This is a genomic window from Bacillus thuringiensis, from assembly GCF_022095615.2.
Taxonomy (GTDB): Bacteria; Bacillota; Bacilli; order Bacillales; family Bacillaceae_G; genus Bacillus_A; species Bacillus_A cereus_AG.
On record NZ_CP155559.1, the window covers coordinates 5021200 to 5078870 of the forward strand.

The following is a 57671-nucleotide window of genomic DNA, read 5'->3' on the forward strand; positions in this document are numbered from 1 at the left end:
TGTACCGAGCATATCTTTCGCATGTCTACCAATTAATAAACCAATCCACGCTAATAACATACTAACAAATCCAAAAAGTAATATCGTAATAATTGTCTGTGCTCCGTAAATACCAAGACTAAGCCCTACTGAAAAACTATCTATACTAACGCCAAATGCAAATACGAATAAGCTAATTCCAATAGGAGCCGTTCTAGTCTCTTCATTCTCCAAAATAGAGGAATATATAATATAGAATCCTAGTCCAATTAATAAAATAGCACCTGCAAAATGTGCAATGTCTCCATACTTCTCTGATAAAAAACGACCTAATACCATCCCTATAAATGGCATAATAATATGAAATATCCCTATCGTCATACCGATATACAGGATTTGTCTTACCTTTAAGGTCATCATTCCCATGCCAAGACTCACCGAGAACGCATCCATTCCTAAGGCGAATGCCATAATTATTAAAGGTATTAGCTGTTCAAACGTCATTCATGTCCCTCCTCGGACGTGCTACTTCACAATATGCTTATCCGAGGAAAAATATTCTGTTTGCTAATCGTACCTTATCATTCAGTAATAATATGATGTCCTGCTGCTTTTGTTAAGCGATTCATAATTGCATTCCCTATTCCGTCATTCGGGAACGACTCACTAAAAATAACATCCACTTCACTTGCATCAAATGTTCTAAGTACATCATATAATTTAGTCGCCACACTAGCTAAATCGCTTCGAACACCACAAGATAATACAACATCCGCGCTATATACATGCTGATACTCTTCTGTCGTTAATAAACCCACTTTGAATCCTTCTTCCTTCTTCTCATCCACAAGGCGCTGAATAAACTCACGTGATCCTTCAACAATACTAAGTGGCGCTTTCGGTGCATAATGTGTATATTTCATTCCAGGTGATTTCGGTTTTTCTTTCTCGTCCTTTAAAGCTGGATCTAAAGAAACCGTACCAATCACTGCTTCCAATTGTTCTTTCGTAATCCCGCCTGGGCGTAATATCGTTGGAACTGCGCTCGTACAATCAATTACAGTTGACTCAACACCTACTCCTGTTGCACCACCATCTACAATTCCTGCGATTTTCTCATTTAAATCTTCATATACGTGAGACGCTAACGTCGGGCTTGGACGACCTGAACGATTCGCACTCGGTGCCGCAACAGGTACATTTGCCTCTTCAATAAGAGCAAGCGCTACTGGATGATCAGGCATTCTTACTCCAACCGTATTAAGTCCTGCCGTCACCTTCTCTGAAATCCCTTCTTTTCTAGGTAAAATAATTGTTAACGGACCTGGCCAAAAATGCTCCATTAACTTCTCTGCAACTGGTGGAATTTCCTTCACAATCCCATCTAACTGCGATTTTGTACCGATGTGGACAATCAGTGGATTATCACTCGGTCTTCCTTTAGCTTCAAAAATTTTCGCGATTGCTTCATCATTCATCGCGTTTGCACCTAGTCCATATACCGTTTCTGTCGGGAAGGCAATCGCCTCATTTTCCCTTAATAATTTTGCTGCTTCTTGTAACTGTGGATAATATTTTTTTCTTTCCACAACATTATCCACAACCCACATATTTGTATGCATTTTTTCCCACGTCCTTTTCTACCCTGAAATACTTGTCTATTTTTAGTTTACTATGAGATTTACCCAAAAGACAAACAAGGTTTATCCACAAAATGTGGATAAACCTAATTAATCCGTGGATAACTTTGTGAATAGCTGACAATTTAGTATTATTGCATTTGGCTCTTTTATATTTTTACAAAAGTGTTCTAACTGTCGAATTCCCTCTGGTACATTTTCTTTCTCTATAGTAACAAAGTCAAAAAAATGAAAGATTGTTATAGATTGTGGATGATTTGTTAGTAAGTACAATTGTCGAATATTTTTTTCGTTCATATACTGCAAAAACATTTCAAAAAAATATAAGAAAGTCTGTTTATCCACATTAGGTGTGAATAAACAAGAACGAATCAGTGCGTGTTCTTCACTTTGTTCATATCCGATGACAGCCCGTATTTCTTCCGCCTCTTCCAAAATCATAAATTGCGCGTACAACTCATTTATTTTATCATCTTTTTTATTAGCTTGTCCGAAAAAAGAATGCAATCTTTCCACATCTGCTTTCGTAGCAAAATACACTTTCTTCATAATAAATCCCTCCTCATTTTTATATATGAGGAGGGATTTATTAATAGTACTATTTAGAGAATAAAGATGTAAAAGCTTCTACAATAAACAATTTAACTTCTGGCTTTTCTTCTTCCTCTTCTACTTTTACATACTCATTTTTCTTTTCTTGTTTTTTCTCCACAGGTTTCTCCTCTTTTTCCACAGTTTTTGTTTCTTCTTTACTTACAGGCTGCTCTTCGACTTTTGTTTCATTTTTTACTACTTTCTTTTCAGAAGCTGTTACTTTTTTTACTACTTCCTGCTTTACAACTTTCGTTTCTTTTACCTTATCCACTTTCTTCTCTTCTGTATCTACTACTTCCTCATCTAGTTGTACCTGCTCCTCTTCAGGAGATTCTGCCTTCACAACATGTTCTTCCTTCCTTACAGCTGTACCACTTGAAAAATCTAAGAAACACATCGGCGGAAATAATACACACCACCAGTTTGCCCCTTCACCTTCCCCAATTGTAATTAATACGGCCTCATATTCCCCTGCTGGATAAATGAAATTCCCATATACCTTTGTAGGAAACTTTACATTCTTACTAAATTTCACTTGAAATGAATCTTTACTTCCTTCTTGTTTCAACGTATTCGCCACTGTTTTTTCGATTTCTGGAATATGACTTTGAATGACTTTACGTGCCTCTTCAAATGAAGTTAAATCCGCTACCCATCCATCAATTTGTGTTTTTACTTCATCACGCACTTTGCGCTTTAACGCCTGATCTTTATCTGAATCACTATTTGCTAAAATTCGTAATCGAACGGCCTCTTTCGGAATAACTGAAGGCCCTTTCGCATCAGCTTTCATATATCCAAACTGCACAAGCAACTGTGCACCAATTAATAATAGAAGAAGATAAGCAATAACTTGTTTTTTCATTTCCTCCACCGTCCCTTCTACAAACAGTGTGGACAGACTTTAATCTTTCTAAACTATTAAATTCAAAATCTATATAAATTTTCCCACAAAAAAAATAGAGTAAGGCGTGAACCTTACTCCATCTCTGCAAATACCATACGATCTTTTCCATTAATATCAAACACAATCTCAACATGAGCATGTGGAAAAGCTTGTTGTAACAGCCCTTTTACATCCTCACCTTGCCCTACTCCAATTTCAAATGCCACAATTGCTTTCTTCTGCAATACATTCGGCAACTCTTCCATAAAACGGCGATAGAAATCTAATCCGTCTTCACCACCAACAAGAGCTCTCTTTGGCTCATGCTCTTTCACCACAGGAGAAAGGCCACGCCAATCCTCTTCCGGTATATATGGGGGATTTGAAACAACAACATCTAACTTTTGACCTGTTTGATAAAATGGTGACAATAAATCACCATGATAAAACGTTACTTCTGCGCCCAAAGTTTTTGCATTTTCTTTCGCAACTTCAATCGACTCTTGTGCAATATCTACCGTATACACATGAAGATTTTTATTTTCTAAAGCCAGCGTAATAGAAATCGCTCCACTACCTGTACCGATATCCGCCACATGCAGTTTCTCATCATCAAAATGACGCTCGATTCTTTCTAACACTCCCACTATAAGCTCTTCTGTTTCCGGTCTTGGTATTAATACTTCTTCATTCACAAAGAACGACCGTCCATAAAACATTTCATAACCAATCATATATTGAATAGGAATACCTTCTACATGCTTGTGAATAAACTCCGTAAAACTTGTTTCTTGTTCCACAGTTATTTCTTCACGCATATTCATGAGCATTCCGGTTCTGTTCGTCTTTAATACATGACAAAGGACAATTTCTCCCGCATTTTCATCTCGTCCATTTTCCTGTAAAAAAGAAGAAGCCCATTTCAGGGCTTCATAGACACGCATTACTCAGCTGCCTCCATCTTTTGAGCCTGATCTTCCATCACTAAGGCATTGATGAAATCATCTAACTTACCTTGTAAGATTTGATCTAGCTTTTGAATCGTTAAACCGATTCGATGGTCTGTAACACGGTTTTGCGGGAAATTATACGTACGAATACGCTCTGAACGATCACCCGTACCAACAGCTTGTTTACGGTTTTGATCATACTCAGCTTGCGCTTCTTGTCTAAACTTATCATAAACACGTGCGCGTAATACTTTCATCGCTTTTTCTTTATTCTTGATTTGTGATTTCTCATCCTGACACGATACAACTACACCAGTCGGTAAATGCGTTAAACGTACCGCTGACATCGTTGTATTAACACTTTGTCCACCAGGACCACTAGAAGCAAACGTATCAACACGAACATCTTTTTCATGAATACTAATTTCTACTTCTTCTGCCTCTGGTAATACAGCTACAGTTGCTGTAGATGTATGAATACGTCCACCAGATTCCGTTTCAGGAACACGTTGTACACGGTGAGCACCATTCTCGAATTTCAGCTTCGCGAACGCACCTTTACCGTTAATCATAAAGATAATCTCTTTATATCCACCTAGCTCTGTATAGCTTGCTTCGATAATTTCAGTTTTCCAACCTTGTACCTCAGCATAACGGCTATACATACGATATAAATCACCAGCAAATAAAGCTGCCTCATCACCACCAGCAGCACCACGAACCTCAACGATAACGTTTTTATCATCATTAGGATCTTTTGGAACAAGTAAAATTTTCAGACGCTCTGACAATTCTTTATCTTGTCCTTCTAATTCAGAAACCTCTTCTTTTACCATGTCACGCATATCAGCGTCTAACTTATCTTCTAACATTGCTTTTGCATCTCTTAATTGCTCACGAACATCTTTATACTCACGGTACACCTCTACCGTTTCTTGCATATCAGATTGTTCCTTTGAATACTCACGAAGCTTATTCGTATCGCTAATAACCTCTGGGTCACTTAACAATTCATTTAACTTCTCATAACGATCTTCTACAGCTTGCAAACGATCTAACACACCATTCACCTCTACATCCTAGTATCTAATACAAATAGTATATGGTACTTAATCAAAAAAACGCAAATTATATTTAAAAGCGCAAGCGGCTCGCTCAGCTCTGACTGCCTAAAGTTCTTAGCTGTACAAAGAGCTGGCCACCAATCTTCATCTATTTTGAAAAAAACCCGCTCTACATAGCGAGTTTCATTTATCTTTGTTTTGTAGGTACTGCATGACAATGACGACAACGTGGTTCATACGATTCTGAAGCCCCAACTAAAATAATTGGATCATCAAATGCTGCTGGTTCTCCATCGATTAAACGTTGCGTACGACTTGCCGGAGATCCGCATGCAGAACAAACTGCCTGCAATTTAGTTACATGTTCAGCAATCGCCATCAGCTGAGGAACTTGTCCAAATGGTAGACCACGGAAATCTTGGTCTAATCCAGCTACAATGACACGATAGCCACGATTTGCCAATACTTGCACCACTTCCACAATGTCCCCATCAAAAAATTGTACCTCATCGATTGCAATAACATCCATTTCTTCTGTTACATGGTTAAATATATCTTTCGAAGCTGAAACAGGAACTGCTTTAACCTTTAATCCATTATGTGATACAACATCTTCTTCACTATAACGATTATCAATACATGGTTTAAATACAATCGCATGTTGTTTTGCAAATTGCGTACGGCGTATACGGCGGATGAGCTCTTCTGATTTCCCAGAAAACATACTCCCGCAAATCACTTCAATCCAACCATTTTGATTCATTAAGTACATTGAGCTCTCCTTTCATCTACTTTCCTAATCTAAAGTAGGGTAAAGGTTTAATATTTTTGCAAAAAAAACAGACAAGCGAATACATACACTTGCCTGTTTTATGTTCTTTATTACTTGATACCGTATTTCTTATTGAAGCGGTCAACACGTCCGTCTGCAGTAGCAAACTTCTGACGTCCAGTGTAGAATGGGTGAGAATCAGAACTGATCTCAATTTTTAGTAATGGATAAGTGTTACCATCTTCCCACTCAACAGTTTCGCTAGAGCCTTTAGTAGACCCGCTTAAGAATTTGAAGCCTGTGTTCGTGTCCATAAATACAACTTTATTGTAATTTGGATGGATTCCTGCTTTCATTCTTTTCATCTCCTTCCGCCCTGAATCATTTTCGAAACAGAGTTTTTCATCTTCAGCTGCTTACACAACTATATTGATGAAACACATATGATGAAATTATAACAAGGCTAACTCCATTTTGCAACTACCTGTTTTTGTCTTTTTAAAAAATAAAAGCGCAAGCGGCTCGTTCAGAATGGGAGGGGGATGGAGCTTCTGACAAAGAGGCGCTTTTTGCCTCGTAGGAAGACGCGAAGCCACCGACCATTCTAGACGCTGGAGCTGGATATAATTAAAAGTGTAGGCGGCTCGTTCAGCTCTGAATGGCTAAGGTTCTCTCGTACAAAAGGTGCTTTTTACCTTTAGTGCGAGAGGTTCTTAGACACGAAGAGCTAGCCGCAGGAACTGGATAAAAATTAAAAGCACAAGTGGCTCGTTCAGAATCCAGAAAACTTCAAGCTCTCGACCCAAATATGATTTTCATCTCAAAAACAAAATTCCCCCCATATATTACTCTCTTTAGTATTTCCTTAAAAAAACATAAAAAACTCGCTTACTACGAAATAAGCGAGTCCCAATCTTTTCCCTTTACTTAGTTGTTACATATCTTTTTGAGTCTGCAACAATGTTTTGTAAAAATTCTTCATTTGTCTTTGTTTGACGAAGTTTACGTAAGAAACCTTCGACAAAGTCTGGTGTATCACGCATTGTTTTACGAATACCCCATAGCTTGTCTAAATGTTCTTTCGGAATTAATAGATCTTCTTTACGTGTACCAGAACGGCGAATATCAATTGCCGGGAAGATACGACGCTCAGCTAATGAACGATCTAAGTGAAGTTCCATATTTCCAGTTCCTTTAAATTCTTCGTAAATTACATCGTCCATACGAGATCCTGTATCAACGAGTGCTGTTGCTAAAATCGTTAAGCTACCGCCTTCTTCAATGTTACGTGCAGCTCCAAAGAAACGCTTCGGTCTATGGAAGGCAGCTGGATCGATACCACCCGATAATGTTCTACCACTTGGTGGAATAACAAGGTTGTAAGCTCGCGCTAAACGGGTAATACTATCCATTAAAATGATAACATCTTTTTTGTGCTCTACAAGACGCATTGCACGTTCTAACACAAGTTCCGCTACTTTAATATGATTTTCTGGTACTTCATCAAAAGTAGAGCTTACAACATCTCCTTTAACAGAACGTTCAATGTCTGTTACTTCCTCTGGACGCTCATCAATTAAAAGTACAATTAATTCAGCTTCCGGGTGATTTGTTGTAACACTGTGTGCGATTTCTTTTAATAGACTTGTTTTACCAGCCTTTGGAGGCGCGACAATTAAACCACGTTGTCCAAATCCAACTGGTGCGATTAAATCCATGATGCGTGTCGGTAACTTTTTCGGTTCCGTTTCCAATTTCATTTGGCGATCTGGGTATAATGGTGTTAATGCAGGGAAATGCACACGCTCTTTTGCTGACTCTGGATCATCTCCGTTTACAGCTTCAACTTGTAATAATCCAAAATAGCGTTCATTTTCTTTCGGAGGTCGTACTTTACCAGAAACCTTGTCTCCATTACGTAAATCGAAACGACGAATTTGCGAAGCTGAGATATAAATATCTTCTGAGCTTGGAGAATAGTTGATAGGACGTAGGAATCCAAATCCTTCTGATTGAATAATTTCTAATACGCCTTCCATGAAGAAGAAACCTTCTTTTTCTGCTCGAGCTTTTAGGATAGCGAAGATTAACTCTTTTTTCGTTAATTTGCTATAATACGAAATCTTAAATTCTTTCGCAAGCTCGTATAACTCTTTTAATTTCATGTTTTCTAATGCTGCAATTGACAAATTCATTCAGACACCACACTTTAACGTTATTCTCTTTTCACATGGGTAAAGGGAAAAAATACGGAAGGCAAATAATTAATAATGAAAGGCAATAAGTTCAAGTAGGGTAATATTCACTATTGTAACCCTTTTATCTAGTTTTAATCAATACGTTGAAACACAAATACAAGAAGCGAAGACAAGAAAATTTGTCTTCGCTTTTCATATTTCTTTCTTTTTTCTACTCACCCTATTATGAGGAAGAATAGATAAGCCATTTTCGCTCTTATTTAATCCAGTTCCAGCAGCTAGAATCTCCGGTGGCTTCGCGTCTTCCTACGAGGCAAAAAGCGCCTCTACGTCAGAAGCTCCATCCCCCTACCATTCTGAACGAGCTGCTTACGCTTTTTACTTAATCCAGTTCCAGCAGCTAGAATCTCCGGTCATTTCACTCTCTCACTCGAAGCAAAAAGCGCTTCAAGGTCGAGAGTTCCAATGCCCTGCGATTCTGAGCGAGCTGCTTCCACTTTTTATTTAATCCAGCTCCAGTGGCTAGAAGGGTCAGTCATTTCACCCCTTCCTGCGAGGCAAAAAACGCCTCTTCGTCAGGAGCTCCAATGCCTTCCCCTTCTGAGCAAGCCACCTCCGCTTTTTATTTAATAACCAAGTTCGGTTTTTTATTCAAGCTATGGCGTCCGTCTACGAAGCGTACTGTGCCTGATTTTGCGCGCATAACAAGGGATTGTGTTGTTCCTACGCTACCTTTAAATTGAACGCCGCGTAATAGTTCTCCGTCTGTTACTCCTGTTGCTGCAAAGATTGCATCGTCACCTTTTACTAAGTCTTCCATGCGAAGGATACGATTTATATCTTCAATGCCCATTTTTTTACAACGAGCTAATTCAGCTTCATTTTGAGGCAGTAGCTTTCCATGGATTTCTCCACCTAAACATTTTAATGCAACTGCTGCTAATACACCCTCAGGCGCTCCACCAGATCCGAATAAAATGTCTACACCTGTACGATCAAATGCAGTGTTAATTGCTCCAGCCACATCTCCATCGTTAATTAATTTAATACGAGCACCAGCTTTACGAATTTCTTCGATAATCGCTTGATGACGTGGACGGTTTAAAACTGTCGCTACAACATCTTCAATATCTTTATTTTTCGCTTTCGCAACCGCACGTAAGTTATCGATAATAGGCGCATCAATATCGACCGCCCCAACCGCTTCTGGGCCAACCGCGATTTTATCCATGTACATGTCAGGAGCATGTAACAAATTACCATGATCTGCAATTGCAATAACAGCAAGAGCATTCCATCCACCAGCTGCCACGATGTTTGTCCCTTCTAAAGGATCAACTGCAACGTCTACACGTGGTCCATATCCCGTACCTAATTTCTCTCCGATATACAGCATTGGCGCTTCATCCATCTCACCTTCACCAATTACAACTGTACCTTTCATCGGAATTGTATCAAATACATCACGCATAGCTGATGTTGCTGCACCGTCTGCCTCATCCTTTTTCCCGCGTCCCATCCAACGCGCTGATGATAAAGCTGCAGCCTCTGTTACACGTACTAACTCCATAGATAAACTTCTTTCCACGATAATCCCTCTCCTTTAAGTCTTTATATATTCTGCCGTATTTTGTGAACTGTGTTTCTCTATAAAGTATACTTCCGCAAGTAGTGATGCTTCGCTTCCCCCCTGCGGAAGTATCACTTATGCGTTCTTCATCTCTTCAATTTCTTGACTTGTCATTTGTTCTCGCCAAATGTTTGCGCCAAGACCTTTAAGCTTGTCTACTATATTTTCATAACCTCGATCAATATGCTCAAGTCCGGTTACTTCTGTAATTCCATCCGCCATTAACCCTGCAATAACAAGGGCTGCTCCAGCTCGCAAATCACTCGCTTTCACTTTTGCACCTTGCAATAAAACAGGACCAGTTACAATTGCCGAACGACCTTCTACTTTAATTTGTGCATTCATACGACGTAACTCATCAATGTGTTTAAAACGCGCGCCGTAAATCGTATCCGTTACAACACCCGTTCCATGCGCCTTTGTTAAAAGCGTCGTAAATGGTTGTTGTAAATCTGTTGGGAATCCTGGATATACAAGCGTTTTTATATCAACTACTTTTAACCTTCTATTACCGTTCACTGTAATTTGGTCATCGTTCGTTTCAACTTGGACACCAGCTTCTCTTAACTTCGCTGTAACTGACTCTAAATGCTGAGGAATAACATTATCAACCGTTACTTCTCCTCCTGATGCAGCTCCTAAAATCATATACGTACCCGCTTCAATACGATCCGGAATGATCGTGTGATGACAACCGTGCAGTGAATCCACACCATCAATTCGGATTACATCTGTGCCAGCACCTTTAATACGTGCACCCATGCTTGTTAACAATGTAGCTACATCAATAATCTCTGGTTCTTTCGCTGCGTTTTCAATAACAGTTCTACCCTTCGCTCGCACAGCTGCTAGCATAATATTAATCGTAGCTCCTACACTAACAACATCTAAATAAATACGTGCCCCGCGTAATTCATCTGCTCTTAAATAAATAGCACCCTGTTCATTCGTAACATGTGCGCCTAACGCTTCAAACCCTTTAATATGCTGATCAATCGGCCTCGGTCCTAAATGACATCCACCTGGAAGCCCAATAACAGCTTTTTTAAAACGGCCAAGCATCGCACCCATTAAATAATAAGAAGCACGCAATTTTTTCACTTTTCCATTTGGTAAAGGCATTGCAACCATGTTAGAAGGATCGACTACCATCTCTTCCTCCTGTCCATAAGTTACCCTTCCTCCAATTTCCTCTAGCAAGTCTCCTAACATTTTCACGTCCGAAATATTAGGGACACCACCAATAGTTACTGGAGTATCTGCTAAAATTGTCGCTGGAATTAGTGCAACGGCGCTGTTCTTTGCACCACTCACTCGAATTGTTCCATTTAAAGCTCTTCCGCCTTCAATTAGCAATTTTTCCATATTGAGCTCCCTTCTTGTGAATGTATTTACTTTCTATATCTTTATAGAAAGCTCCCCTTAAGAATCTCAATCACTCTTTCCACCCTAAAACTCAATAAATAGGAAACCATTATCTCCATTTCTCCTGTAATACGAATAGATAAAGATTAACTATTCATCGAATTTACTTTATCAATTTAGATACATTATCACATTTATTAATAGGACTATGCACATTATTTTCTGTTTCAAAAACAAAATGATAAAAATCTTTAGACTTGTTCACGCTTTCATTATACAACGAAAGGAAACCGTCTAAAAGACTAGACGGTTTCCAAAACGGAATTTTATTCTTACGCTTTACCGTTAGAACCGAATTCACGCATTTTACCAGCAACAGTTGCTTTAATAGCTTCGCGGCCAGGTCCAATATATTTACGAGGATCGTAAACTTCTTGGTCCTTGTTTAATGCTTCACGAACAGCTTTTGTAAACTCAATTTGGTTCTCAGTGTTTACGTTAATTTTTGAAGTACCTAAAGAGATAGCTTTTACGATATCTGCAGTTGGGATACCAGTACCACCGTGTAATACTAAAGGTACACCAGTGAAGTCACGAACTTGTTCCATTTCAGCGAATCCTAAGTTAGGCTCACCTTTGTAAGGACCGTGTACAGAACCTAAAGCTGGAGCTAGGCAATCGATACCTGTTGCTTCAACAAGGTGCTTACACTCTGCTGGATCAGCGTAAATTACGCCTTCAGCGATGATGTCGTCTTCTTGTCCGCCAACTGTTCCAAGCTCAGCTTCAACAGATACGTTACGAGCGTGTGCGTATTCTACTACTTTTTTAGTAGTTTCAACGTTTTCTTCGAATGGGTGGTGAGAAGCGTCGATCATTACAGATGTGAAACCTGCATCAATTGCTTCTTTACATTTTTCGAAGCTTGAACCATGGTCAAGGTGAATCGCTACAGGAACAGTGATGTTCATTTCTTCGATTAAAGCTTTAACCATAGCTACAACTGTTTTGAAACCAGTCATATGACGAGCTGCACCCTCAGATACACCTAGGATTACAGGAGATTTTTCTTCTTCCGCAGCAGCTAAGATAGCTTGAGTCCACTCTAAGTTGTTCATGTTGAATTGACCAACTGCGTATTTTCCTTCTAGTGCTGTGTTTAGCATTTCTTTCATAGAAACTAAAGGCATGGTGAATCCTCCTAAAAAACGTTTTTTGTATCCGATAAGTTCTTATCGCTGGTAGTATGACCAGAATAAGGTAAAATATGTATATTTACATACCGGACTTTTTTCTACACTCAATAGGATAACAACTTGTACTCAAAAACTCAACCGTATTCACCTGCTCAATAGTCCATGTAAACGCTTTTTTCCATATTTTTTATAAAAAATTCATTTTTTACGCCTCTACAGCAAGCTGATCTCTCACCGCTTGACGAATCTCATCAATATCAAACGGTTTAGCAAAGTGCATTAAAGCTCCTAAATCTTTTGCTTCTTGGATCATATCAAGCTCTCCATAAGCAGTCATTAAAATTACTTTAATACTCTCATCAATTTCCTTCACATGTTTTAAAATCTCTATACCATCCATACCTGGAATTTTCATATCTAACACTACTAAATCTGGATTATCTTTTTTCACGATATCTAAAGCTTGAAATCCATTCGCTGCTTGGAATGTCTGATAACCTTCTTTTTGGAACACTTCATGTAATAACACACGAATGCCATATTGATCATCAACGATTAAAATTTTCCCTTCCATAACTCCCAACCTTTCTGTGTAAATACAAGATTTAAAGCTTCTTATATCTTAACGATTAATTTTCGCTATTCTTTGGCAAATTCCTTCCTATTCTTTCTTATTTTACCGTTTCCTATTTTGTTATGCTACCCTTCGATTTCACCTTTCTGAAAAAATAAACTATAATGAAAGCCGGTAAACACGTACGAAAGGGAGTAACATTATGTTAAAAATTTTTTCAACTCAATTAAGTGGTTATTTCTCCAGAGTTTCTCAAAAAGAAGAAACGAATATAGAAGATAGCGCCCGTCTACTTGCTCAAGCATTAGTTGGCGACGGTTTTATTTATTTACATGGTACAAATGAAATGGAGGGCGTTGTTGCTGAAGCATTATTCGGTGCTGAACCAATGAAGCAAGCAAAACGATTATTGGAAAATGGTAAAGAAGTAGAAGTAACTTCTGCAGATCGTGTACTTCTTATTAGCCGTTTTTCAACAGATGAAGAAGTTGTAGCAATGGCAAAAAAACTTCAAGCAGATGGACACCCTATTGTCGGCATCTCTGCTATTCAAGAAGGTACTGAATCACTGGAACAATATACAGATGTACATATTGATACAAAGCTGTTAAAAGGCCTTATTCCAGACGATGAAGGCAATCGCTATGGATTTCCAAGTTTAATGATAGCTTTATTTGCATATCATGGGATCAAATTTACAATCGATGAAATGTTAAATGAATATTAAAAAAAGCGCCCTATTTCAGGCGCTTTTTTTTACTTGCTCTCTTTATTCGTAATAGAAGCTCTTACGAAGTCATGGAACAATGGTTGTGGACGGTTTGGACGAGAAACTAGTTCCGGGTGGAACTGTGCTGCTACGAACCAAGGATGTTCTTTTAATTCAATGATTTCAACTAGACGGCCGTCTGGGCTTGTACCAGAGAATACAAATCCTTCTTTTTCCATATCCGGACGGAATTGATTGTTGAACTCATAACGATGACGATGACGCTCATATACAACCGGCTCATTGTAAGCATTGTAAGCATTTGTTTCTTCAGCAAGCTTACATGGATATAGGCCAAGACGAAGTGTACCACCTAAGTCTTCTACATCTTTTTGTTCTGGTAATAAGTCAATGATTGCATAAGGTGTGTCAGGATTAATTTCAGAAGAGTTAGCTCCTTCTAATCCTAATACGTTACGTGCAAATTCGATTGATGCAAGTTGCATACCTAAGCAAATTCCTAAGAATGGTACTTTGTTTTCACGAGCATATTGAATTGCAACGATTTTACCTTCTACACCACGATCGCCGAATCCACCAGGTACAAGGATACCATCTGTGTCACCAACTAATTCTTGTACGTTCTCTGGTGTTACGTGTTCAGCATTTACCCATTTCACTTCTACATCTGTGTCGAATGAATAACCCGCATGACGAAGTGCTTCTACAACAGAAATGTATGCATCTTGAAGCTCTACGTATTTACCAACAAGAGCGATTTTTGTTTTCTTAGAAAGGTTACGCACTTTATTAACTAAAGCAGTCCACTCTGTCATATCTGCAGCTGGATTGTCTAATTTTAAGTGATCGCAAACGATTTGGTCCATATTTTGCTCTTGAAGAGATAATGGAACCGCATATAAAGTATCTGCATCACGTGCTTCGATAACTGCTTTTGTATCAATGTCACAGAATAATGCAAGCTTGTCTTTCATATCTTGAGAAACAGGCAATTCTGTACGAACAACGATAATATTTGGTTGAATACCTAAGCTACGAAGCTCTTTAACGCTATGTTGCGTTGGTTTTGTTTTCATTTCACCCGCTGCTTTTAAGTACGGGATTAACGTACAGTGAATGTACATTACATTGTCACGACCGATGTCGCTCTTAATTTGACGGATTGCTTCTAAGAATGGTAAAGACTCGATGTCGCCAACAGTTCCACCAATTTCTGTAATAACAACGTCCGCGTTTGTTTCGCGACCAGAACGGTATACACGCTCTTTAATTTCATTAGTAATGTGAGGAATAACTTGAACTGTTCCTCCTAGGTATTCACCACGACGCTCTTTTTGAAGAACTGAAGAGTAAATTTTACCTGTTGTTACGTTGCTGTATTTGTTTAAGTTGATGTCGATGAAACGCTCATAGTGACCAAGGTCTAAATCAGTTTCTGCACCGTCATCTGTTACGAATACCTCACCGTGTTGGTATGGGCTCATAGTCCCTGGGTCTACGTTAATGTATGGATCAAACTTTTGAATCGTTACGTTTAAACCACGATTTTTTAAAAGTCTTCCAAGAGATGCTGCTGTAATACCTTTTCCTAAAGACGATACTACACCGCCTGTTACAAAAATATACTTAGTCATGAAAAAGCTCCCTCCTATTTTGCTGTTATATAATCACCGTTGCAAAGCGCAACGTATGTAGATAACACTGTATCCATCTTATTGTTAGACTCTTTTTATTTTCTAAACAAAAAACAAAAAAGAAAATTGCTCCCCTCATCACATAAAGTAATAAGTAGGGAGCAATTTTCTTTTATATTTACACTTTAAAAGTATTATCGTCCTTTTTTAAAGAGCCCAAAAATGATTCTACATGGACGATAATGAAAAGTCAAGAACTACAGTTCTTCCTCTTCTTCTTCTTCAGTTTCATCGTACTCAAGTTCTTCTTCGGCGAAGTCATCGTCATCATCTTCATCTAAATCATCAAGATCATCGTCATCTCCGTCTTCTTCTTCAAGAACCTTGTCCAAATCTTCTACCTCTTCTTCTTCAGTTGCGTCTGCATCGTCGAAGTCTTCATCTTCTTCAATGTATTCGTCAAAACCGTCTTCTTCAACTTTACGTTTCTTCTTCGGTTTTGGCTGAGGTAAGATTTCTTCATCAATTTGCTCATATGGGTACCAGCTGCGTAGCCCCCAACGATTTTCTCCTAAATTAATGAAACGTCCATCGATGTTTAAATCTGTATAAAATTGTGCGAGTTTCGCATTAACTTGCTCTTGAGATAGTCCCAGCACTTGAGCGATTTCTCGAACCAACTCGTTGAATGTCGTTGCTTGTCTTTTATCCCCTAAAACGCTATGTACAACTTCAATCATTGAACATTCTTTTAGCTCTTCTGGTGAATATTGCTTAAAATTCACTTATGCGGCACTTCCTTTCTTCAAATATAACCTTATATATAACGGTCTGCTTAAAAAAATCCATACTATTCATTATAAACAAAAGTCGCACAAATATGCTACAAAAAAAACGGGAAACTTTAATATGGTAATAAAATTATAATTTGTCTATTCCTTATTTCGGAAACATATGTGCTCCTTGCAATACATACCTAATTTGCATTTCTGTATATTCTTCAAGCGTATACAGTTTTTGCAGGGCCCAACGTCTAAATCCCCACATTTGTCCTTGTATGAAAATGTTATGTGCAAGAAGCTGTATCTCTTTTTTATTTAATGTAAATGTCCCATTTGCTGTACACTGCTCTAAAATATTCTCAAACATCCCGACCATTTGAAACTCTTTTTCTAATACATATGGGAGTGATTCTTTCGGTAAAAAACGTACCTCTTGATACATAATTAATACTTCCTCTTGCAATTCATCCATCACTTTAAAATAATTCGTTATCGCTATCTTTAAACTTTCTATACTCCCCTTCTCTGTACACACTACTTCCTCTAATCTTTCTTTTACATGTTCATAAATACTATCACAAACTAAATATAAAACATCATCTTTTGTACGAATGTACTCATAAAGTGTTCCAATACTAAACCCAGCCGCCTTCGCAATCTCTCTCGTTGTTGTACGTGGGAACCCTTTTTGCTTAAACAATTGCACCGCACCTTTAATCATTTGTTCACGTCTTAACGCAACTAATTTTTCATCTTTCACGGACGCATGTACATTATGTTTAACCATCCCCTTCACCTCTCTCTATTATTTTTTGGAAGGAAAAAGCGTAGGAAAATACCTACGCTTTCGTTCCTACTTCGTTAACATACGAGAAATTACAAGCCTTTGAATCTCTTGTGTTCCCTCATATATTTGTGTAATCTTTGCATCGCGCATATAACGCTCTACTGGATAATCTTTCGTATAACCGTAACCACCAAATACTTGTACTGCTTCAGTTGTCACCTTCATCGCTGTATCGCCTGCAAATACTTTTGACATCGCTGACTCTTTCCCATACGGAAGCCCTTCCGATTCAAGCCAAGCCGCTTGGTATGTTAGAAGACGCGCCGCCTCCACATCCGTTGCCATATCTGCAAGTTTAAAGCCAATTCCTTGCTGCGCCGCAATTGGCTTCCCAAACTGATGACGCTCTCTTGCATATTCTACAGAAGCATCTAAAGCCCCTTGCGCAATACCGACTGCTTGCGCGGCAATACCATTACGGCCGCCATCTAATGTTTGCATCGCAACTTTAAATCCTTGGCCCTCTTCCCCGATTAGGTTCTCTACAGGAATACGGCAATCTTCGAACATAATTTCAGTTGTTGGTGAAGAGCGAATCCCTAACTTGCTTTCCTTCTTCCCAACTGAAAATCCTGGTGTATCACTTTCCACAATAAACGCGCTCGTACCACGCTGCTTCGATTCGGGATCAGTTAATGCAAAAACAACATAAATATCAGCAATACCGCCATTTGTAATAAAGATTTTCGATCCATTTAAAATGTAATGGTCTCCATCTCGTTTCGCAGTTGTCCTCATTCCGCCAGCATCTGAACCAGAACTTGGCTCCGTTAAACCGTATGCGCCAATTTTCGTTCCTTCTGCCATCGGTCGTAAAAACTTTTGCTTTTGTTCTTCCGTTCCAAATTTAAAAATTGGCCAACCAGCAAGTGAAGTGTGTGCAGACAGCGTTACACCCGTTGAAGCACAAACACGAGATAATTCTTCGATAGCAATTACATACGCTAAGTAATCGCTTCCAATTCCACCGTATTCCTCAGGCCACGGAATACCGGTTAAACCAAGCTCTGCCATTTGATCGAATAAAGCGCGATCAAATCTCTCTTCTTCATCACGCTCAGCTGCCGTCGGTGCTACTTCGTTCTTAGCAAAATCCCGAACCATTTTTCTTATCATTTCATGTTCTTCTGATAGTTTAAAATGCATTCCCGTCTCCCCCTTGTCCTTTTATAAAGCTCGACTAATAACAAGTTTCTGTATCTCACTCGTTCCTTCATATATTTGCGTGATTTTCGCATCACGGAAAAATCGTTCTACTGGATAGTCTTTCGTATAACCGTAACCACCAAATACTTGCACCGCTTCAATCGCAACTTCAACAGCCGTCTTAGAAGCGAATAATTTCGCAATAGAAGCTTCTTTGCCGCATGGTAATCCTTGCGCTCTTAGCGATGCCGCTCTGTATACAAGTAATCGCGCTGCTTCTACGCTAGTCGCCATATCTGCAAGTTTGAAGCCGATTCCTTGCTGCGCCGCAATTGGCTTACCGAATTGCTCACGCTCTTTCGCATAATCAATCGCACATGCAAGCGCCGCTTCCGCAATTCCTAATGCCTGCGCTCCGATTCCAATTCGTCCAACATCTAAATTCGCCATTGCCACTTTAAATCCTTGTCCTTCTTCACCAAGTAAATTCTCGGCCGGCACTTTCATATCTTCAAACGTAAGTTGTACCGTGCGAGAACCAAGAAGTCCCATTTTATGCTCATCTTTGCCGATAATTAAGCCCGGTGTATCTTTCTCTACTATAAATGCAGAAATCCCACTTTTTCCTGCCTCTGGATTTGTAGAAGCGAATACAATGTATGTACTTGCTTCGCCGCCATTTGTAATAAATACTTTCGACCCATTAATAATGTAGTGATCGCCCTTTTTTACAGCTCTTGATTTCAAACTCCCTGCATCTGATCCTGCGTTCGGTTCTGTTAGAGCAAATGCACCTAAATACTCACCAGTCGCCAATTTAGAAACATATTTCTGCTTCTGTTCTTCTGTTCCGAAATATAAAATCGGATTCATTCCAACTGACGTATGTACAGCTAAAATTACACCAACAGTTGCACTTACCTTTGAAATTTCCTCAATTGCTAAAATGTAAGAAATAAAATCCATTTCTGCACCACCGTATTTTGCAGGTGCTGGAATTCCCATTAACCCAAGCTCACCCATCTTCTGCAAAATCTCTTTTGGGAACACCCCTTGTTCCATACTAGGAACAAAGGGTGCTATCTCCTTCTGTGCAAAATCCCGAACCATTTTCCTCATCATTTGCTGCTCTTCATTAAAACGAAAGTTCATATACTCCGCCTCCATTTGCTATATATCCTTTTAATAATTTGGTAAGACCACTATTTTGTAACAAAGGGGAATTTATTCGTAAACGTAGAAACCACGACCTGTTTTACGTCCTAACCATCCTGCATTTACGTACTTACGTAGTAATGGACATGGGCGATATTTACTATCACCTAATCCTTCATGCAACACTTCCATAATGTATAAACATGTATCTAAACCGATAAAATCAGCTAGCGTAAGTGGGCCCATCGGATGATTCATACCGAGTTTCATTACTTCATCAATCGCTTCTTTCGTCGCTACACCTTCATATAACGTATAGATTGCCTCGTTAATCATCGGTAATAAAATACGGTTCGATACAAACCCTGGGAAATCATTTACTTCAACTGGTACTTTCCCAATTTTCTTCGTAATATCTTCAATCGTTTCATATACCGCATCATCTGTAGCCAAACCACGAATAATTTCAACAAGCTTCATAACTGGAACGGGATTCATAAAGTGCATACCGATTACTTTTTCTGGACGCTTCGTTACCGCTGCAATTTCTGTAATTGGCAGAGATGACGTATTTGTCGCTAAAATTGCGTGTTCTGGAGCAATTTCATCTAGATTCGCAAAGATTTTCTTTTTAATATCCATTTTCTCAACAGCTGCTTCAATAATAAGATCCGCTTCCTTCACACAATCTAAATCAAGCGTTACTGTAAGACGATTTAAAGTTGCTTCTTTCTCTTCTTCCTTCATACGTCCTTTTTCTACTTGGCGCGCTAAGTTTTTCGTAATGATAGCCAATCCTCTATCTAATTGCTCTTGTTTTAAATCTTGTACCTTCACATCATATCCTGCCATTGCACATACTTGCGCAATTCCCGATCCCATTTGTCCCGCACCAATTACAACGATTTTTTGTACACCCATTTTTTCTTCCCCCTTAATTTTTAATAAACTATATACCTTCTAATCTTAATTAGTGAACTTCAATCATCACTGCATCGCCTTGGCCACCACCGCTACAAATCGAAGCAATTCCAATTCCGCCGCCGCGCTGCTTCAGTGCATGGATAAGTGTAACGATAATACGCGCTCCACTCGCTCCAATCGGATGTCCCATCGCCACTGCGCCGCCATTTACATTCAATTTGTCTGGGTCAATTCCTGCAATCTCTGTACTTGCAATTGCTACCGCTGCGAATGCTTCATTAATCTCGAATAAATCAATATCTTCAATTGTCTTGCCTGTTTTTTTCAACAATTCGTTAATTGCATAACCTGGCGTTCTTGGGAAATCTTTAGACTCCACTGCAATTGCTGTATGTGCCAAAATTGTCGCTAATGGCTTTCTTCCTTCTTGCTTCGCTCTGTCTTCGCTCATTAGTACAAGCGCAGCACCACCATCGTTTAGTCCTGGTGCATTTCCCGCTGTCACTGCTGACGTCTTATCAAATACAGGTTTTAATTTCGCTAATTTTTCAATCGTTGTATCTTCACGTGGCGCCTCATCTTTTGCAACGACAATTGGATCGCCTTTTCTTTGCGGAATCGTTACTGGCACGATTTCCTCTTCAAAACGTCCTTCTTTATGCGCGGAAACCGCACGTTGATGGCTACGATATGCCCATTCATCTTGCGCTTCGCGAGAGATTCCATCTTCCTTCGCAACTTCTCCCCCATAAACACCCATGTGTATACCTGAAAATGCACATGTTAAACCGTCAGCAACGTTTAAATCAATCACTTCGTTGTTTCCCATTCTGTATCCCCATCTTGCTCCGCGTAAAATGTAAGGACTGTTACTCATCGATTCCATACCACCAGCTACAATAAGTGATTGATCGCCAGTACGAATAATTTGATCCGCTAACGTAACCGCACGAAGCCCTGATGCACAAACTTTATTCACTGTTTCCGTCTGCACTTCCCAAGGAATTCCAGCAGCCCTCGCAGCTTGGCGTGATGGAATTTGTCCCTGTCCACCTTGGATAACTGTTCCGAATATAACTTCTTCCACATCATTAGCAGAAACGTTTGCTCTTTCAAGCGCTGCCTTAATTGCAATTCCCCCAAGTTCTGTTGCTTTCACGTCTTTTAAAGATCCTCCAAATTTCCCAACCGGTGTTCTTGCAGCACTTAAAATAACTGTTTTACTCATATCTATTTCCCCCATCTCTTTTTTTAGCACCGAGCGCTCGCTCGGTATTGTTACGTTGAGAAGAGGTGCAATGGTTGCACCTCTCTCTAAAGTTGTATTCACGCTTGCAAATTACATCGCTTCTTTCTTCTGTCCGATAACAGAGCGTTCTAAAATCTCTGTTACATCAAGAGTTTGAACCTTCTCTTCTACTTCTTTCGCTTTCGTCCCATCACTAATCATCGTTAAGCAATATGGACAACCTGTACCGATAATGGATGGTTGCACAGCTAGTGCTTGTTCTGTACGAGCAACGTTAATACGTGAACCTGCTGTCTCTTCCATCCACATTAAGCCACCACCTGCGCCACAACACATTCCTGTTTCACGGTTTCGTGCCATTTCTACAAGATTCACACCAGGAATTGCTTTCAAAATATCGCGTGGCGCTTCGTATACTTCGTTGTATCTTCCTAAATAACAGGAATCATGGTACGTAACTGTTTCCTCAATAGCGTGAACAGGTTTCAAGCGTCCTTCTTTCACCCACTGAGCTAACAATTCTGTATGATGATAGACTTCTGCTTGCAAGCCAAAGTCTGGATACTCATTTTTAAATGTGTTATAAGCGTGAGGATCAATCGTAACGATTTTCTTCACTCCTGCTTTTTCAAATTCCTCAATATTCTTTGTCGCCATCTCTTGGAAGACAAATTCATTTCCAAGACGTCGCGGTGTATCCCCAGAATTCTTTTCTTTATTACCAAGTATCGCGAATGAAATGCCTGCTTCGTTCATTAACTTCGCAAATGATATTGCAATCTTCTGACTACGATTATCATATGATCCCATTGAACCAACCCAGAATAAATATTCGAACTCCTCGCCAGCTTTCGATTTTTCTTTTACAGTTGGAACCGTTACTTCATCATCACCTTGGCGCCAAGTTTCACGCTCTTTACGATTCAGTCCCCACGGATTCCCTTGACGCTCGATGTTTGTCATCGCACGTTGCGCTTCCGCGTCCATCTTTCCTTCTGTTAAAACGAGGTAGCGGCGTAAATCGATAATTTTGTCAACATGCTCATTCATAACCGGACACTGGTCTTCACAGTTACGACACGTTGTACAAGCCCAAATCTCTTCCTCCGTAATAACATCTCCGATTAAACTCGGGTCGTAAGCTAGCGTTGTAGCCGCTGATTCTTGTTGCCCTTTCCCAGCTGCCATCATCGCTAACTGATTTCCTTGCGTATTATTAAAAGCAACTACTGGAACCCACGGTGCTTTTGATGTCACTGCTGCTCCTTTATCAGTTAAATGATCGCGAAGTTTTAAAATTAAATCCATCGGCGATAACATTTTCCCTGTTCCTGTTGCCGGACACATATTTGTACAGCGACCACACTCTACGCAAGCGTATAAATCGATAAGCTGATTTTGTCTAAAGTCTTCGATTTTACCAACACCAAATGTTTCTTGCGTTTCATCTTCAAAGTCAATCTTTTCAAGCTTCCCTGGATTTGAAAGACGACCGAAGAAAACGTTAGCTGGTCCCGCAATTAAATGCGCGTGTTTTGATTGTGGAACATACACTAAAAACGTTAACAAAATTAGTAGATGCACCCACCAAGAGAAGTAGAACACAGAAATGGCTACGGTTTCATTTATTCCCGAGAAAACGTAAGCGATTGCAGAAGCAATCGGTTCACTCCATGAAAGCTCCTCGCCGTGCCATATAATCCCCATCCCATTACCGAGTAGCACAGAAATCATTAAGCCACCGATAAAGATAAGAACAAGGCCTGATTTGAAATTACGTTTTAAACGAACTAGCTTCTCAACATAACGTCTATGAAAAGCCCAAAAGACTGCAATTAAAATAACAAGTGTGACAATTTCCTGGAAGAATGTAAATGCAGGGTATAGTGGTCCAAGTGGAAGATGTGATCCTGGTGCGAGTCCTTTCCAAACGAAGTCAATTGCTCCAAATTGGACAAGAATAAATCCATAAAAGAACATAACGTGAATAATGCCGCTCTTCTTATCTTTCAGCAGCTTTTTCTGACCGAAAACATTGACCTTAAGAAGATCCCAACGCTCTTTAAAACGACGGTCAAATTCAATCTTTTTTCCTAACTGTATGTAGGCCATCCTCGTTCGTATAAGATACACAAACAAATATCCTGCATAAGCAATAACAGCAATGGCAGCCAGCCAATTCATGATCAGTAAGTTATTCATTTTTATGCTACCCCTCTCTTTGTAAGCCCTCTTTCTTTTTTAGAATCTTCAAAAACATATAATTTTCTGAATTTTTTCCCCTATCTTCATTATATAATGAGTGAGCATTCAGTCAACAGTTTTTTGTTATACAACAACATATTTTTTCATAAAGCTGTTTATTTCGGTGAAACTATAAAGTGAAACTTTAATCAGTAGGGGTGGTTCATCCCCCACTGATTATTAGTTGAACCAATCGGGCTTTTACGGGCAGTTAATTTCCAAACTAACTTCTATTTATTCATCAATTTTTGAAGTAGGAAGTTTACTGCCCGTTAAAGCGGGGTAAAGTGAAACTTTAATCAACCGGCAAAGTGAAGGTGAAAAGAATGCAAAGGAGGGAATTCACTCATGTTCTTCGTATCTCTCTTGTTAATATGCGTTACTCTTTGGATCACAATTGACCTTTTATATGGGAGGATTCTTCATTTAAAGCGTGTGCGCTCTCGTACTTTCCCTTTACGTCAAAGTAATTTTCACCTTTATACATACGGGCAAGATTTATATGATGCTTTATTTACTGATATACAACAAGCAAGGCACCATGTGCACGTTTTGTTTTTCATTGTAAAAAACGATAAAATCAGTCGTGAATTTTTAAAGTTACTTATCGATAAAGCAAAGGAAGGAATTGAAGTAAGACTTTTACTCGATCGATTGGGAAGCCATTATTTATCCAATGAGGCAATTCGTTCCCTACAAAAACACGGCGTCTCTTTTTCATTTTGTCATAAAGTGAAATTTCCTTTTCTTTTCTTTTCTGCAAATCAAAGAAACCATAGAAAAATTACAGTTATTGACGGGAAAATTGGTTATATTGGTGGATTTAATATTGGCGAAGAATATTTAGGGCATAATCAAAAATTAGGATTATGGCGCGATTATCATTTACGTCTTACGGGAGAAGGAATACAAGATTTACAAAAGCAATTTTTACATGATTGGCTCGACGATACGGGTCAAAATTTATTAGATTCACCTCTTTATTTTCCTAAGCAACAACCAGGAATCATTCTACATCAATTTATTCCGACCGATGGGGCATATTTACAACATACTTTTTTACACTTAATTGAAAATACGAAAGAAGAACTCTTTATCGGTACACCATATTTCATTCCTGGAAAAAAAATTATGAACGCATTATTAAAAGCACGAAAACGTGGGGTTCAAATCACAATTCTCGTTCCAGAAAAAGCTGATCACGCCCTTGTTCGAGAAGCAAAATTCCCGTATTGCCGAAAGTTAATACAAGCCGGGTGTAATATTTACGCATTTCAACAAGGCTTTTTTCACGCTAAAGTTATTATAGCGGACGATTATATTTGTGATATCGGAACTGCAAACTTTGATATGAGAAGTTTATATATTAACCATGAAATCAACTGCCTTTTATATGATAAACATTTTATACAAACAGTAAAAAACAAATTCCATGAAGATCTAGAAAACGCGTCATTACTTTCCTTTAAAGATGTTAGCCCCCTTTCTCTTATTGATAGAGGAAAAGAATGGATAGGAACGATACTTTCTTTCTTCCTATAGGAAAGATAATGAATAAAGGAGATGTATTCCATATGATTATGCGGTTCGGATATGTCTCACATGCAATGGCACTTTGGGACTGTTCTCCTGCCAAAACGATGACATTTACAAGCTTTGAAAAGCTCAGTAAACAAGAACGTGAAGATAAATTGTACGATATTACAAGGCAGAATCTTGAGCATACAATACGTATTCTTCATTACAACATAGCGCATGAAATTCCGTTATATCGCTTATCTTCTTCCATTGTCCCGCTTGCAACACATCCCGAAGTCAAGTTTGATTATATCGGGGCATTTACACCGCTTTGGCGTAAAATCGGGGCATTAATTACAGAACACAATTTACGAGTAAGTTTTCATCCCAATCAATTTACGCTATTTACAAGCGACAAGCCACATATTACAGCTAACGCTATTACAGATATGACTTATCATTATAAAGTATTAGATGCAATAGGAATTGCAGATACTTCTTATATTAACATCCATGTAGGTGGTGCCTATGGAAATAAAGAAAAAGCGATTGGGCGTTTCCATGAAAACATAAAAAAACTTCCTGCACATATAAAAAAGCAAATGACACTTGAAAACGATGATAAAACATATACGACTGCTGAAACTTTATCTATTTGCCAAAAAGAAAAGATTCCATTCGTATTTGATTATCATCATCACATGGCAAACCTTTGCGTGGAACCGCTAGAATTGTTACTTCCTGCAATTTTTGAAACTTGGTCACATACAAATGTCCCTCCTAAAGTTCACATTTCCTCTCCTAAATCAAAAAAAGAATTTAGGGCTCACGCCGAATATATTGATTTAGAGTTTATTAAGCCTTTCTTACACATTGCAAAAAAAAACAATCATAATTTCGATATTATGATTGAAAGTAAACAGAAAGATTTAGCAATGTTGCAACTCATACATGAACTATCCTCCATAAGAGGGATAAAAAGAATAAATAGCTCAACATTACAATGGTAAATTGTAATGTTGAGCTATTTTTTTCAAAAAAAGTAATTTTTATAGTAAAAAACACCCTATTTTATATGCTATGATTGGAATTAGCATTTTCCACCTGTGATTCAACTTTATTGAAACGGAGTCATAATATGATTAATCAAAAAAAATATGTACAATTTGTCATGATGTATATAATTATATTTTCCCTTTGGATATTTCTTATCCCTAAGGACTTAAATATAAAAGAAATTGGAATTCTTTTTTTATTTTGTTTCGCTACACTCTTTTCTTGCTATTGCTTATATAAAGCAATTAAGAAAATGAAGCGCGGTGACAAACTATTTTGGGTTTTAGTACTATGCACTTGCCTATGTGGATTGACAATGGAGATAACTTTGTTTCTTCATTCACTTTCTATATATGATCAAGTCATATTCTCATATAAGTCCTTGCCCTTTTTCATCGTACAATATATTTTACTCTTCTCTGGCTTTGCTATAAAGTTCATAAAACATTACTCTATTAGAGGCCTTGCTCAATTTTCATTCGATAGCATCTTTATTGTTATTATGAATATCTATTTTACCTTAACTTTTATTTTGGACGTTTCAAGCTTTCGTATGTTAACAACAGATCAATGGGTTTTAATTGGTTACTTTATTGCACAATCATTAGTAATTTACGCGGTTATTAGCCTATATAGAAGGGAACAATATTCTTCTAGTAGAATTTCATTAATTATCGGCTTTACTATCATACTTGTATACGGATATATACATCTGTTTCAATTAAACAGAGGTATGGAAACTTCTTCTGAAGTCTCTTACTTAATACATACTGCTTCAATTTTATTAATTGGTTTGTCGTCTATACTATATATTTTAGATAAACCAATACAGCATGAAACGAAAACAAAATATTATCGATTTGATTATGTGCGCTTTATATTACCTTACTTTAGTATAATCATTACTTTTTCTTTTATTATCTTTCAACCTTGGGATGATAAGTTCATGTTAATCGGTCTAGTATTATCACTCATCTTATTATTCCTACGACAACTTTATATGTGGAAGGATAATCGAGCACTAATCGATACATACGAACAGTTGACTACACAACTAGAAGGCAAAGTAGAAGAAGGTGCATCTGCGTTATCAAAGAGTGAACAACGCTACAAATCTTTATTCGAAGATCATCCTGATGCTGTTTTCTCTTTAAATATGTATGGTATTTTCCAACAATCTAATACAGCTTGTGAAAGCTTATTTACTGCCTACTATTGTGAAGTAGAAAGCTACTCCCTTTTACACTTTATTGACTCAAAAGACCATGATTTACTAAAGAAAGCTTTGCAAATAACGAAAGAAGGTAGACCACAAACTTTAGAAGTTCGTACAAAAGAAAAAGAAGGTTATTACTATTACCTTCACATTACGCTCATCCCTACTTTCATAAACAAAGAAGTTGTTGGGATGTTCGGCATAGCACGTGATATTACAACTTTATATGAAAAACAAAAACAAGTAGAACATTTAGCCTTTCATGATGCACTTACTGGGCTACCAAATCGCCGAAAGTTTGAAAAAGATTTGAAAAACATTTTAAACACAGCTCAAACTAGCGCAAATGATGTTGCCGTCATGTTCCTTGATTTAGATCGATTCAAAAAAATTAACGATAGACTTGGTCATGACGTTGGTGATTTATTATTAATTGAAGTAGCAAAAAGATTACGCAGTTGCTTGCGTTCAAAAGATGTCGTTGCTCGCCAGGGCGGAGATGAGTTTACAATTTTATTACCAGATATGTACTCAGAAAAGAGTGCAATATTTATAGCTGAACAGATTTTAACCATTTTAAACAAACCATTCTTCATTAAAGATGAGGAACTGTCTATTACACCGAGTATCGGAATTGCAATGTACCCTGATTATGGAACAGATGTAACAGAATTAATGAAAAATGCTGATATGGCTATGTATCGCGCGAAAGCAAATGGAAAAAATAGATTCGTTTTCTTCTCAAAAGAAATGAGTATTGCTCAAAATGAGAGTAACTTCTTAGAAGGAGAACTTTCAAAAGCATTACAACAAAATGAATTTTTCCTTGAATACCAGCCACAAGTAAGCACAAAAACAAAACAAATTATCGGTTTTGAAGCATTAATTCGTTGGAAACATCCAAAACTCGGCATCGTATCTCCTGCCCAATTCATTCCTCTAGCAGAGGAAACTGGATTTATTATTGAACTTGGAAATTGGATTTTACGCACCGCTTGCTTAGAGGCAAAAAGATGGCATAATCAAGGTTTTTCTCACTTAAAAGTAGGTGTGAATTTATCTGTCGTTCAATTTAACCATGCAGATTTAATCCCAACCATTTCAAAAGTATTAGAAGAAACAGAGCTAAAAGCAGAAGCATTAGACATTGAAATTACGGAAAGTATCGCAATTAATCAAAATCAATCTGTAGTTGCAAAGTTAGAACAGCTTCAAAATCTCGGTATTCAAATTTCAATCGATGACTTTGGAACTGGTTATAGTTCTTTAGCTTATTTAACAAAATATCCAATCAACACATTAAAAATTGCTCGAGAGTTTATTTGCGGCATTACAACTAGTCCTTTAGAGGAAGCAATTATCTCTTCCATAATTACACTATCAAAAGAACTACATTTAGAAGTGATTGCAGAAGGTGTAGAGACGGAAGATCAATGGAAGTTTTTATATGAACAAAACTGTGACCATATCCAAGGATTCTTTATTAGCAAACCCGTTTCTAGTAAAGACGTTTGGAGATTACTCCACAAAAAAACAACCGTCTAAGTAAGACGGTTGTTTTTTAATATTCAAAAGGTAGATCTCCAGCTAATTGTACCTCTTGATCATTATGAGAAATCACTTGACTTTTCTCTAATGCTGTATCGCCTAATGAAATACCCCATGCCATTGCTAACGTTAATAGACTACCAATAAGTAGTTTCTTCATACTCCATCACCCACATTTTTTATTTTAATATATCATGAAAATTTATCCACATCCTATGCAATTATGCATATCCATTTTTTGGGATTTTTATTTACTGATTTTATTTGCGAGTGCTTCTTTATATGCATGCATTTCTAATATGTCAAAAAAGAAACTTGCCTTTTTATATGCATCTTCAATCTCTGCCCCATCATACTCCAACTTCCCTAAACATTCACCTCTTTGATAATATAACTGTCCAATTAATGCCATACTATTAATTTGGCATGATATTTCAATCGCTTTATTTACTTGATAAAGCGACTCCTCATATTGCTCATCTAAGTATAATGCTTTTGCATGATTATATCTTACCTTCACGTCAAATTCTTCATTATCATGTAATGTCTCTAATTGCTTTAGTATATCTTCAAATAACTCAATACTCTTCTTAAAATAGCTATTTTCAGCATAAATATTTGCAATTGCATTTTCTATATAGAGATTTTGGTATACGTCTATTCCAGTTAATTGTTGATTTAACAATTTTTTTAATTCTAAAATGCAATATTCGTAATCGATTTTTTTCAATATGTAAGCTGCTACATGATATTGCCATTGAAGAAATTGTTGGAATTCAGGATGATATTCTTCCTTTTTCAGTTCATTCCATACTCTATTATAAATTTCCTTATATCTTTTTTGCTTACACAGCATAATGACTTGATCTTTAAACTGTTTTTTTCTTTCAATATCGGAATAAATGAGTACCTCATAAAAATGAATAATGGGAACTTGTAATTTCGCCGCAATACCTTGCAATATATCCATACTTGGGTACACTGCGCCCGATTCAATTCGACTCACTTCCGATTGATGACATATATTATCGGATAACTGTTTTTGTGTTAACCCTCTCATCATCCTAATCTTCTTAATTTCACTTCCTAATTTTTCTGCGTGCATACTTACTCACCATCCCATTATAACAATCTAATTTTTTGAGTTGTCATACCACTACAATAATGTGAATTCGACAATTTTTGATATGAAATAATGCATAATATATATAAAATTCGGCAAATTTTTCATACAATTCATCTCACATACAATAATAGATTAGGAGTGTTATAGATGAATTATAGAAAACTTGCCAGTGCCTTCGTTACATTCGGTCTTCTTTGTCCTTTATCAACAGAAGCTATTCACGCCCAAGAATTAGATAAAAATGAAGTAAAAGTTGAAATTGCTCAGCCTGGTTTAACAATCGGGAAATTAACACAACCTCAAAATGATACGAAAGAAAATATTGCGAAAAAGTATTTAAAAGGTGAGGTAAACGGGGCTAAAGCTCAACAAGAACAAGTCACTACTGAAAAAAATGTAGATTTCCATCCTACCAATAAAGAAACAAAAGAAAATCAAACCGAAGTTCGCCTTGCACAAACATATAAAAACTATAAAGTATATGGCCAAGATCTCATTGTAAAAGTAGATAAAAATGGAGTGATCACAACTGTTAGTGGTAAAGTTGTTCAAAATTTAGATCAACAACCTAATCTTACTATAACAAATTTTTTGTCGAAAAATGAAGTAAAATCTAAATTACGCGATATAGTTCAAATTCCAAGTGATGCGGCTGAAACGGAATTCTCTAGCGAAACCGTTGTTTATAAGAAAAAAGATAGCTCTTATACATTCGCAACTGTTATTACATTTACTTATGAAAACAATGCACAAATTATAAACGGCAATGCAATCATTGATTTAAAAACTGGTGAAGTACTTTTCCAAGAAAAATTTATTAAAAATAAAGAGAATAAAGCTATAAATCAAGTAACATCACCTAGCCTATCCTCTGCAAGCGAGCAAGGAACTGGGAAAAATGCACTTCAAGAAAATATCTCTTTCAATATTGCCAAAGGGACTGATGGAAAATTTTATTTAGCTGATTTATCACGCGGAAATGGTATTTATATTTACAATGCAAACTACGCTGATTCTCTCGGGGGATACAGTCAAGCTGGTTATCCAGGGACACTGATTTCAAGTAGCACTCCTAACTTTACAGATAAAGAAGCTGCTGGCGCCATGAAAAACATGAGTGATATTTATGATTACTTCAAGAAAGAACATAATCTAAAAAGTTACGATAATAAAGATTCAAAAGTTGTTGCTAGTGTACACGGTTTTGATTCTACTGAAGTTAGTGATGGTATAAAAGAAAACTATATAAACGCATTTTGGCACCCTGCTTGGAACCAAATGGTATTTGGTGATGGTTTAAACGGAAAACTAACATCAGCTCTTGACGTAACAGCTCATGAATTTGGACATGCTGTATTTAGCGGTACAACGAAAAATAAAATTGTGAGATATCCAAGCGCTGAAACATCTGCGCTAAATGAAGGGCTAGCAGATTTTTGGGGTACACAAATCGAATATTACGTAAAGAAAGATAAAGGAAACTGGATTATGGGCGATACGTTAGGTGGCTTAACAATTCGTGACATCCCAAGAGAAATTGGTGATGGTGGTCATAAACTATATACGAACTTACAAGATTTCTATAACGATGGAAATGATCAAGAATCGCACGTAAACTCTGGTATTATCAGCCACGTGTTATATCAATTAGCTGAAGGTAAAACTTATAACAATGTTGCCGTTCAAAAACAAGGTAATGAAAAAGTAAGTAAAGTTGTTATGCGAGCATTGCAAAATTACGCAACTTCAGCTGAAGATTTTGAATCACTTCAATCCCATATTGTACAAGCTGCAAAAGATTTATATGGCAATGCCGTATCAAATGAATTTGCAAAAGCATTTGAAGCACATGGTTACAAACCATTACAAAAAGTAAATAGAGTAATAGAAGTACAATAATTATAAAAAGAAGTTTACCTCTCATAGGTAAACTTCTTTTTATATCCATCCCTTTTCTTCCGCAATTGTAATTGCCTCAATTCTATTTTTCGCATCAAGCTTTGTTAATACTTCGGAAATGTAATTACGTACTGTACCCGGTGAAAGATAAAGTGCCTTCGCAATTTCATTTGCCGTCTTTCCTTCTTTCGCAAGTAGCAATACTTCTTTTTCGCGATCTGATAGTGGATTTTGCTCCTGCCATAAACCGAACATTAAATCTTGAGAGATCTCTCGTTTTCCTTTCATTACGTTACGAATCGATGCAGCTAAATCTTCACTTGGACTATCTTTTAATAAATATCCGTGCACGCCAGCTTTCATTGCTCGTTCAAAATATCCAGGGCGCGCAAATGTTGTTAAAATCATTACTTTGCATGCTGACTTTTCTTTCTGTAGCGTTTCCGCAACATCTAATCCGCTTTGAATTGGCATTTCAATATCCATAATGCTTACATCAGGTTGTAGCGATTCAATTAGTTTTAGCGCCTCTTCCCCGTTCGCAGCTTGCCCAATTACTTCAATATCGTCTTCTAAATCAAGCAGGGCCCCTAATGCACCACGAAGCATCCGCTGATCTTCTGCAATAATAATTCGAATCATGCCCTCACCTCATCTTTTCCTTCTCTAATAACAACTGGCACTTTTACTGTTAATAGTGTCCCTGGATTGATCGTGCCCAGTTCAACAAACCCATCAATAAGAGCAATACGCTCTTTCATACCACGAATGCCATTTCCATCGTGGTTTTGATCCACTAAACCAACTCCATTATCTTCTACTATCAAAATTAATTCGCCTTGTGATTCTAGTACAGAAACTGTGCAACGCGTTGCCTTACTATGTTTTACAACATTTGTCACAGCCTCACGTAAACACATTCCTAAAATATTTTGTTCAATGGGTGATAATGAACTCGCACTCGTTTCTTGTTTTATTTCTAATTCAATAGTAGCAGCTTGTAAGATTGCTTTTATTTGCTCAAGCTCTTCCTCTACTGTAATCATGCGCATATCAGAAATTAATTCCCTTAGCTGCTTTAAAGCGGTACGAGATGTTTGTGTAATTTCCTTCGCTTCCACACTTGCACGCTCCGGATTTTTTACAATTAACTTCTCCACAAGCTGACTTTTTAAAGTAATGAGTGATAATGTATGCCCTAACGTATCATGAAGATCTCTTGCAATCCGCTGCCGTTCTTCACGTTTTACTAAGTCTTTAATTTGCTCATTCGCTTCGTTTAATTGGTTCTTTAACATCTTTTTTTGATTGAAATTACGCATACCAAATGGCGTAAGGAGCATTAAAATAAACATCGGAACGATATTTACTAAACTTGTAGTCGTTAGTTGATTCATATTTATAAATAAAAATGCCCCAAGCATAATAACCAACAAACATAATAGCACTCGAAACACTTTCTTATTTGGCGTAAATCCCATCGCACTTGCCGTGAAAAAGCCAAAGAATATCATGAAAGGATTGTAAAATAAAGCAAATAAAAAAATGAGTACCATTTGAATGCATGCCCATAAAACAAACGTCTTCTGAACAAAATATAGCTGACGGTATGTGATAATAAAAAGTATCAACATACCGCTTCCTAGCACAAACTTCCATCCAGACGCTTGTGCTAAATGGTAGATTGGAAATAATAAATACACAAACCACATATACGGGAAGAAACCCATATGTTTCGGAAAAAATTCAAACCTCTTCGTCTCTATCATTTATACCGCTTCCTGTCTTTTTCTTATATATATTGATACTACAACAAATATAAGGAAATAACCTCCTAGTACCGCGATATTTTCCCAATCAACTGATTTTCCAGCTACAATATCCCATGCGCCGCTTCCGAAATGGTATGTCGGTGTCCATTCCCCAATCGTTCTTAATATTTTTGGGAATACTTCAATTGGCATCCATAAACCACCAAGAATCGCTAAACACATATTTAAAATATTCGCTAATCCTGCCGCTGCATCAACTTTCTTAATCGAACCTACTATTGATCCAAGTGCTAAAAATGGAGTTACACCTATTAATAGCCATAAACCAGCGCTAATCCACTGACCAAACGTTAACTGAACATCATTAATTAAAATACCTGCTAAAAAAATAACTACGATTGAAAACATATTTACTACTGTTTGCGAAACAATTTTTGCAGAAATATATGCCCCTTCTGGCAGAGGTGTAATTCTCAAAAGCTGTGCCCACCCTTTTTGTCTTTCCTCAGAAAGACGAACACCAAAACTGAAGAGTGCTGTTCCAATGATACTGAATGACGTCATAGAAATTAAATAATGAGCTTTCCATTCATTCCCGTTCTGTGGCACTTGAACAACATTTGTGAAAATATAGTAAAACATAACTGGCATTAATAATGAGAAAAAGATAAATAATTTATTGCGAAACGTACGTAATATCTCCATCTTACATTGCATCAAAAACGCTCTCATGCGATTCCCTCCTTCTGATTTGCAACAAACTGCTCAAATGCTTCATCAAGACTTCCACGTTCAACTGAAACATCTGTTACAGGTAAATTCTTTTGATAAATCGCTTTTAAAGTTTCATCTGTATCTTCAGTTGTTAAAGTGAAGCGTCCTTCGTTTGACTCTACTTCTGTTACATATGGTAATTCCTTTAGCAATCTTGTAGGAATACTTTCTTTCGAATAAAACGAGATCGTTTTTCGCGAAATCGTCGCTTTCATCTCATCTGGTGTACCATCTGCGATAATCTTTCCGTTCGCAAACAATAAAATACGATCCGCCAATGCATCCGCTTCTTCTAAATAGTGCGTCGTTAAAATAATCGTTTTCCCCTCACTTACTAACTTTCGAATTGTTTCCCAAAATGTTCTTCGAGACGTAATATCCATTCCAACTGTCGGCTCATCTAAAAATAGCAAATCTGGATTTCCTGCAAGTGCGAGTGCAAAGTTTAATCTTCTTTTTTGCCCGCCTGATAATTTCTCACATCTTTGTTTTCGTTCCGATTCTAAATTTGATAACTGTAGTAACGTTGCTTTCTCTACCGGATTCGTATAATAACTACGGAATAACTCAATCGCCTCTTCCACTGTGATGCTATCAATGACACTTACTTCTTGTAACATCGCGCCGAGGCTATTACGCACATCTCTATGCTTTGGACTTTTTCCAAATATAGAAACAGTTCCTTCCGTCGGATCCTTTAATCCAAGCATCATCGACATCGTCGTCGTTTTCCCTGCACCATTCGGTCCAAGTAATGCTACGATTTCTCCTTTATTTACATGAAATGAAACGTTATTTACTGCGTTTTTATGTTTAAATGTTTTAGAAACACTATTTACTTCAATAATCTTTTCCATCTCTCCACCCCCGCTGTTTCTTATATTTATATTGTATGTGTTGGAAAAGTTAGGAAACAGTATGATGCGTCATGACATCGATATGACAATTGTCATGTATTCCGTATGAGAGGAATCAACCCGCATACCGCAAGCGAGTAGCAGGACGAAAATAAACATGATACAATCGGGTAAGATATATATTCGAGGAAGGACAGTGGTTTTCATGATTATTCGTAATGAACAAGATTTAGAAGGCTTACGAAAAATCGGCCGCATCGTTGCGCTTGCACGTGAAGAAATGAAAAAAGAAGCGAAGCCAGGTATGACAACGAAAGAGCTTGATTTGATCGGTAAAAAAGTATTAGATGAGAATGGTGCTATTTCTGCACCTGAAAAAGAATATGATTTCCCTGGTGTAACTTGCATCAGTGTAAACGAAGAAGTTGCTCACGGTATTCCAGGAGATCGCGTATTAAAAGAAGGCGACCTTGTAAATGTCGACGTATCTGCTGCACTTGATGGTTATTATGCAGATACAGGTATTTCATTTGTACTTGGAGAAGATGAAGCAAAAGAAAAGCTTTGCCAAGCAGCTGTTGATGCATTTTGGGCAGCTATGAAAAAGGTTAAGGCTGGTTCAAAACAAAACCAAATTGGTCGTGCTGTTTCAAACTTTGCACATAAAAATGGATATAATGTGATTCAAAACTTAACTGGTCACGGTATTGGTCTTAGCTTACATGAAGCACCAAACCACATTTTAAGCTACTTTGATCCAATGGATAATGCGCTTCTAAAAGACGGTCTTGTTATCGCAGTAGAGCCATTCATTTCTATGAAAGCTGATCATATTATTGAGCGTGGTGACGATGGTTGGACATTCGTTACACCTGACAAAAGCCTTGTTGCACAATGTGAACATACAGTTGTTGTAACACGCGGCGAACCGATAATCTTAACAGAAATATAATACAAAAAAACGACTGTTTTGTAGATTTATTCTGCATAGAACAGTCGTTTTTTCATTTTTGGGAAATATATGAAACATTGTTGAACTCTTTATCATTTAAGTATATAATCTTTAGCGAAGGTTATTTAGGCATGTCTTTACTAAAAAGATATTGTCGCTAAGAAGTAAATACCTTCTTTTTTATTGTTTAAAATGGTTCCAAAAATGACCGTAGTAACGGATTAGTCGAATATTCTGTAATGATTATATTCCTCTAACAATGTACGAAACAATCGTATCTTAACTTCGGTCCACTAATCGTACAACTTTCTTTAGACAAAATAGATGACTATTTTCAAAGTACATATTGTCTTCATTCTGACCAAAATCAACCCTATCTAAATATTTATTTCCACATAACCTTAAGGCAAAAATAAGCCTTCATTAAGGGATACATTACTTTGGTTAGCATGTATCGTAAAACTTACCTTTATAACCATTCTTTTCATCAGATTTACACGAAAGCTATCTCACATATAAAGGTCTGATATCATTCTTTATATCAGTATTTTTTTCGACATTTTTTGTCGAATTGTGTATATTTCCACAGAACCGTGTAAATATACATATTGTTTTACGTTAAACAATATTACTTTGAACATAATCCTGTTTGTCTGAAAAAGAGTATAGAAACGGAGGGATAGCAAAAAGTAAATAACTTATAACAAATACTTTTAATATTCCATTTGTTCATGTGGAATAAGTCCCCAATGGACAAATGAATGTTCAGAGGAGGAAAAATGAAAAAACTTTTCAATGTATGTTTAATTGTATTCGTACTATTTTCGCAACTTGCTAGTTTTCCATACAATCAAGTAAGAGCGGAAACCTTAACAGGAGATTCCTTATTTGACACTGTTGAAATGAAAGATGCAACGAATCATATTATTGACGAAGCATTAAATCCTAAAAACTTAATAAAAGTAGGATCAATCATTCACCTAGAATATGCTTGGTCAATAAAAGATCATCAAATTGCACAAGAAAAAGATGCAACAGTTCTTCAAATACCTAATGCATTAAAAGTAAAAAATGACCAACAAGGAAACTTGATGGCAGATCAACAAATTATTGGTCAATATTTTGTTACAGCAAACGATAACAAAATGAAAATAGTCTTTAACGATTCAGTAAAAGATTCAAAAGGTGTTAAGGGAAAAATTAAATTTGACACTGTATTCAATCCAGATTTAAAACCTGGCATAAAAGCTGTCCCACTCACTTTCCCTCTAGGTACAGTAGCTAAGATTATCTCAGTTCCTGTTCAAGTAGATAACCCTACTTCACCTACTATTAATAGTGATGATGCAAAGCAGACTACCGAAGGGCAAAAGAACGGTGACGCACAGCAACCTACGGAACAGCAAAAGGACGGGAATCCTCAGCAGCCTGCGAAACAGCCAAAAGATGGTGAGACACAGCAACCTGCAGAACAACCAAAAGACGGGAATCCTCAGCAGCCTGCGAAACAGCCAAAAGATGGTGAGACACAGCAACCTGCGGAACAGCCGAAAGACGGAAATCCTCAGCAGCCTGCGGAACAGCCAAAAGATGGTGAGGCACAGCAACCTACTGAGAACCCTGGTGATAACACAACAGGGCAACCTGTTGAAAATCCAGACCCCTCACCTAAGCAAATTAAAGAAAATATTTTAACAAGCGTAAAATTAACAGATAAAGACGGAAAACCATTTAATGATACAGATAATCGTCCAAATCCTGATTCTGCTGCCAATATCGATTTTACATGGGAAGTTTTAGAATCATTAAAAGTAAAAAAGGGAGATTACTATATTTTCCAACTTCCGGAATATTTTATCGTCCACAACACCATTACACAGCCCTTAGTTGATGGAACAGGACATGAAATTGGGACGTTCGTTGTTGACTTAAACGGAAAAGTAACTATGACTTTTAACGAGTACGTTGAAGACAATCCTAATATAGATGGTCATTTAAAAGTTGGTACCGAATTTAATAAAACAAAAATTAAAGGGACTACGGAACAAAAAATTCCTTTCCCAATTAAAGAACAAGACGTTATTATCGAGCTTGATTTCAAACCTAATGTAAAGAAATCTATGAATAAAAAAGGTATACCTGATAGACCGATTAATACGAATCAAATTAATTGGACAGTCGAAATGAACAAAACAAAAGACATTCTTACAAACGCTGTCTTCCAAGACAATATTCCAAATGGAGCCAGTCTCAATGAAGATTCTATTAAGGTTTATGAGTTAGAAGTAGATATTAACGGGAAGACAACTCGTGGAGCCGAAGTTAGTAAAGAAGAATATACACTCACTTCATCCTCCGATAAATTAAATATCGCTTTTAAAAATGAAACGAAAAAAGCATATCAAATTGAATATGCGACAAAAATTACTGACGAAAGTGTTACTAGTTTCAAAAATGAAGCAAAAGTATCCAGCAAGAATCAAGGAGATGTATCCGCAAATGCAACTGTAACTGTTTCACGCGGTACACATCTAGAGAAAACTAGTAAATATAATCCAAAAACACAAACAATTGAATGGACAATTACTTTCAACGGTGACCAGAGAGATATTAAACAATCTGATGCGCTTTTAAAAGACATCTTGGACAAATCTCATAAAGTTGATGCAAGTTCTATCGTGGTTAAAAATGCTTCTTATGATAATAACGGAAAACTTGTTACAGGTGACAACGCCACAAACTTTACTGTAAAAGAAACCGAAGAGGGATTTGATTTACAATTTAATGAAGATATTAATAGTGCCTATGTGATTACTTATACATCGAAAGCCAAGAATGATGTTATACAAGATGGCGAAATTGAAAATAAAATTATTGCAGATGGAAAATGGAGTAAAACAAACAAAGTTACATTACAACAACAAAACATCATAAAGAAACATAATAAAAATACAGGCGATACAGATTACAATGCGAAAACAACAAAATGGACGATTATTGTAAATGATAACAACTACGTGTTAAACGATGCTGTTATCAAGGATACGTTTGACTATGGTGGCCTAACGTTACAGAAAGATAGTTTCAAAATTACAGACGGATCGAAGACTCTTGATCCAAAGTCTGATTACACACTTGATGTAACAGATAAGGGGTTCGAAGTAAGACTAACTGGCGATTATAAGTCTAATATGAATAAAACCTTAACTATCACGTACACAACAGACTTTAATTACGAGACTCTATCTAAAAAGGATGATAATAAATCATTCAAAAATACAGCTGAGTTATCATGGAAAGATATAAATGGGAACGATAAAAATAGTTCATCTCATGATAGATTCAATCCTGACGGCTATACAAAAGGAAACGGATTTAAATACGGTTCTTACAATGCCCAAACGAAAGAAATCAAATGGGACATAGGGTTTAACTATAATAACAGGACTATTAAAGACCCTTCTATCGTTGACGTACTAGAAAACAATCAAAAACTTATACCAGACTCCATTGAGATTCACCATATGGAATTAACTGGTGGTGCAGAAGGTTATAAATTAGGGGCACTTGTTTCCCCTGACGAATATACGGTAGAAAATGCAACGAAAGATAATAAAAATACATTAACGATTCATTTTAAAAATGAAATTAAAACAGCGTACCATATCAGCTTTAAAACTTCACTCGCAGGTGAAGAAATTAATAAGCGCTATGATAATTACGCCAAATTAAAAGATGGATCGGAAACTATCGCCAATATTCATGGTGCATTCGAGATCAAAAATGGTGGTAGCGGCGTTACGAAAAAAGCAACACAAAATGACAAGTACATTGATTGGAGCGTTTCTATTAATGCAAGTCAATCAACGATTGAAAATGCTGTCGTAACAGACGATCCGACAGACAATCAAATTCTCGATGAAAAGTCATTCCACCTATATGGGACAACAGTAGCCGTGGATGGCACTTTAACGAAAGATACAACAAATGAATTAAAAGAAGGAAAAGACTATAAACTCAAAATAACAACAGACAACAATACGGGGAAACAACAATTTACAATTGAATTTCTTCATACTATTGATCGAGCTTATATTTTAGAATACCGTTCACTCATTAATGCAGACAATAATGAAAAGGTAAGCAATAAAGCGAAGATTACTGGTAATAGTTTGAAATTAACAGAAACTGAAAAAATTGAAGAAATAGTAGTTAAAGTATCTTCTGGATCTGGAGGCGGTTCTGCTACTAAGGGACGTGGAAACCTTCAAATTAAAAAAGTAGATAATGCAGATCCAAATAAAATTTTATCTGGCGTAGTATTTACTTTATTCGATCGCACAGGTACAACTGCTATTCGAACAATTACAACAGACGACAATGGTATCGCTCAGTTTAACAACTTAAAACGTGATGAATATCTGCTTAGAGAAATGAAAACTCTTGATGGCTATGTCATTAGTAAAGAATTAAAAGCAGGTAAACTTGTTAAGCTTGGTGCAGAAGAAACTACAACATATACTCTTAAAAACGAGAAATTTGTTGGAAAAGTAGTACTTACAAAGACTGATGCTCATAACAAAGAAAAGCTTAAAAATGCAGTTTTCTCTCTGCTTGATCAAAACCATAATGTCATTCCTGAGCATAAAGAATTAATAACAAATGATAAAGGACAAATTACTGTAGATAATTTAAAACCAGGAACTTACTACTTAAAAGAAATAAAGGCTCCTGAGCATTATCAATTAGATGATCGACTTATTGAATTTAAAATCGAGGAAGATCAAACAACAGTAATTAATAAAGAGGCCCAAAACAGCTTAATTAGAGGCTCAGCTATCCTAACAAAAGTTGATAAAGAGGGTAATACTTTAGAAGGTGCAGTATTTAGTGTACGGGACCGAAATAACAAAAAAATTCCTGGTTATACCAAATTAACGACAAATGGTAACGGACAACTCGAAGCGAAAAATTTACTTCCTGGAGAGTACCAATTTGTTGAAGAGAAAGCACCTGAACATTATGAAATAGATAAAAAACCGCTTAAATTTACAATTGAAAAGAGCCAACAGAAAGCACTTACTGTTACAGCGACAAATCACCTTATTAAAGGTGGTGTCACTTTAACGAAAGTTGATGATATCGATGGCACTGCCCTTGAAGGTGCTGTATTTAAAATTGTCGATGCGAATGACGAAAAACAAGTAATTCGCGAAAATATAAAAACAGGTTCAGATGGAAAAGTTACCGTTAAAGATTTAGAGCCTGGTGCTTATAAATTTATCGAAACAGAAGCTCCTAAGGATTATACGTTAAGTACAAACCCTATCGAGTTTACAATTGACAAAAGCCAACAAGCTCTTGCTACTGTTTCGGCAAATAACAGCTTAAAAACGGGCGAGGTTGAATTATTAAAAGTTGATGAATTTGGTGAGAAAAAACCACTAGAAGGTGCTGTATTCAAACTTGTCGATACAAATAATAATGACGTTTCCCCTCACACTAACTTAACTACTGATAAACACGGTAAGGTTAAAGTTAGTAACCTACGTCCTGGTACGTATAAATTTATTGAAACAGCTGCTCCTGATCATTACGTTTTACGAGCAGAACCTATTGAATTTACGATCGATAGAAGTCAGAAAGAAACTCTACTTGTGAAAGCTGAAAATGCTTTAAAACCAGGAGATGTTGAATTAACAAAAGTTGATGATATCGATGGTACAGCTCTTGAAGGTGCTGTATTTAAAATTGTTGATGCAAATGATGAAAAGAAAGTCATTCGCGAAAATGTAAAAACTGGTGCGGATGGTAAAGTTATCGCTACTGGCTTACGCCCTGGCGATTATAAATTTATCGAAGTAACAGCACCGAAGTATTATGACAAAAATACAAAACCAATTAAATTTACGATTACAGAAAGTCAAACAACTCAGGCTACTGTTATCGCTAAAAACAGCTTAACAAAAGGTGGTATTGAGTTAACAAAAGTGAATGCTGCAGATGAAAAGGAAACACTTGAAGGTGCAGTATTTAAAATCGTTAATAGAGATACCAATGAAGATGTTCGTACGGACCTTGTTACGAATAGTAAAGGATTGCTAGTTGTAGATGACTTACGTCCTGGTAACTATAAACTTATCGAAACAAAGGCTCCAACTTATTACGATGTAAATGTAGAACCTATTGAATTTACAATCGAAAAAGGACAACAAAAACTCCTTCCACTTACATTTAAAAATAGTTTAACGAAAGGAAAAGTTAAACTTATTAAAGAAGATGATGTGGAAAGTAGTAAAGCTCTTGCCGACGCTGTATTCACATTGCAAGACGCAACTGGCAAAGAAATTATGAAAGATTTAACAACAGATGATTACGGAGTATTAGTTATTCCTGATTTAGCACCAGGGGATTATCAATTTATCGAAACAAAAGCCCCTGAACATTATAAATTAGACAAAAAACCTATTAAGTTCACAATTAAAAAAGGTAGTAAGGAAGATCTTCCTATCCCTGTTACTGTAAAAAATAGTTTACTTACAGGTGGTGTCACTTTAACAAAAGTTGATGATGTTGATGGCACTACTCTTGAAGGTGCAGAATTTATAATTGTTGACGCTCATGATACTAAAAAAGTAATTCGCGAAGGTTTAACGACTGATAAAAACGGTAAAATTACTGCTTCTGATTTACGTCCTGGAGACTATCAATTTGTTGAAGTAAAAGCTCCAAAAGACTATACCTTAAGCAAAGACCCTATTCCGTTCACTATCGAAAAAAGTCAAAAAGAGAATATTACTGTTACCGCTACTAATAGTTTAAAGAAAGGTGCAGTAACATTAACAAAAATCGATGACATCGATCGTACGATGCTCGAAGGTGCAACCTTTAAAATTGTTGATATGAACGGTAAAGAAGTTCATACGAATCTTGTTACAGATAAAAACGGAAAAATTTCTGTTTCTGATTTACGCCCTGGAGACTATCAGTTCATTGAAACAAAAGCTCCTGAGCACTATGTATTAGATGAAACAACAATTCCATTTACAATTGAAAGAAGTCAAACGAAAGAGATCAATGTTACAGGCAAAAATGCTTTGAAAAACGGTAGCGTTGAACTAACAAAGATTGACGATATTGATATAAATACAAAACTTGCTAACGCCGTATTTAATTTATTAGATGCAGACGGAGAGTTAGTTGAAGAAGGCTTAAAAACAAATGATGAAGGTAAAATTGTTGTTGAAAACCTACGTCCTGGTACGTATCAATTCGTGGAAACAATTGCTCCTGAACATTACGATTTAGATAAAAAACCTATCATATTTACAATTAAAAAGAGCCAAACTGAAACTCTTCATGTCACTGCTACAAATGCTTTAACAAAGGGTGCAGTTAAACTTTCTAAAACAGATGATGTTGATGGCACAGTTCTTAAAGATGCAGTATTTAAAATTGTTAATATGAACGGTGATATAGTTCATAAAGGCCTTGTTACAAATGAACAAGGAATAATCGAAATTAACGACCTACGTCCTGGTGATTACCAATTCATCGAGACGAAAGCTCCTAAGCATTACGTTTTAGATGAAACACCAATCAAATTCACTATTGAAAAAGGACAGAAGAAAGCTATTTCTTTAACTGCTACAAATAGCTTAAAACAAGGTAGTATCGAATTACTTAAAGTTGATGATTTAAACAATCAAACAAAACTTGCCGATGCGGTATTTAATTTACTAGATCAAGATGGCAAAGAACTTAAAACAAATTTAAAAACAAACAGTGAAGGTAAAATCGTTGTCGAAAACTTACGTCCTGGTACGTATCAATTCGTTGAAATAACGGCTCCTGAACACTATGATTTAGACAAAAAGCCAATTGTAGTTACAGTTGTGAAAAGCCAAAAAGATATCGCTACTGTTACTATGAAAAATAGTTTGACTAACGGCGGCGTTGAACTTACTAAAGTGGATGACGTCGATAGCATTACTCTTGAAGGCGCAGTATTTAACATTGTTGATATGAATGGTACTATAATTCGCAAGAATCTTACTACAAATCCAGAAGGTAAAATTAGCGTTTCTGACTTACGTCCGGGTGATTATCAATTCATCGAGACAACGGCTCCGAAACACTACGATTTAAACAAAGAGCCAATTCCATTCACAATTACAAAGAGCCAAGCTGATCCTATCTCCGTTACAGCTACAAATAGCTTAACGAAAGGCGCTGTGGAACTTTCTAAAGTGGATGATGTAGATGGTACTGCTCTTAAAAATGCGGTATTTAAAATTACTGATATGAATGGTAATGACATTCGCACTGAGCTTACAACAGATATACATGGAAAAATTTCTGTTTCTGATTTACGTCCTGGGGACTATCAGTTTGTTGAAACGAAAGCTCCTGAACACTATAAATTAGATAGTACACCTATTAAGTTTACAATTAAGAAAAGCCAAAAAGAAAAGCTCCAAGTTACTGCTACAAATAGCTTAACTGAGGGTGCTGTAGAATTAATAAAAGTGGATAATATAAATCCAGATACAAAACTTCCTGATGCAGTATTTAATATCATTGATGCGAAAGGTAAAGTTGTTCGCACGAATTTAACTACTGATAAAGATGGGAAAGTTTCTGCTTCTAATTTACGTCCTGGAGATTATCAATTCGTTGAAACGAAAGCTCCAAAAGATTACGATTTAAATAAAACACCGATTCCTTTCACTATCGAGAAAAGCCAAATAGCTCACGTTTCTGTTACTGCTAAAAACGGCTTAACTAAGGGTGGCGTTGAATTAACGAAAGTTGACTCTCTAGATGCGAAAGAAACGCTGGAAGGTGCGGTATTTAAAATTACTGATATGAATGGTAACGATATTCGTACGAATTTAGTTACCAATAAAGACGGAAAAATCATCGCTAAAGACTTACAACCTGGAGACTATCAATTTATTGAAACGAAAGCTCCGAAACATTATGACTTAAATGAAAATCCTATTAAGTTCACAATTGAAAGAAGTCAAACAAAACATGTCTTCGTTACAGCTACTAACAGCTTAACGAAAGGTAGTGTGGAGTTAATTAAAGTTGATGATGTTGAAGAAAACACAACACTTGAGGGTGCGGTATTTAAAATTGTTAATAAGGATGGACACGACGTCCGTACTGATTTAACTACTGATAAAAACGGCCGTTTAGTTGTGGATGAATTACCACCAGGAGACTATGAGTTTATCGAAACAAAAGCTCCTAATCATTATGACTTAAACGAAACACCTATTAAGTTCACAGTTAAAAAAGGCCAAGAAAAAATCGCTTCCGTTACAGCTACAAATAGCTTAACGAAGGGCGCTGTTGAATTAACTAAAGTCGATGACGTCGACGGCTCTACTCTTGAAGGGGCTATCTTTAAAATCGTTGATATGAACGGACACGACGTTCGCACAGATTTAACTACTGATAAAGATGGTAAAATCTCTGTTTCTGATTTACGTCCAGGAGACTATCAGTTCGTTGAAACGAAGGCTCCTACTGGATACGATTTAAGCGCTAAGCCAATTCCTTTCACAATTACGAAAGGACAATCTCAAGCTACTTCTGTTACAGCTTTAAATAGTTTAACAACAGGTTCAATGGAGTTAACTAAAGTTGATATGGATCACCATGGAACACTTAAAGGTGCCATTTTCAACATTTTAGATCAAGACGGAAAAGTAGTACGAGAAGGTTTAAAAACAGACGGGCATGGTAAATTAATCGTAAATGATTTGAAACCTGGTAATTATCAATTAGTGGAAACAAAAGCTCCTGAAGGCTATCAATTAGATGCATCACCAATAAGCTTTACAATTGAAAAAGCTCAAGCTACACCACTACAAATTACAGTTTCAAATAAAAAAATCGATTCTTCATCAGGTGGAGATGATAAACCAATTACTCCTCCTAATAAAGAAGAGGAAACAGGGAAAGAAACTTCTGAAGAACTTGAAAAAGGAAATCCTGAAACACATGGTAAAGAAACTTCCGAAGAGCTGGAAAAAGGAAATCCTGAAACACATGGTAAGGAAACTTCTGAAGAACTTGAAAAAACAAACCCTGACACACAAATAAACAAACAACAAGATGACCGAAATAAGGGTAAAGAACTTCCAAATACAGGTCACAAAAATGATCCTACCCAAACAGTAGGTATCGTACTTCTACTAGCTGGATTGTTAAGTATTTTAGCTACAAAACGAAAAAAATATTATTAATAGTTTTTCACACCCAATCAAGTGAACATTTGATTGGGTGTTTTTTTATGCAAAAAAGGACGATACATAGAGTATCGTCCTTTTAACGGGGTGAGGCTGTCCAAAAGTACGGAAAACCTTTGAACAGCCTCGTATTTTCATATGGATGCCTTACATATATCACTGATGATAAGTATGAAATGCGGAAACATATTTATCATCACATGATTCAAACATGAGAAAAGAAATCCTATAGTGGATTCTTTTCTCTACATAATCTAAAGTTTGGGTACACTAGATTCATGCAATGTAGGAGCTTTCCAAGCAGAAAGCGAACCTTCATTTAAAATGATAGCATACATATCTCCATCAAAAATATGCAAATATGCATATAGCGTTTTTTTATTTCTCAATGTCAGAATATTGAAAAACAATGAAGGTAACGATAAAATGAAGTCATTATCCGTCTTCTTTTGTCAGTCAGAGAGAATAGAAGAATAGGAGAGGAAAAATGAAAAAATCTTTGAAACAAAAAATAGTAAGCTCTTTGCTTGCTGTATCACTCGCTGTTAGCTTAGCTCCAATTGGCCAAGCTAAAGCTGATTCCACGTCAGAAATCACACAGACTTCAACTATCACAAAACAAGTTGATGCAAGCCGCGCCATCGAACATATCCGTTTCTTATCCGAAACAATTGGTCCTCGCCCTGGTGGGACAAAATCAGAAGAATGGGCTTCTCGCTACGTTGGTATGCAGCTTAAATCAATGGGCTATGAAGTAGAATATCAACCATTTCAAGTGCCAGATCAATACGTTGGATTTATTGAATCACCATTATCCACAAAGCGTAATTGGCAAGCAGGTGCTGCCCCTAACGCACTAATTTCCACAGAAGCTGTTACAGCTCCTCTTATCTTTGTTCAAGGTGGGACAAAATTAGAGGACATCCCAAATGAAGTAAACGGAAAAATTGTTCTATTTGAAAGAGGAACAACAGTTACAGACTATAATAAACAAGTTGAAAATGCTGTTAGCAAAGGAGCAAAAGGTGTTCTTTTATACAGTTTAATTGGCGGACGCGGAAATTATGGACAAACCTTTAATCCCCGCCTAACGAAAAAGCAGTCTATCCCTGTCTTTGGTCTTGCTTATGCGCAAGGAAATGCATTTAAAGAGGAAATCGCTAAAAAAGGGTCAACAATTCTTTCTCTAAAGGCGAGACATGAATCTAACTTAACATCATTAAATGTCATCGCTAAAAAGAAGCCAAAAAATAGTACAGGTAATGAAAAAGCTGTCGTTGTAAGTTCGCACTATGATAGTGTCGTTGGAGCGCCTGGAGCAAACGATAACGCTTCTGGTACAGGGTTAGTATTAGAGTTAGCTCGTGCTTTTCAAAATGTAGAAACTGATAAAGAAATTCGTTTTATTGCTTTTGGTTCTGAAGAGACTGGCTTACTTGGCTCCAATTATTACGTCAATAGTCTGCCCAAAAAAGAACGCGATCGAATTCTAGGTGTCTTTAACGCAGACATGGTTGCAACAAATTACGATAAAGCAAAGAATTTATATGCTATGACGCCTAACGGTTCTCCAAACCTTGTGACAGACGCAGCCTTGCAAGCAGGTAAACAGTTAAATAATGACCTCGTACTGCAAGGAAAATTCGGCTCGAGTGATCACGTACCATTTGCTGAAGTTGGTATTCCTGCCGCTCTATTCATCTGGATGGGTGTCGATAGTTGGAATCCATTAATCTATCATATCGAAAAGGTATATCACACACCTCAAGATAACGTATTTGAGAATATTTCACCTGAACGTATGAAAATGGCATTAGAGGTTATCGGGACAGGCGTTTATAATACACTTCAAAAACCTGTTACTCAAACTGAACAGAAAGCTGCTTAATCATTTAAAAGACCACTGATAAAAATCAGTGGTCTTTTATTGAGAAAAAATATATATGCATAAAAGCATATTTTCTCCTACTCATTATCGTATACAATATTAACTGTAACAAAAACAATTACAACTAATAAGGAGGCTTTTCTACTATGAAAAAAATGATTTTGGCTGGTGCGTTAACTTTAGCAGGAATTACTGGCGCTACCGCTTTTATTCCTGAAACAAAAGTCGCTGCTGCCGCTCAAGAACAAAGCTTTACAAAATTTTATTCCTTACAAACTGGAAGTAGTTCTGAACAAGAACCTATTTTCCTTCAAAAGGGGCAAGAGTTAACAATTCAACCTAACAGCAAAACTCCTAGTTACAGTGTTTATGACTCAAACCATAACCTTATTGGACGTTATTCTGATGGTTACGGCCGAATTTTCACTGCAAAAACAGATGGAAATATGTACGTTCAATTTCATGCACCTTACGTTTACTATAGTCCTGTTAGCTTTTCTGTTACGTATACTATTCAATAGAAAAGAGGCCCTTTACAAGGCCTCTTTTATTTCTCTCCCCAATTTACTTTTACAAATCCATCTTTCACCATTAAACCACTTATATTAAATATATACTTTTCATTTGCTTTCAATGTAACTGTAAAAGTACCTTTTTTCGATTCACAAATTTCTTTTAACTCTTCACTACTTTCCCCTTGTCTTTCATACAAACTAAAGCATAAGTTACCACGTTTTGCATCTGTCTCATAAGAAAATGTCACTTCTGTATCTTTTGCATACTCAAGTTCAATATCCTTCCCAGCAATATCCCATGATGAGAATTTTGCTTCGTAACTTCTCTCTCCTTGCTTCTCACTTTCTAAATATATATCTCCAGCTCTCCACATATCATCTAACGTTTGAACGAAAGCAAAGCCGCTAAGTAATACAAACATTGCACTTGCAAATATGACAACTAATGTTGTTTTTTGTTTTTTCATATCCTTCATCTCATGTTCTCCTTCTATTTTCTTGTTACTTCTTCGTATCATATATAACAAAACTCCAATAAAAAATGGCAAGACACTCGCTATAACACTCCACCACCTACTTATTCCACGCATTTTCGCATCTGTATACACCCATGATGCTACACATACTAAAAGTGCTATAAAAGCCAAAAGCATTGTAATCCCAGCTATTTGAAATATTACAAATGGATTAACGAACTCTATCATGTAATTTATACTCCTTCTTTAAAAATGACTGTATAACAACGTATATAGGAATGTATAAGTGCACCATAATAACTATCGTTATAATGACAGATATTTTATGATCCAAATGGCTAACAAACTGCTCTATGATAACTGTTAATACAATCATCCAAATAGCATGGATGAAAACAACCCATCTCTTCTCTAATTTCCGAGCATTTCGCACGCTCTGTTTCGTATTATTTATTAGCTCTTCTCTAGGAACCATCTCTCCTGCTAAGCTACTTTTTATCTTCTGATCAAACTTATCTTCCTTCATAAACGAACCCCTCCAAATGTTCCCGCATTTGCTTCTTCGCATAATTAAGACGGTACTTCACCGTACCAATCGGTATATTTAATATTTCACTCATTTCTTTATAAGAATATTGTTCATAATAGTAGAGTACGAGCACGGTTTTATATTTTTCATTCAATGAATGTATAACTTTCCATATCATTTCCGATTCCACTTTTTGAATAAATTCTTCTGATATATTCACTTCATCTGCGAAATCTATTTCTCCACCATCTTCTTTATGAAATAAATCCAATACACGATCTTTCCATCTTTTCTTCTTACGATAAAAATCATAAAATGTACGAACACAAATTGTAGTAATCCATTTTTTATAATTCTCCACATAAGAAAGTTGGTGCCTAGAGGAAAAAACTTTTATCCAAGTCTCTTGAAAAATATCTTCTGCATCTTCTTTCGTTTTCGCTAATTTATAGCATAAGGAATATATTTGCTGCTTATATATATCAATTAATTCTTCTATCTTTTCTTCCATCATAAGCCTCCTGTCATTTATATAAGACGACGCAAATTCTCCTTTTGTTTGATAAAATTTTATTTTTTTATTATCTCCATATAAAAAGGCAATCACAACATCGTGTGATTGCCTTTTACTGAAAACGAAAGTCCGCTTCCGCTTTTCTTTATTGTCTAGCTCCAGCGGCTAGAATACTCGGTGGCTTCGCGCCTTCCTCCGAGGCAAAGTACGCCTCTCTGTCAGGAGCTCCATCTACCTCATATTCTAAGCAAGCCGCTTCCGCTTTTCTTTATGTCCAGCTCCAGCGGCTAGAATACTCGGTGGCTTCGCGCCTTCCTCCGAGGCAAAGTACGCCTCTCTGTCAGGAGCTCCATCCCCCTCCTATTCTGAACGAGCCGCTTCCGCTTTTCTTAATTACATTTTTTCTGGTGCAGATACTCCTACGATTGCTAATGCATTTTGAAGTGTAGTGCGTACTGCTTTCATTAACTCATAGCGAGCTTTACTTAATTCTAAGTTATCTTGGTTTAATACTTTTTCTGCATTATAGAAGCTGTGTAATGCTGCTGCTAATTCAAATGCATAGCTTGTAATGCGGTGTGGCAGACGCTTTTGCGCTGCATCCGCAACTACAGCTGGGAATTCACCAAGTTTTTTCAATAACTCTACTTCTTTCTCAGAAGTAACAAGTTTGTAGTTCACGTCTCCGCCTGTAGCTAATCCTAACTCTTCACCTTGACGAAGGATACTGCATACACGAGCATGAGCATATTGTGCATAGTATACTGGGTTTTCATTCGATTTTGATACAGCTAAGTCCATATCGAAATCTAAATGAGAATCACCGCTACGCATTGCGAAGAAGTAACGCATTGCGTCCACGCCTACTTCTTCCATAAGCTCACGAAGTGTAACTGCTTTACCTGTACGCTTACTCATCTTCATTTTTTCACCATTTTGGTACAGTTGTACCATTTGGATGATTTCCACTTCAAGTGTTTCTTTATCGTAACCAAGTGCTTGAATAGCAGCTTTCATACGAGGAATGTAACCGTGGTGGTCAGCACCCCAAATGTTGATTAACTTATCGAAACCACGCTCTAATTTATCACGGTGGTAAGCGATATCTGGCGTTAAGTATGTGTAAGAACCATCATTTTTAATTAATACACGGTTTTTGTCGTCACCGTAAGTCATAGAACGGAACCAAGTTGCACCGCCTTCTTCAAAGATCTCGTCACGCTCTTTTAATACTGCAAGTGCAGCATCGATTTTTCCGTTTTTGTATAATGATGTTTCTGAGAACCATACATCGAATTTAACACGGAAGCTTTCTAAGTCTTTTTGAAGTTTTGCTAACTCATATTTTAAACCGTATGAACGATAGAACTCATAGCTTTCTTCTGCATCAGCTTTTGCATAACGATCACCCAATTCTTCTGCTAAAAGCTTGCCGATTCCAATGATGTCCGCACCATGGTATCCGTCTTCTGGCATTTCTTTCTCTAGACCTAAAGCTTGCATGTAACGAGCTTCAACAGAAAGAGCTAAGTTATGAATTTGGTTACCAGCGTCATTAATGTAGTACTCACGAGATACATCATACCCTGCTTTTGCTAATACGTTACATAAAGTGTCACCTACTGCTGCACCACGTGCATGTCCTAAGTGAAGGTCACCTGTTGGGTTCGCAGATACGAACTCAATTTGTACTTTTTCACCTTTACCAGTATTCGTTTCACCGTAAGCTTCGCCAGCGTTAACGATTGTTGGGATTAAGTCTGTTAAGTAGCCATTATCCATGTAGAAGTTAATGAAACCAGGTCCTGCGATTTCAATTTTTTCAATAGAAGCTTTTGCTTTATCGAAGTTTGCAACTAATTCTTCTGCAATCATACGAGGTGCTTTTTTCGCAACGCGTGCAAGTTGCATTGCCATATTTGTAGAGAAGTCACCATTTGTTTTATCTTTTGGAGATTCTAATACAACGTTGGGAATCTGTTCTTCTGTCGCTAATTCTGCCTTTAATACAGCAGCTTGAATTTCTTCTTTAATTAATCCTTTTACTTGTTCTAAAGAATTCATTATTTTGCCTCCTTCAAATTAAGTGTAATTGTATATCTGCCAGCTTCTTGTTCACTTAGAAGCAATACGTACGTTAAGAAGAGCTGTCCTTTTTTCTTTTCATCCGACCATTTAAAAAGAACGTTATCAGTTTTCGTTTGCAATGCAAACGTACCAAGTTCACTCGTATACGTACCAGTTGTCCATTCACCTTTCACATGCGTTTGACGCATTGAAACAGCACCTGAACGCATAATGAGAACTTGTTCACCTTGAATTTTAATAATTGTTTTCACTTCGCCCTGTTCGTTCGGCTCTTGGAATGTTACATATGTACCTTGACCTTTTACATAGTATTGACCATCTGCTTCAAAAGCAACGGTTTCTTTCCTCGCCCCTTCACGGATTTCTGTTACGAAATGAACGTGTACCGGCAAGCCTGCAAGTTGTTTCTCCACGTCTTGCACACCTTTCAAATGTTATAGATATTAAATACTACTTATAATAAATCACTTTTCCTATCATATCAAAAAAAACCTCTGTCTGTCTGCTGAAAAATCAGGAAAACTCCATTTCAAAAAATAATTCACTTCCACTTTATTTCATATGATAAAATGTTTTTTAAATCTAAATATTCTTTCATTTAAAGAGGTGAGTTATGTGCTGCCAACAAAATTGAAAAAAGGTGATGAAATTAGAGTTATTTCACCCTCTTGTAGTTTAAGTATTGTCTCAAATACGAACCAAGCGCTTGCTATAAAAAGATTAACCGACATGGGCTTTCAAGTTACATTCTCAACATATGCTGATGAGATAGATCGATTTGCTTCCTCTTCTATTTCTTCACGTGTTCAAGATCTTCATGATGCATTTAGAGACCCTAATGTAAAAGCCGTTTTGACAACACTTGGTGGATACAACTCTAATGGTTTATTGAAACATCTCGATTACGATTTAATTCGAGAAAACCCGAAGTTTTTCTGTGGCTATTCTGATATTACCGCTTTAAATAATGCAATTTACACAAAAACAGAACTTGTTACATATTCAGGCCCCCATTTCTCTTCATTTGGAATGGAGAAAGGGCTCGAGTATACGACTAATTACTTTTTAAAATGCTTAACTTCTAATGAGCCTATTGAAGTCCTACCATCTGAAACATGGAGCGATGATTCTTGGTACATCGATCAGGAAAATCGAAAATTTATTAAAAATGAAGGTTATGTTTCGATTCATGAAGGCGAAGCAACTGGAGAGATTATCGGTGGTAATATGAGCACATTGAATTTACTACAAGGTACACCATATATGCCAAACTTACAGGATAAAATATTATTCCTTGAAGAGGATAATTTAACTGGAAAAGCTACCCTTAACACTTTTGATCGTTATTTACATTCTCTTATGCAGCTACCTAACTTTGAACATGTAAAAGGCATTGTTATAGGAAGAATGCAAAAAGGAACAGAATGTACGATAGAAGACATTCAAGAAATGATTGCTTCAAAGCCTGAACTTGCACATATCCCTATCATTGCAAACGCAAGTTTCGGGCATACAACCCCGATTTTCACTTTCCCCATTGGTGGACGTGCAAAAATCATTTCTAATAAAGAAAAGACATCTATCACTATTTTAACTCACTAAAAAAGGAGCGAATGAGTCGCTCCTTTTATGGTTTTTCTATTTTTTCCAACGCTTTTTGCGGAATTGACTCTTTCGAGATTTCAGCCCATCCTTTTCCTTGCATACCTTTTGCATAAATTTTTATAAACGCCCCCGTATGCAATTCACGGTTCATCATTCTTTTCACAACTTGTAACTTTCCGTCTTCTGTATACCCTTTAAAAGTGTACAAGTATTCTCCATCTTTTTTCTCGCCTTTATCTATAACCGCATAATAATCTTGTATTTCTTTATTTGAAAAGAAGTTGTCTACAAAAGCATGTACACCTTCTGTTTTTGTGTTTAAATAATATGCTGTTCCTCCTAAAATAATGGCGAACACAGCTAAAACTTTAATTACCAATTTCATAAATGCGCCTCCTGTTTGCACTTCTTTCTCACTAACCTTATGTCTATACATGTATTATACGAAAAACAACATACTATACTCTATCGAAACGCCTTACACTTTCCTTACATTATTGTAAGAGTTTTTCCCTTTATAGCAAATTCCCATCAAAAAAATTTTCCGTTTAACAAACTTTTATATTATTATTGAATGATACGAATTTTTATTACAAAAATCAAAGGAGACAGTTTTCAAATGGCTATCTTGCAAGGTTTAGCACTATTACTTGTTGTACTTTGTCTATTTACACTTTTTAGTTACCGTGCTCCTTACGGCATGAAAGCAATGGGTGCTTTAGCTAATGCAGCAATCGCTAGTTTTCTTATTGAAGCATTTCACCGTTATATCGGTGGAGAAATGTTTCATAATGAATTTCTACAATCAGTAGGAGAAGCTTCTGGTAGTATGAGCGGCGTCGCAGCGGCAATTTTAGTCGCATTAGCAATCGGTGTTTCACCCGTATATGCTGTTTTAATCGGTATCGCTACTAGTGGGTTCGGTATTTTACCAGGATTTTTCGCTGGATACGTCTGTGCCTTCGTCGTAAAGTTCCTCGAAAAGAAATTACCGGCTGGTATAGAGTTTTTAGCAATCCTATTTATCGCTGCACCAATCTCACGCGGAATGGCCATGCTTATGGATCCGCTCGTAAATGCAACACTTGGTAAAATCGGTTCTATGATTTCAGTTGCAACTACAGAAAGTCCTATCATTATGGGCATTATGCTTGGTGGATTAATAACAGTTATTTCTACCTCTCCATTAAGTTCTATGGCACTAACTGCAATGCTTGGATTAACAGGTTTACCAATGGCAATTGGTAGTCTTGCCGTAGCAGCCTCAGCCCCAATGAACTTTATTTTCTTTAAGCGACTAAAAATTTGCTCAAAGAAAGACACAATCGCTGTAGCAATAGAACCTTTAACACAAGCCGATGTTGTTTCAGCAAATCCAATTCCAATTTATGCGACAAACTTCGTTGGCGGTGCACTTGCTGGTATTATTACATCTCTGTTCCAACTCGTTAATAATGCACCAGGAACAGCATCACCAATCCCAGGACTTCTTGTCTTATTCGGGTTTAATGACGTTGTAAAAGTAACGATTGCTGCTATATTATGTGGAATCGTTACCACGATTGTTGGATACATCGGATCAATCGTGTTCCGTAAATATCCAATTCGTTCTGCTGATGAAATTCGCGGCATTGCTTCGGAAGAGAAGGTTGCATAAGAAAAAGAGCTATTCTCATCGTTTGAGAATAGCTCTTTTTTTCATGGCTCGCCATGTTTTTTTTAATATATCGGCTTACCGATACATAACAAAAAAATAAGGGCCCTTATTCATGTAGGAGGTCCTTATTTTATCCAGCTACAGCGGCTAGAATGATCGGTGGCTTCACTTCTTCCTTCGAGGCAAAAAGCGCCTCTACGTCTGAAGCTCCATCCCCCTCACATTCCGAACGAGCCGCTTCCGCTTTTACTTTATCCAGTTACGCCTTCTAGACCCTTGCGTCTAAGAACCTTCCCTGCCAAAAGGTAAAAAGCACCTTTTGCAGGAAAGGACCTTAGTCACCGGGTCTAAACAGTCGGCTTCACTTTTACTTTACCCAACCGAGCAGCATTTCCCGCACGAATTTGCTTGCTGCGACTGGTGTTTGATCACTATGGTCGTAGACAGGAGCTACTTCTACTAAGTCTGCCCCAACTACATTTATATTTGAATTTGCAATTGCTACGATGGAATCTAATAATTCTTTAGATGTGATACCTCCAGCTTCTAACGTTCCTGTTCCAGGAGCATGAGCTGGGTCTAATACGTCAATGTCAATTGTGACATAGACTGGGCGTCCTGCAAGTTTCGGCAATACTTCTTTTAACGGTTCTAATACGTCAAATTTATATAAGTTCATACCTACTTCTTTTGCCCATTCGAATTCTTCCTTCATTCCAGAACGAATACCGAAAGAATATACGTTTTCCGGACCAATTAAATCACACACTTTACGAATTGGTGTAGAGTGGGATAAAGGCTCCCCTTCATACGATTCTCGTAAATCAGTATGAGCATCCATATGGATGATAGCTAAATCCGGATATTTTTTTGCCATTGCCTTAAAAATTGGCCAAGACACTAAGTGCTCACCGCCGAGACCTAGTGGAAACTTATCGGCATCTAAAAGTTTTGATACATACTCTTCAATCATATCTATGCTGCGTTGTGCGTTTCCGAATGGTAATGGGATATCGCCCGCATCAAAATATTTTACCTCTTCTAGTTCACGATCTAAATATGGGCTATATTCTTCAAGACCGATTGATACTTCACGAATACGTGCAGGGCCAAAGCGAGATCCTGGACGGTAACTTACTGTCCAATCCATAGGCATCCCGTAAATAACTACCTTTGACTCTTCAAAACTTGGATGACTTTTAATAAATACTTTACCTGAATAAGCTTCATCAAAACGCATATTCTTTTCCTCCTTATGTGGAACTTAAGGTATCCCAACCTTTCATATTTCTCAAATTTGGAGCGAGCTGCTCCTCTTTCTCGATTTACCGGTGTCTTCTTTTTTAACAATAAGAAGACGATTTTCTTTACAGAAGTGTAAATAGCTAGCATGTTCAAGCCTTCTGGACAAACACCTTAAATGAGCTACTTACACTTTATTTGTTCAATACGATTCTCTTACTTAATTAGATCGCCAACAAATTTCGGTAATGCGAATGCTGCATTGTGTAATTCTTTTGTGTAGTATTTCGTTTCGATTTCGTGGAAACGCTCTTCACTTACTTCTAATGGATCATGTTTCTTAGATCCAATTGTGAACGTCCAAAGACCGCTTGGGTAAGTTGGAATGTTCGCTGTGTATAAACGAGTAATTGGGAAGATCTCTTTTACGTCTTTAAATACAGTTGTAATTAGTTCTGGTGTAAACCAAGGGTTGTCCGTTTGTGCAACGAAAATACCATCTTCCTTTAACGCTTTTGAAATTCCAGCGTAGAAGCCTTTTGTAAATAGGTTTACTGCTGGGCCTACTGGCTCAGTAGAATCTACCATAATTACGTCATATTCATTTTCACTTTCTGC

At 37.0% G+C, this 57671-nt stretch carries 46 protein-coding genes (2 of these 46 only partly in view); 11 read left to right on the plus strand and 35 right to left on the minus strand.

Annotated features, from left to right (window positions below):
- The 13 genes from KZZ19_RS26090 to spo0F form a co-directional block, all read right to left on the minus strand.
- A protein-coding gene (locus tag KZZ19_RS26090) for a manganese efflux pump MntP (protein ID WP_071743641.1) crosses the window boundary here: on the minus strand, positions 1 to 483 show its 5' portion. Its footprint begins 66 nt before the window's first position; the window shows 483 of its 549 coding nt (coding positions 1-483); its start codon is at positions 481 to 483; its stop codon lies off the left edge, out of view.
- 77 nt (positions 484 to 560) lie between these two features.
- Entirely contained in the window at positions 561 to 1601 is a 1041-nt protein-coding gene (locus KZZ19_RS26095; RefSeq protein ID WP_088098504.1) for an L-threonylcarbamoyladenylate synthase, read from the minus strand.
- 108 nt (positions 1602 to 1709) lie between these two features.
- Complete coding sequence (locus KZZ19_RS26100; protein ID WP_237981208.1) at positions 1710 to 2168, minus strand: mechanosensitive ion channel protein; 459 nt, start codon at positions 2166 to 2168, stop codon at positions 1710 to 1712.
- Positions 2169 to 2217: 49 nt separating this feature from the next.
- Positions 2218 to 3078, minus strand: a complete 861-nt coding sequence (gene spoIIR, locus KZZ19_RS26105; protein ID WP_237981207.1) for a stage II sporulation protein R — start codon at positions 3076 to 3078, stop codon at positions 2218 to 2220.
- Between the two features lie 113 nt (positions 3079 to 3191).
- Positions 3192 to 4043, minus strand: coding sequence for a peptide chain release factor N(5)-glutamine methyltransferase (gene prmC / locus KZZ19_RS26110; RefSeq protein WP_237981206.1), 852 nt, complete (start codon positions 4041 to 4043; stop codon positions 3192 to 3194).
- Positions 4043 to 5110 (minus strand): peptide chain release factor 1, encoded by a 1068-nt coding sequence (gene prfA / locus KZZ19_RS26115; protein WP_002096180.1) that lies wholly within the window; start codon positions 5108 to 5110, stop codon positions 4043 to 4045. The genes prmC and prfA overlap by 1 nt, the downstream gene beginning before the upstream one ends.
- 190 nt (positions 5111 to 5300) lie before the next feature.
- Positions 5301 to 5885: a thymidine kinase gene (locus KZZ19_RS26120; protein ID WP_000281086.1), complete on the minus strand. Its 585-nt coding sequence runs from the start codon at positions 5883 to 5885 to the stop codon at positions 5301 to 5303.
- A 110-nt stretch (positions 5886 to 5995) separates the two neighbouring features.
- The gene (locus KZZ19_RS26125) at positions 5996 to 6241 is read right to left on the minus strand and encodes a type B 50S ribosomal protein L31 (RefSeq protein WP_000643447.1); all 246 of its coding nucleotides are present in this window, start codon (positions 6239 to 6241) and stop codon (positions 5996 to 5998) included.
- 567 nt (positions 6242 to 6808) lie between these two features.
- Positions 6809 to 8080 (minus strand): transcription termination factor Rho, encoded by a 1272-nt coding sequence (rho, locus tag KZZ19_RS26130; RefSeq protein WP_001053898.1) that lies wholly within the window; start codon positions 8078 to 8080, stop codon positions 6809 to 6811.
- Between the two features lie 625 nt (positions 8081 to 8705).
- Positions 8706 to 9671, minus strand: a complete 966-nt coding sequence (gene glpX / locus KZZ19_RS26135; RefSeq protein WP_000442336.1) for a class II fructose-bisphosphatase — start codon at positions 9669 to 9671, stop codon at positions 8706 to 8708.
- A 117-nt stretch (positions 9672 to 9788) separates the two neighbouring features.
- Positions 9789 to 11078 (minus strand): UDP-N-acetylglucosamine 1-carboxyvinyltransferase, encoded by a 1290-nt coding sequence (murA, locus tag KZZ19_RS26140; RefSeq protein ID WP_000413265.1) that lies wholly within the window; start codon positions 11076 to 11078, stop codon positions 9789 to 9791.
- 332 nt (positions 11079 to 11410) lie between these two features.
- Positions 11411 to 12268: a class II fructose-bisphosphate aldolase gene (locus KZZ19_RS26145; protein WP_088098506.1), complete on the minus strand. Its 858-nt coding sequence runs from the start codon at positions 12266 to 12268 to the stop codon at positions 11411 to 11413.
- Positions 12269 to 12479: 211 nt separating this feature from the next.
- Positions 12480 to 12848 (minus strand): sporulation initiation phosphotransferase Spo0F, encoded by a 369-nt coding sequence (spo0F, locus tag KZZ19_RS26150; protein ID WP_000398592.1) that lies wholly within the window; start codon positions 12846 to 12848, stop codon positions 12480 to 12482.
- Positions 12849 to 13050: 202 nt separating this feature from the next.
- On the opposite strand from spo0F, the gene KZZ19_RS26155 reads away from it, so the two are divergent.
- Complete coding sequence (locus KZZ19_RS26155; RefSeq protein WP_237981205.1) at positions 13051 to 13575, plus strand: DUF2529 domain-containing protein; 525 nt, start codon at positions 13051 to 13053, stop codon at positions 13573 to 13575.
- Positions 13576 to 13604: 29 nt separating this feature from the next.
- On the opposite strand, the gene pyrG is transcribed toward KZZ19_RS26155, so the two are convergent.
- The 8 genes from pyrG to KZZ19_RS26195 form a co-directional block, all read right to left on the minus strand.
- Positions 13605 to 15212, minus strand: coding sequence for a CTP synthase (gene pyrG / locus KZZ19_RS26160; protein WP_088098508.1), 1608 nt, complete (start codon positions 15210 to 15212; stop codon positions 13605 to 13607).
- A 257-nt stretch (positions 15213 to 15469) separates the two neighbouring features.
- Positions 15470 to 15997, minus strand: coding sequence for a DNA-directed RNA polymerase subunit delta (gene rpoE, locus KZZ19_RS26165; RefSeq protein ID WP_237981204.1), 528 nt, complete (start codon positions 15995 to 15997; stop codon positions 15470 to 15472).
- A 154-nt stretch (positions 15998 to 16151) separates the two neighbouring features.
- The gene (locus tag KZZ19_RS26170) at positions 16152 to 16781 is read right to left on the minus strand and encodes a TetR/AcrR family transcriptional regulator (RefSeq protein ID WP_088098510.1); all 630 of its coding nucleotides are present in this window, start codon (positions 16779 to 16781) and stop codon (positions 16152 to 16154) included.
- A gap of 66 nt (positions 16782 to 16847) precedes the next feature.
- Positions 16848 to 17987, minus strand: coding sequence for an acyl-CoA dehydrogenase AcdA (gene acdA, locus KZZ19_RS26175; protein WP_237981203.1), 1140 nt, complete (start codon positions 17985 to 17987; stop codon positions 16848 to 16850).
- A 21-nt stretch (positions 17988 to 18008) separates the two neighbouring features.
- Positions 18009 to 19139: an acyl-CoA dehydrogenase gene (locus tag KZZ19_RS26180; protein WP_098342304.1), complete on the minus strand. Its 1131-nt coding sequence runs from the start codon at positions 19137 to 19139 to the stop codon at positions 18009 to 18011.
- Between the two features lie 72 nt (positions 19140 to 19211).
- A complete protein-coding gene (locus KZZ19_RS26185; protein ID WP_000538860.1) occupies positions 19212 to 20063 on the minus strand; it encodes a 3-hydroxybutyryl-CoA dehydrogenase in 852 nt (283 codons plus the stop codon).
- A 49-nt stretch (positions 20064 to 20112) separates the two neighbouring features.
- The gene (locus KZZ19_RS26190; protein ID WP_140392607.1) at positions 20113 to 21396 is read right to left on the minus strand and encodes an acetyl-CoA C-acetyltransferase; all 1284 of its coding nucleotides are present in this window, start codon (positions 21394 to 21396) and stop codon (positions 20113 to 20115) included.
- Between the two features lie 9 nt (positions 21397 to 21405).
- On the minus strand, positions 21406 to 23517 hold the full coding sequence (locus KZZ19_RS26195) for a heterodisulfide reductase-related iron-sulfur binding cluster (protein WP_088098513.1): 2112 nt from the start codon (positions 23515 to 23517) through the stop codon (positions 21406 to 21408).
- Positions 23518 to 23907: 390 nt separating this feature from the next.
- Here KZZ19_RS26195 and cls point away from each other — a divergent pair, with 390 nt between their 5' ends.
- The 3 genes from cls (at position 23908) to KZZ19_RS26210 (ending at position 28894) form a co-directional block, all read left to right on the plus strand.
- The gene (cls, locus tag KZZ19_RS26200) at positions 23908 to 25101 is read left to right on the plus strand and encodes a cardiolipin synthase (protein ID WP_088098514.1); all 1194 of its coding nucleotides are present in this window, start codon (positions 23908 to 23910) and stop codon (positions 25099 to 25101) included.
- A 32-nt stretch (positions 25102 to 25133) separates the two neighbouring features.
- On the plus strand, positions 25134 to 26087 hold the full coding sequence (gene uvsE, locus KZZ19_RS26205) for a UV DNA damage repair endonuclease UvsE (protein ID WP_237981202.1): 954 nt from the start codon (positions 25134 to 25136) through the stop codon (positions 26085 to 26087).
- A gap of 128 nt (positions 26088 to 26215) precedes the next feature.
- Positions 26216 to 28894: a DUF4084 domain-containing protein gene (locus tag KZZ19_RS26210; RefSeq protein ID WP_237981201.1), complete on the plus strand. Its 2679-nt coding sequence runs from the start codon at positions 26216 to 26218 to the stop codon at positions 28892 to 28894.
- 16 nt (positions 28895 to 28910) lie between these two features.
- Here the strand turns inward: KZZ19_RS26210 and KZZ19_RS26215 are convergent, their stop codons facing one another.
- Both KZZ19_RS26215 and plcR read right to left on the minus strand, forming a co-directional pair.
- Entirely contained in the window at positions 28911 to 29057 is a 147-nt protein-coding gene (locus KZZ19_RS26215) for a quorum-sensing peptide PapR (RefSeq protein WP_000734732.1), read from the minus strand.
- Between the two features lie 87 nt (positions 29058 to 29144).
- Positions 29145 to 30002, minus strand: coding sequence for a transcriptional regulator PlcR (plcR, locus tag KZZ19_RS26220; protein ID WP_088098516.1), 858 nt, complete (start codon positions 30000 to 30002; stop codon positions 29145 to 29147).
- A gap of 168 nt (positions 30003 to 30170) precedes the next feature.
- Here plcR and KZZ19_RS26225 point away from each other — a divergent pair, with 168 nt between their 5' ends.
- Entirely contained in the window at positions 30171 to 31922 is a 1752-nt protein-coding gene (locus KZZ19_RS26225) for a M4 family metallopeptidase (RefSeq protein WP_237981200.1), read from the plus strand.
- A gap of 39 nt (positions 31923 to 31961) precedes the next feature.
- Here KZZ19_RS26225 and KZZ19_RS26230 read toward each other — a convergent pair whose 3' ends face one another.
- From KZZ19_RS26230 to KZZ19_RS26245, 4 genes are read right to left on the minus strand one after another with little or no spacing between them, the layout of a single operon-like run.
- Positions 31962 to 32564: a response regulator transcription factor gene (locus KZZ19_RS26230; protein ID WP_088098518.1), complete on the minus strand. Its 603-nt coding sequence runs from the start codon at positions 32562 to 32564 to the stop codon at positions 31962 to 31964.
- Positions 32561 to 33691, minus strand: coding sequence for a sensor histidine kinase (locus KZZ19_RS26235; RefSeq protein WP_237981199.1), 1131 nt, complete (start codon positions 33689 to 33691; stop codon positions 32561 to 32563). Before KZZ19_RS26235 ends, KZZ19_RS26230 begins: the two co-directional genes overlap by 4 nt.
- A complete protein-coding gene (locus tag KZZ19_RS26240) occupies positions 33692 to 34426 on the minus strand; it encodes an ABC transporter permease (RefSeq protein WP_237981198.1) in 735 nt (244 codons plus the stop codon). It abuts the gene before it with no gap.
- Complete coding sequence (locus tag KZZ19_RS26245; protein WP_237981197.1) at positions 34423 to 35325, minus strand: ABC transporter ATP-binding protein; 903 nt, start codon at positions 35323 to 35325, stop codon at positions 34423 to 34425. Before KZZ19_RS26245 ends, KZZ19_RS26240 begins: the two co-directional genes overlap by 4 nt.
- A 157-nt stretch (positions 35326 to 35482) precedes the next feature.
- On the opposite strand from KZZ19_RS26245, the gene map reads away from it, so the two are divergent.
- The 4 genes from map (at position 35483) to KZZ19_RS26265 (ending at position 48948) form a co-directional block, all read left to right on the plus strand.
- Positions 35483 to 36277 carry a type I methionyl aminopeptidase gene (map, locus tag KZZ19_RS26250; RefSeq protein WP_097815041.1) on the plus strand — a complete coding sequence of 265 codons (795 nt, stop codon included), beginning with the start codon at positions 35483 to 35485 and terminating at the stop codon, positions 36275 to 36277.
- A gap of 779 nt (positions 36278 to 37056) precedes the next feature.
- Positions 37057 to 46536: a SpaA isopeptide-forming pilin-related protein gene (locus KZZ19_RS26255; protein WP_237981196.1), complete on the plus strand. Its 9480-nt coding sequence runs from the start codon at positions 37057 to 37059 to the stop codon at positions 46534 to 46536.
- Positions 46537 to 47026: 490 nt separating this feature from the next.
- A complete protein-coding gene (locus KZZ19_RS26260) occupies positions 47027 to 48427 on the plus strand; it encodes a M28 family metallopeptidase (RefSeq protein WP_237981195.1) in 1401 nt (466 codons plus the stop codon).
- Between the two features lie 146 nt (positions 48428 to 48573).
- Positions 48574 to 48948, plus strand: coding sequence for a hypothetical protein (locus tag KZZ19_RS26265; protein WP_088098523.1), 375 nt, complete (start codon positions 48574 to 48576; stop codon positions 48946 to 48948).
- 26 nt (positions 48949 to 48974) lie between these two features.
- Here the strand turns inward: KZZ19_RS26265 and KZZ19_RS26270 are convergent, their stop codons facing one another.
- From KZZ19_RS26270 to KZZ19_RS26290, 5 genes are all read right to left on the minus strand, one after another.
- Complete coding sequence (locus KZZ19_RS26270) at positions 48975 to 49646, minus strand: anti-sigma factor (protein ID WP_237981194.1); 672 nt, start codon at positions 49644 to 49646, stop codon at positions 48975 to 48977.
- The gene (locus KZZ19_RS26275; protein ID WP_237981193.1) at positions 49630 to 49944 is read right to left on the minus strand and encodes an anti-sigma factor; all 315 of its coding nucleotides are present in this window, start codon (positions 49942 to 49944) and stop codon (positions 49630 to 49632) included. Before KZZ19_RS26275 ends, KZZ19_RS26270 begins: the two co-directional genes overlap by 17 nt.
- Positions 49931 to 50458, minus strand: coding sequence for an RNA polymerase sigma factor (locus tag KZZ19_RS26280; protein ID WP_237981192.1), 528 nt, complete (start codon positions 50456 to 50458; stop codon positions 49931 to 49933). The genes KZZ19_RS26275 and KZZ19_RS26280 overlap by 14 nt, the downstream gene beginning before the upstream one ends.
- 396 nt (positions 50459 to 50854) lie before the next feature.
- Positions 50855 to 52525, minus strand: coding sequence for an arginine--tRNA ligase (argS, locus tag KZZ19_RS26285; RefSeq protein WP_237981191.1), 1671 nt, complete (start codon positions 52523 to 52525; stop codon positions 50855 to 50857).
- Positions 52525 to 52962 carry a DUF1934 domain-containing protein gene (locus KZZ19_RS26290; protein ID WP_237981190.1) on the minus strand — a complete coding sequence of 146 codons (438 nt, stop codon included), beginning with the start codon at positions 52960 to 52962 and terminating at the stop codon, positions 52525 to 52527. The genes argS and KZZ19_RS26290 overlap by 1 nt, the downstream gene beginning before the upstream one ends.
- Before the next feature lie 202 nt (positions 52963 to 53164).
- On the opposite strand from KZZ19_RS26290, the gene KZZ19_RS26295 reads away from it, so the two are divergent.
- Positions 53165 to 54151 (plus strand): S66 family peptidase, encoded by a 987-nt coding sequence (locus tag KZZ19_RS26295; RefSeq protein ID WP_237981189.1) that lies wholly within the window; start codon positions 53165 to 53167, stop codon positions 54149 to 54151.
- A gap of 25 nt (positions 54152 to 54176) precedes the next feature.
- On the opposite strand, the gene KZZ19_RS26300 is transcribed toward KZZ19_RS26295, so the two are convergent.
- Positions 54177 to 54539 (minus strand): YxeA family protein, encoded by a 363-nt coding sequence (locus KZZ19_RS26300; RefSeq protein WP_061680051.1) that lies wholly within the window; start codon positions 54537 to 54539, stop codon positions 54177 to 54179.
- A 234-nt stretch (positions 54540 to 54773) separates the two neighbouring features.
- Between KZZ19_RS26300 and KZZ19_RS26305 the strand changes: the two genes are divergently transcribed.
- Entirely contained in the window at positions 54774 to 55811 is a 1038-nt protein-coding gene (locus KZZ19_RS26305; RefSeq protein ID WP_088098530.1) for a PTS sugar transporter subunit IIC, read from the plus strand.
- Between the two features lie 367 nt (positions 55812 to 56178).
- On the opposite strand, the gene speB is transcribed toward KZZ19_RS26305, so the two are convergent.
- Both speB and speE read right to left on the minus strand, forming a co-directional pair.
- Entirely contained in the window at positions 56179 to 57051 is an 873-nt protein-coding gene (gene speB / locus KZZ19_RS26310) for an agmatinase (RefSeq protein WP_060632990.1), read from the minus strand.
- A 218-nt stretch (positions 57052 to 57269) separates the two neighbouring features.
- Positions 57270 to 57671, minus strand: the 3' portion of a protein-coding gene (gene speE / locus KZZ19_RS26315; RefSeq protein ID WP_000424696.1) for a polyamine aminopropyltransferase. 426 nt of this gene lie beyond the right edge of the window; the window shows 402 of its 828 coding nt (coding positions 427-828); its start codon lies beyond the right edge, outside the window; the stop codon is at positions 57270 to 57272.

Coding starts and splice junctions, on each gene's coding strand:
- KZZ19_RS26095 (WP_088098504.1), bottom strand. CDS start 1,601: ATGCATACAAATATGTGGGTTGTGGATAATGTTGTGGAAAGAAAAAAA.
- KZZ19_RS26100 (WP_237981208.1), bottom strand. CDS start 2,168: ATGAAGAAAGTGTATTTTGCTACGAAAGCAGATGTGGAAAGATTGCAT.
- spoIIR (WP_237981207.1), bottom strand. CDS start 3,078: ATGAAAAAACAAGTTATTGCTTATCTTCTTCTATTATTAATTGGTGCA.
- prmC (WP_237981206.1), bottom strand. CDS start 4,043: ATGCGTGTCTATGAAGCCCTGAAATGGGCTTCTTCTTTTTTACAGGAA.
- KZZ19_RS26120 (WP_000281086.1), bottom strand. CDS start 5,885: ATGTACTTAATGAATCAAAATGGTTGGATTGAAGTGATTTGCGGGAGT.
- KZZ19_RS26125 (WP_000643447.1), bottom strand. CDS start 6,241: ATGAAAGCAGGAATCCATCCAAATTACAATAAAGTTGTATTTATGGAC.
- rho (WP_001053898.1), bottom strand. CDS start 8,080: ATGAATTTGTCAATTGCAGCATTAGAAAACATGAAATTAAAAGAGTTA.
- murA (WP_000413265.1), bottom strand. CDS start 11,078: ATGGAAAAATTGCTAATTGAAGGCGGAAGAGCTTTAAATGGAACAATT.
- KZZ19_RS26145 (WP_088098506.1), bottom strand. CDS start 12,268: ATGCCTTTAGTTTCTATGAAAGAAATGCTAAACACAGCACTAGAAGGA.
- spo0F (WP_000398592.1), bottom strand. CDS start 12,848: ATGGAAGGGAAAATTTTAATCGTTGATGATCAATATGGCATTCGTGTG.
- KZZ19_RS26155 (WP_237981205.1), top strand. CDS start 13,051: ATGTTAAAAATTTTTTCAACTCAATTAAGTGGTTATTTCTCCAGAGTT.
- pyrG (WP_088098508.1), bottom strand. CDS start 15,212: ATGACTAAGTATATTTTTGTAACAGGCGGTGTAGTATCGTCTTTAGGA.
- KZZ19_RS26170 (WP_088098510.1), bottom strand. CDS start 16,781: ATGGTTAAACATAATGTACATGCGTCCGTGAAAGATGAAAAATTAGTT.
- acdA (WP_237981203.1), bottom strand. CDS start 17,987: ATGCATTTTAAACTATCAGAAGAACATGAAATGATAAGAAAAATGGTT.
- KZZ19_RS26180 (WP_098342304.1), bottom strand. CDS start 19,139: ATGAACTTTCGTTTTAATGAAGAGCAGCAAATGATGAGGAAAATGGTT.
- KZZ19_RS26185 (WP_000538860.1), bottom strand. CDS start 20,063: ATGGGTGTACAAAAAATCGTTGTAATTGGTGCGGGACAAATGGGATCG.
- KZZ19_RS26195 (WP_088098513.1), bottom strand. CDS start 23,517: ATGAATAACTTACTGATCATGAATTGGCTGGCTGCCATTGCTGTTATT.
- cls (WP_088098514.1), top strand. CDS start 23,908: ATGTTCTTCGTATCTCTCTTGTTAATATGCGTTACTCTTTGGATCACA.
- uvsE (WP_237981202.1), top strand. CDS start 25,134: ATGATTATGCGGTTCGGATATGTCTCACATGCAATGGCACTTTGGGAC.
- KZZ19_RS26210 (WP_237981201.1), top strand. CDS start 26,216: ATGATTAATCAAAAAAAATATGTACAATTTGTCATGATGTATATAATT.
- KZZ19_RS26215 (WP_000734732.1), bottom strand. CDS start 29,057: ATGAAGAAACTACTTATTGGTAGTCTATTAACGTTAGCAATGGCATGG.
- plcR (WP_088098516.1), bottom strand. CDS start 30,002: ATGCACGCAGAAAAATTAGGAAGTGAAATTAAGAAGATTAGGATGATG.
- KZZ19_RS26225 (WP_237981200.1), top strand. CDS start 30,171: ATGAATTATAGAAAACTTGCCAGTGCCTTCGTTACATTCGGTCTTCTT.
- KZZ19_RS26230 (WP_088098518.1), bottom strand. CDS start 32,564: ATGATTCGAATTATTATTGCAGAAGATCAGCGGATGCTTCGTGGTGCA.
- KZZ19_RS26235 (WP_237981199.1), bottom strand. CDS start 33,691: ATGATAGAGACGAAGAGGTTTGAATTTTTTCCGAAACATATGGGTTTC.
- KZZ19_RS26240 (WP_237981198.1), bottom strand. CDS start 34,426: ATGAGAGCGTTTTTGATGCAATGTAAGATGGAGATATTACGTACGTTT.
- KZZ19_RS26245 (WP_237981197.1), bottom strand. CDS start 35,325: ATGGAAAAGATTATTGAAGTAAATAGTGTTTCTAAAACATTTAAACAT.
- map (WP_097815041.1), top strand. CDS start 35,483: ATGATACAATCGGGTAAGATATATATTCGAGGAAGGACAGTGGTTTTC.
- KZZ19_RS26255 (WP_237981196.1), top strand. CDS start 37,057: ATGAAAAAACTTTTCAATGTATGTTTAATTGTATTCGTACTATTTTCG.
- KZZ19_RS26260 (WP_237981195.1), top strand. CDS start 47,027: ATGAAAAAATCTTTGAAACAAAAAATAGTAAGCTCTTTGCTTGCTGTA.
- KZZ19_RS26265 (WP_088098523.1), top strand. CDS start 48,574: ATGAAAAAAATGATTTTGGCTGGTGCGTTAACTTTAGCAGGAATTACT.
- KZZ19_RS26270 (WP_237981194.1), bottom strand. CDS start 49,646: ATGATAGAGTTCGTTAATCCATTTGTAATATTTCAAATAGCTGGGATT.
- KZZ19_RS26275 (WP_237981193.1), bottom strand. CDS start 49,944: ATGAAGGAAGATAAGTTTGATCAGAAGATAAAAAGTAGCTTAGCAGGA.
- KZZ19_RS26280 (WP_237981192.1), bottom strand. CDS start 50,458: ATGGAAGAAAAGATAGAAGAATTAATTGATATATATAAGCAGCAAATA.
- argS (WP_237981191.1), bottom strand. CDS start 52,525: ATGAATTCTTTAGAACAAGTAAAAGGATTAATTAAAGAAGAAATTCAA.
- KZZ19_RS26300 (WP_061680051.1), bottom strand. CDS start 54,539: ATGAAATTGGTAATTAAAGTTTTAGCTGTGTTCGCCATTATTTTAGGA.
- KZZ19_RS26305 (WP_088098530.1), top strand. CDS start 54,774: ATGGCTATCTTGCAAGGTTTAGCACTATTACTTGTTGTACTTTGTCTA.
- speB (WP_060632990.1), bottom strand. CDS start 57,051: ATGCGTTTTGATGAAGCTTATTCAGGTAAAGTATTTATTAAAAGTCAT.